Annotated in this window: 47 protein-coding genes and 1 pseudogene (2 of these 48 running past the window's edge); 25 read left to right on the forward strand and 23 right to left on the reverse strand. The window is 73.5% G+C overall.

The window, feature by feature from the left end:
* From ACIGO8_RS21405 to ACIGO8_RS21425, 5 genes are all read right to left on the reverse strand, one after another.
* Positions 1–507: the 5' end (the start) of a branched-chain amino acid ABC transporter substrate-binding protein gene (locus ACIGO8_RS21405; RefSeq protein WP_399732798.1), read on the reverse strand. Its footprint begins 732 nt before the window's first position; only the first 507 of its 1,239 coding nucleotides appear in the window; it begins with the start codon at positions 505–507; its stop codon lies beyond the left edge, outside the window.
* A 451-nt stretch (positions 508–958) separates the two neighbouring features.
* The gene (locus ACIGO8_RS21410; RefSeq protein ID WP_399732801.1) at positions 959–1,426 is read right to left on the reverse strand and encodes a hypothetical protein; all 468 of its coding nucleotides are present in this window, start codon (positions 1,424–1,426) and stop codon (positions 959–961) included.
* Between the two features lie 237 nt (positions 1,427–1,663).
* On the reverse strand, positions 1,664–2,173 hold the full coding sequence (locus tag ACIGO8_RS21415; protein WP_399732804.1) for a PaaI family thioesterase: 510 nt from the start codon (positions 2,171–2,173) through the stop codon (positions 1,664–1,666).
* Positions 2,174–2,279: 106 nt separating this feature from the next.
* Positions 2,280–3,512, reverse strand: a complete 1,233-nt coding sequence (locus tag ACIGO8_RS21420) for a hypothetical protein (protein ID WP_399732808.1) — start codon at positions 3,510–3,512, stop codon at positions 2,280–2,282.
* A gap of 127 nt (positions 3,513–3,639) precedes the next feature.
* Positions 3,640–5,928 (reverse strand): FdhF/YdeP family oxidoreductase, encoded by a 2,289-nt coding sequence (locus tag ACIGO8_RS21425; RefSeq protein WP_399732811.1) that lies wholly within the window; start codon positions 5,926–5,928, stop codon positions 3,640–3,642.
* A gap of 133 nt (positions 5,929–6,061) precedes the next feature.
* Here ACIGO8_RS21425 and polA point away from each other — a divergent pair, with 133 nt between their 5' ends.
* Positions 6,062–8,782, forward strand: a complete 2,721-nt coding sequence (gene polA, locus ACIGO8_RS21430; RefSeq protein ID WP_399732813.1) for a DNA polymerase I — start codon at positions 6,062–6,064, stop codon at positions 8,780–8,782.
* Positions 8,783–8,810: 28 nt separating this feature from the next.
* Here polA and ACIGO8_RS21435 read toward each other — a convergent pair whose 3' ends face one another.
* Positions 8,811–9,692, reverse strand: coding sequence for a DUF4184 family protein (locus tag ACIGO8_RS21435; RefSeq protein WP_399732816.1), 882 nt, complete (start codon positions 9,690–9,692; stop codon positions 8,811–8,813).
* Between the two features lie 213 nt (positions 9,693–9,905).
* Between ACIGO8_RS21435 and ACIGO8_RS21440 the strand changes: the two genes are divergently transcribed.
* The 3 genes from ACIGO8_RS21440 to ACIGO8_RS21450 all read left to right on the forward strand — a co-directional run bounded on the left by ACIGO8_RS21440 (position 9,906) and on the right by ACIGO8_RS21450 (position 12,978).
* Positions 9,906–11,645 carry a lytic transglycosylase domain-containing protein gene (locus tag ACIGO8_RS21440; RefSeq protein ID WP_399732818.1) on the forward strand — a complete coding sequence of 580 codons (1,740 nt, stop codon included), beginning with the start codon at positions 9,906–9,908 and terminating at the stop codon, positions 11,643–11,645.
* A gap of 185 nt (positions 11,646–11,830) precedes the next feature.
* Complete coding sequence (locus tag ACIGO8_RS21445; protein ID WP_399732820.1) at positions 11,831–11,971, forward strand: SPW_0924 family protein; 141 nt, start codon at positions 11,831–11,833, stop codon at positions 11,969–11,971.
* Positions 11,972–11,982: 11 nt separating this feature from the next.
* Complete coding sequence (locus ACIGO8_RS21450; RefSeq protein WP_399732823.1) at positions 11,983–12,978, forward strand: DUF3068 domain-containing protein; 996 nt, start codon at positions 11,983–11,985, stop codon at positions 12,976–12,978.
* Here ACIGO8_RS21450 and ACIGO8_RS21455 read toward each other — a convergent pair.
* Both ACIGO8_RS21455 and ACIGO8_RS21460 read right to left on the reverse strand, forming a co-directional pair.
* Positions 12,962–15,664: an ATP-dependent RNA helicase gene (locus ACIGO8_RS21455; protein ID WP_399732826.1), complete on the reverse strand. Its 2,703-nt coding sequence runs from the start codon at positions 15,662–15,664 to the stop codon at positions 12,962–12,964. The two genes, ACIGO8_RS21450 and ACIGO8_RS21455, sit on opposite strands and share 17 nt — an antisense overlap.
* 129 nt (positions 15,665–15,793) lie before the next feature.
* The gene (locus ACIGO8_RS21460; RefSeq protein WP_399732829.1) at positions 15,794–16,636 is read right to left on the reverse strand and encodes a class I SAM-dependent methyltransferase; all 843 of its coding nucleotides are present in this window, start codon (positions 16,634–16,636) and stop codon (positions 15,794–15,796) included.
* Between the two features lie 361 nt (positions 16,637–16,997).
* Between ACIGO8_RS21460 and rpsA the strand changes: the two genes are divergently transcribed.
* The 4 genes from rpsA (at position 16,998) to ACIGO8_RS21480 (ending at position 20,707) form a co-directional block, all read left to right on the forward strand.
* A complete protein-coding gene (rpsA, locus tag ACIGO8_RS21465) occupies positions 16,998–18,500 on the forward strand; it encodes a 30S ribosomal protein S1 (protein WP_345489430.1) in 1,503 nt (500 codons plus the stop codon).
* 151 nt (positions 18,501–18,651) lie between these two features.
* Positions 18,652–19,590, forward strand: coding sequence for a PAC2 family protein (locus ACIGO8_RS21470; RefSeq protein ID WP_399732832.1), 939 nt, complete (start codon positions 18,652–18,654; stop codon positions 19,588–19,590).
* Between the two features lie 31 nt (positions 19,591–19,621).
* Positions 19,622–20,227 carry a dephospho-CoA kinase gene (gene coaE, locus ACIGO8_RS21475; RefSeq protein WP_399732835.1) on the forward strand — a complete coding sequence of 202 codons (606 nt, stop codon included), beginning with the start codon at positions 19,622–19,624 and terminating at the stop codon, positions 20,225–20,227.
* A 111-nt stretch (positions 20,228–20,338) separates the two neighbouring features.
* Positions 20,339–20,707: a tetratricopeptide repeat protein gene (locus ACIGO8_RS21480; RefSeq protein WP_399732838.1), complete on the forward strand. Its 369-nt coding sequence runs from the start codon at positions 20,339–20,341 to the stop codon at positions 20,705–20,707.
* A gap of 82 nt (positions 20,708–20,789) precedes the next feature.
* Here ACIGO8_RS21480 and ACIGO8_RS21485 read toward each other — a convergent pair whose 3' ends face one another.
* On the reverse strand, positions 20,790–21,116 hold the full coding sequence (locus tag ACIGO8_RS21485) for a DUF6343 family protein (protein WP_399732840.1): 327 nt from the start codon (positions 21,114–21,116) through the stop codon (positions 20,790–20,792).
* 108 nt (positions 21,117–21,224) lie between these two features.
* On the opposite strand from ACIGO8_RS21485, the gene ACIGO8_RS21490 reads away from it, so the two are divergent.
* Positions 21,225–21,956, forward strand: a complete 732-nt coding sequence (locus tag ACIGO8_RS21490; protein ID WP_399732844.1) for a class I SAM-dependent methyltransferase — start codon at positions 21,225–21,227, stop codon at positions 21,954–21,956.
* On the opposite strand, the gene ACIGO8_RS21495 is transcribed toward ACIGO8_RS21490, so the two are convergent.
* Positions 21,946–22,281 (reverse strand): hypothetical protein, encoded by a 336-nt coding sequence (locus tag ACIGO8_RS21495; RefSeq protein WP_399732847.1) that lies wholly within the window; start codon positions 22,279–22,281, stop codon positions 21,946–21,948. The two genes, ACIGO8_RS21490 and ACIGO8_RS21495, sit on opposite strands and share 11 nt — an antisense overlap.
* Positions 22,282–22,497: 216 nt before the next feature.
* On the opposite strand from ACIGO8_RS21495, the gene ACIGO8_RS21500 reads away from it, so the two are divergent.
* From ACIGO8_RS21500 to ACIGO8_RS21510, 3 genes are all read left to right on the forward strand, one after another.
* Positions 22,498–25,389 carry a DEAD/DEAH box helicase gene (locus ACIGO8_RS21500; protein WP_399732849.1) on the forward strand — a complete coding sequence of 964 codons (2,892 nt, stop codon included), beginning with the start codon at positions 22,498–22,500 and terminating at the stop codon, positions 25,387–25,389.
* Complete coding sequence (locus ACIGO8_RS21505; RefSeq protein WP_399732852.1) at positions 25,386–26,717, forward strand: SWIM zinc finger family protein; 1,332 nt, start codon at positions 25,386–25,388, stop codon at positions 26,715–26,717. Before ACIGO8_RS21500 ends, ACIGO8_RS21505 begins: the two co-directional genes overlap by 4 nt.
* 351 nt (positions 26,718–27,068) lie before the next feature.
* Complete coding sequence (locus ACIGO8_RS21510; protein WP_399732855.1) at positions 27,069–27,893, forward strand: chaplin; 825 nt, start codon at positions 27,069–27,071, stop codon at positions 27,891–27,893.
* Positions 27,894–27,899: 6 nt separating this feature from the next.
* Here ACIGO8_RS21510 and ACIGO8_RS21515 read toward each other — a convergent pair whose 3' ends face one another.
* Complete coding sequence (locus ACIGO8_RS21515) at positions 27,900–28,559, reverse strand: DUF2293 domain-containing protein (protein ID WP_399732858.1); 660 nt, start codon at positions 28,557–28,559, stop codon at positions 27,900–27,902.
* 155 nt (positions 28,560–28,714) lie between these two features.
* Here ACIGO8_RS21515 and ACIGO8_RS21520 point away from each other — a divergent pair, with 155 nt between their 5' ends.
* A complete protein-coding gene (locus ACIGO8_RS21520; protein WP_399732860.1) occupies positions 28,715–29,449 on the forward strand; it encodes a hypothetical protein in 735 nt (244 codons plus the stop codon).
* Between the two features lie 386 nt (positions 29,450–29,835).
* Here ACIGO8_RS21520 and ACIGO8_RS21525 read toward each other — a convergent pair whose 3' ends face one another.
* Positions 29,836–31,047 carry a pyridoxal phosphate-dependent aminotransferase gene (locus ACIGO8_RS21525; RefSeq protein WP_399732863.1) on the reverse strand — a complete coding sequence of 404 codons (1,212 nt, stop codon included), beginning with the start codon at positions 31,045–31,047 and terminating at the stop codon, positions 29,836–29,838.
* A gap of 84 nt (positions 31,048–31,131) precedes the next feature.
* Here ACIGO8_RS21525 and ACIGO8_RS21530 point away from each other — a divergent pair, with 84 nt between their 5' ends.
* A complete protein-coding gene (locus ACIGO8_RS21530; RefSeq protein ID WP_399732866.1) occupies positions 31,132–31,764 on the forward strand; it encodes a winged helix-turn-helix transcriptional regulator in 633 nt (210 codons plus the stop codon).
* 301 nt (positions 31,765–32,065) lie between these two features.
* Here the strand turns inward: ACIGO8_RS21530 and ACIGO8_RS21535 are convergent.
* Together ACIGO8_RS21535 and ACIGO8_RS21540 are read right to left on the reverse strand one after the other, a co-directional pair.
* Positions 32,066–32,425 (reverse strand): annotated as a pseudogene (locus ACIGO8_RS21535) (MerR family transcriptional regulator); the annotation flags it as partial.
* A 26-nt stretch (positions 32,426–32,451) separates the two neighbouring features.
* Positions 32,452–33,279 carry an SDR family NAD(P)-dependent oxidoreductase gene (locus ACIGO8_RS21540; protein ID WP_399732868.1) on the reverse strand — a complete coding sequence of 276 codons (828 nt, stop codon included), beginning with the start codon at positions 33,277–33,279 and terminating at the stop codon, positions 32,452–32,454.
* A gap of 74 nt (positions 33,280–33,353) precedes the next feature.
* On the opposite strand from ACIGO8_RS21540, the gene ACIGO8_RS21545 reads away from it, so the two are divergent.
* A complete protein-coding gene (locus ACIGO8_RS21545; protein ID WP_399732871.1) occupies positions 33,354–33,989 on the forward strand; it encodes a uridine kinase in 636 nt (211 codons plus the stop codon).
* Between the two features lie 75 nt (positions 33,990–34,064).
* On the opposite strand, the gene ACIGO8_RS21550 is transcribed toward ACIGO8_RS21545, so the two are convergent.
* From ACIGO8_RS21550 to ACIGO8_RS21565, 4 genes are read right to left on the reverse strand one after another with little or no spacing between them, the layout of a single operon-like run.
* The gene (locus tag ACIGO8_RS21550; RefSeq protein WP_399732874.1) at positions 34,065–34,979 is read right to left on the reverse strand and encodes a carbohydrate kinase family protein; all 915 of its coding nucleotides are present in this window, start codon (positions 34,977–34,979) and stop codon (positions 34,065–34,067) included.
* On the reverse strand, positions 34,976–35,887 hold the full coding sequence (locus tag ACIGO8_RS21555) for a pseudouridine-5'-phosphate glycosidase (protein ID WP_399732876.1): 912 nt from the start codon (positions 35,885–35,887) through the stop codon (positions 34,976–34,978). The genes ACIGO8_RS21550 and ACIGO8_RS21555 overlap by 4 nt, the downstream gene beginning before the upstream one ends.
* A gap of 49 nt (positions 35,888–35,936) precedes the next feature.
* Positions 35,937–37,145 (reverse strand): hypothetical protein, encoded by a 1,209-nt coding sequence (locus ACIGO8_RS21560; protein WP_399732878.1) that lies wholly within the window; start codon positions 37,143–37,145, stop codon positions 35,937–35,939.
* The gene (locus ACIGO8_RS21565) at positions 37,129–38,064 is read right to left on the reverse strand and encodes a hypothetical protein (RefSeq protein ID WP_399732880.1); all 936 of its coding nucleotides are present in this window, start codon (positions 38,062–38,064) and stop codon (positions 37,129–37,131) included. Before ACIGO8_RS21565 ends, ACIGO8_RS21560 begins: the two co-directional genes overlap by 17 nt.
* A 384-nt stretch (positions 38,065–38,448) precedes the next feature.
* On the opposite strand from ACIGO8_RS21565, the gene ACIGO8_RS21570 reads away from it, so the two are divergent.
* From ACIGO8_RS21570 to ACIGO8_RS21585, 4 genes are all read left to right on the forward strand, one after another.
* Positions 38,449–38,805 (forward strand): cupin domain-containing protein, encoded by a 357-nt coding sequence (locus tag ACIGO8_RS21570; protein WP_399732883.1) that lies wholly within the window; start codon positions 38,449–38,451, stop codon positions 38,803–38,805.
* Positions 38,806–39,113: 308 nt separating this feature from the next.
* Positions 39,114–40,478 (forward strand): discoidin domain-containing protein, encoded by a 1,365-nt coding sequence (locus ACIGO8_RS21575; protein ID WP_399732885.1) that lies wholly within the window; start codon positions 39,114–39,116, stop codon positions 40,476–40,478.
* Positions 40,478–41,743 (forward strand): MFS transporter, encoded by a 1,266-nt coding sequence (locus tag ACIGO8_RS21580; RefSeq protein ID WP_399732887.1) that lies wholly within the window; start codon positions 40,478–40,480, stop codon positions 41,741–41,743. The genes ACIGO8_RS21575 and ACIGO8_RS21580 overlap by 1 nt, the downstream gene beginning before the upstream one ends.
* Entirely contained in the window at positions 41,740–42,738 is a 999-nt protein-coding gene (locus ACIGO8_RS21585; protein WP_399732890.1) for a hypothetical protein, read from the forward strand. Before ACIGO8_RS21580 ends, ACIGO8_RS21585 begins: the two co-directional genes overlap by 4 nt.
* Positions 42,739–42,748: 10 nt before the next feature.
* On the opposite strand, the gene ACIGO8_RS21590 is transcribed toward ACIGO8_RS21585, so the two are convergent.
* Positions 42,749–44,056, reverse strand: a complete 1,308-nt coding sequence (locus ACIGO8_RS21590) for an MFS transporter (RefSeq protein WP_399732893.1) — start codon at positions 44,054–44,056, stop codon at positions 42,749–42,751.
* Between the two features lie 134 nt (positions 44,057–44,190).
* Positions 44,191–44,754, reverse strand: a complete 564-nt coding sequence (locus tag ACIGO8_RS21595) for a methylated-DNA--[protein]-cysteine S-methyltransferase (protein ID WP_399732896.1) — start codon at positions 44,752–44,754, stop codon at positions 44,191–44,193.
* A gap of 159 nt (positions 44,755–44,913) precedes the next feature.
* Between ACIGO8_RS21595 and ACIGO8_RS21600 the strand changes: the two genes are divergently transcribed.
* From ACIGO8_RS21600 to ACIGO8_RS21620, 5 genes are all read left to right on the forward strand, one after another.
* Positions 44,914–45,822 carry an MHYT domain-containing protein gene (locus ACIGO8_RS21600; protein ID WP_399732898.1) on the forward strand — a complete coding sequence of 303 codons (909 nt, stop codon included), beginning with the start codon at positions 44,914–44,916 and terminating at the stop codon, positions 45,820–45,822.
* Positions 45,823–45,966: 144 nt separating this feature from the next.
* Complete coding sequence (gene uvrB / locus ACIGO8_RS21605; protein WP_399732901.1) at positions 45,967–48,099, forward strand: excinuclease ABC subunit UvrB; 2,133 nt, start codon at positions 45,967–45,969, stop codon at positions 48,097–48,099.
* A gap of 119 nt (positions 48,100–48,218) precedes the next feature.
* Positions 48,219–48,797 (forward strand): TerD family protein, encoded by a 579-nt coding sequence (locus tag ACIGO8_RS21610; protein ID WP_399732904.1) that lies wholly within the window; start codon positions 48,219–48,221, stop codon positions 48,795–48,797.
* Between the two features lie 35 nt (positions 48,798–48,832).
* Positions 48,833–50,761 carry a TerD family protein gene (locus tag ACIGO8_RS21615; protein ID WP_399732907.1) on the forward strand — a complete coding sequence of 643 codons (1,929 nt, stop codon included), beginning with the start codon at positions 48,833–48,835 and terminating at the stop codon, positions 50,759–50,761.
* 222 nt (positions 50,762–50,983) lie between these two features.
* Complete coding sequence (locus ACIGO8_RS21620; protein WP_399732910.1) at positions 50,984–52,006, forward strand: TerC/Alx family metal homeostasis membrane protein; 1,023 nt, start codon at positions 50,984–50,986, stop codon at positions 52,004–52,006.
* Positions 52,007–52,111: 105 nt separating this feature from the next.
* On the opposite strand, the gene ACIGO8_RS21625 is transcribed toward ACIGO8_RS21620, so the two are convergent.
* The 3 genes from ACIGO8_RS21625 to ACIGO8_RS21635 form a co-directional block, all read right to left on the reverse strand.
* The gene (locus ACIGO8_RS21625; protein ID WP_399733366.1) at positions 52,112–53,410 is read right to left on the reverse strand and encodes an MFS transporter; all 1,299 of its coding nucleotides are present in this window, start codon (positions 53,408–53,410) and stop codon (positions 52,112–52,114) included.
* 128 nt (positions 53,411–53,538) lie between these two features.
* Positions 53,539–54,195: an MBL fold metallo-hydrolase gene (locus ACIGO8_RS21630; RefSeq protein ID WP_399732913.1), complete on the reverse strand. Its 657-nt coding sequence runs from the start codon at positions 54,193–54,195 to the stop codon at positions 53,539–53,541.
* A 47-nt stretch (positions 54,196–54,242) separates the two neighbouring features.
* Positions 54,243–54,926, reverse strand: coding sequence for a maleylpyruvate isomerase family mycothiol-dependent enzyme (locus tag ACIGO8_RS21635; RefSeq protein WP_399732915.1), 684 nt, complete (start codon positions 54,924–54,926; stop codon positions 54,243–54,245).
* 213 nt (positions 54,927–55,139) lie between these two features.
* Here ACIGO8_RS21635 and uvrA point away from each other — a divergent pair, with 213 nt between their 5' ends.
* On the forward strand, positions 55,140–57,506 hold the 5' portion of the coding sequence (uvrA, locus tag ACIGO8_RS21640; RefSeq protein WP_399732918.1) for an excinuclease ABC subunit UvrA. It continues 660 nt past the right edge of the window; only the first 2,367 of its 3,027 coding nucleotides appear in the window; it begins with the start codon at positions 55,140–55,142; its stop codon lies beyond the right edge, outside the window.

A 57,506-nucleotide genomic window follows, 5' to 3' on the forward strand; every position in this document is an offset into this window, starting at 1 on the left:
GGCGGTGCGGAAGTAGGTCTTGAAGGGGCGCTTCTTGTCGCCCTTGCCCCAGTTGTCGCCCTGGGAGAGCGACGGGTTGGTGTTGGCCGGGGAGACCTGCGCCAGGTTGGCGGCGGCGAAGACGCCCTGCATCTGCTGGGAGACGCCGGAGTTCAGCGGGCCGACGACGCCGACGACGTCCTTGTTGCCGACCAGCTTGGTGGCGTTGGCCTGGCCGGAGGCCGGGACGGCCTGGTCGTCGAGGGCCTCGATCTTGAAGGTGACGCCGGGGACTTCCTTGGTCTTGTTGGCGGTCTGGACCGCCAGGTCCACGGAGTTCTTGATGCCCTGGCCCAGGGCGGAGAGCGAGCCGGTGAGCGGGGCGTCCACACCGATGACGACGGTCGTGGTGCCGCCGGCGTTGTCGCCGCCGCCGCCCTTGCCCTCGTCGCGCGAACCGCAGGCGGTGAGAGTGAGCGCTCCCGTGGTGAGCACGCTGGTCAGGATGAGCAAAGAACGGTGTCGCACGAAAAATCCTTTCCCTGGCGCGGCCCCCTCGAGCTGAGGCGGTGCCGTGAAGCTGTGAAGCTGAGAGGTGCCGTTTTCGATGCCGGGCCGTACGGGGTGATGCGGGCCGTGCTGGAGGGGGCGCCCGGCGGCGCGGTGACTGGCCGTGACTCTAAGCGCAGCCGGACAGGGTCCGGGAGCGCCGAGGTAAGGATGTGACTGTCTTGTTATGCCGACGGGGGGAACCGGTGAGCGTGCCGGGGGCAAACCGGGGCACTTCGGTCCGTAGTGCGGTGTTCACATACTGAGAACGCGCAGTTCCGCTAAGGGGCTTGAGCGGATCTTGCTCCTGACGGCGGCCTCGCGGGCCTCTCCGGATATCGGACACGCCCCTCGGTGCCAGCGGACGGAGGAGTCGGCCCGCGCACCCGGCCCCGGAGGTGGTCCCACATCGTGCGAAGGTCACGGAGAGTCACGACGGGGATGGCCGGGAACGGTCGGTGGGACCGGGTGTCGCGGCCGGTGCGGGCCGCCCGCTCGGGACCTTCTGCTCGGCCGGCGGACGCCAGTTCTCCGAGCTGCCGGTCGCGCCCTTCGCCACCTCGCAGCGCCGCCGCGTCTCCCGGTCGGTCAGTGCGAACGCCGCCTCGCGGCCGGCCCGACGCTCCTCGGTCCGCGCCGCCGTCAGGACCTCGTCGTGGATCGCGTACTGCTCGTTGGACATGCCCTTCTGCTCCCAGTCGAGCCCCGCCCACTTGCTGCCCTTCAGGGCCTCTTTCACCCAGTAGGACACGAGACTTGTGCACACGTCCGCCGGAGAACTCGCACGGGGCGCGGGCTCCTTCGGTGCCTCGTCGCACCCGGCCGACAGGGCGAGGACGCAGCCGGTCACGGCCGCGACGAGCGCGGACCGGTAGCGGTCAACCGGCGGGCGGGCCAAGGGAGTTCCCCTCGATGGACGGCTGGGCGGCCTGGACCGACAGTGAAGCCGCTGCCGTACGCGGAAAGCAAGGGGCCGCGCGGAAAAGGGAGTTCGCGGATGGCGCGAACGCGACGGCCCCGGGACGGAGAGTCTCCGTCCCGGGGCCGTCAGGTCGTCGCCGGGTCGTCGCCGGGCCGTGGTGAAGCCGTCGTCAGGCGCGGCCGGGCGCCGTGCGCGGGCGCCGCTCGCCGGGGCTCAGGCGCCGGAGCCGTCGACGCGGCCGGCGTCGGGCAGGTTGCCCGCGTCCTTCGCGCCGACCTCCCTGAGCATGCAGGTCAGCCGCGCCGAGCAGACCCGCTTGTCCTGCTCGTCCGTGATGACGATCTCGTACGTGGCGGTCGACCGCCCTCGGTGCACGGGCGTCGCCACGCCGGTCACCAGGCCGCTGCGCACGCCGCGGTGGTGGGTGCAGTTCAGGTCCACGCCCACCGCGATGCGGGAGACCCCGCCGTGCAGCATCGAGCCGATCGAACCCAGCGTCTCGGCGAGCACCGCGGAGGCGCCGCCGTGCAGCAGGCCGTACGGCTGGGTGTTGCCCTCCACCGGCATGGTGCCGACCACCCGCTCCGCCGAGGCCTCCAGGATCTGCACGCCCATCCGGTTCCCGAGGTGTCCGGCCGAGAAGAGCGCCGGCAGGTCCACACCGAGCGAGGCGTACTCGTCGATGACCTCCTGCGGGAACTTCACGTGCTGCTGCTCACCCATGGCCCGGCTCCGTTCGTCTTCGTACGGCTGAACTTCGGTCTTCGCCGCTCCTGAGCAAACGCTTAGGAGCAGCGTGATTGTTCCAGACGAAGGCGGCAGCGGCGGGTCAGGGGGTGCGTCCGAGGAAGACGCGGCACAGGCGGTCGGCGGCGTAGCGCGGTTCGTGGCAGGGCGTGAGCTGAATCGGCTGAGGGCGCACCAGGAAGTACTGGTCGGGCGCGACCGGCTCGGCCTCCGCCCGGAACGGCCGGGCGCCGTCGCGGATCACCAGCTCGCCGCGGGTGCCGGCCGAGTCCCGGTAGGCGGCCGCGATCTCCCAGTCGCAGCTCTTCTCACCGACGGTGGCCGCCACCCGCAGCCCGCCGGGCGTGCTGCCGCCGCCGAGGTCGATCCTGTGCCGGTCGAAGTAGTGCTGCCCCTGCTCGGCGCCCTCGTCGGTGATGACCGGGGTCGGGCCCGGGCGGCGCAGGTCGAGGAAGACGCCCGGATAGGGCGCGGCGCCCTGGGCGGGGTGGCGCAGCACGAAGCGGGCGGTCGAGGGCGCGCAGCGGACGTTGACCGCGCGCATGTCGGTGATCGAGAGCTGGGAGGTGCGGTCGCTGAAGAGGTTCAGCTTGAACGCGGTCGTCGGGCCGGCCGGGGGACCGCCGCCCGACATGCCCGGGGTCGTGCCGATCACCCGCGCCCCGAGCGGGCCCAGGATCCGCCAGACGTCCCGCCCGTAGTCGGTGGGCCCGATCGGCACGGCCTCCAGGGAACGCTGCTCGGCCGGCGTGAGCGGGCGGTCGAGGACGATGGTCCAGTCGTCGCGGTCCAGGGTGGACAGGTCCGGGTCCGCCGACGCGGTGAAGGGGGTCTCCTCCTGGTCCAGTTCCTTCTGGGCGTCGTCGTCGGCCCGTGCCCGGGAGCTCGCGGACAGCGTGTCGTAGACATAGGTGACGGCCTGCCCGAGGACGGCGGTGGCGAGCAGCCCGGCGGCGATCACCAGGAGTCCCCGCACCAGGACCCGGCCGCGACGGGCCGGCGGCACCCGCGCGCCGGGCGCGACGCGCTCGAGCGCGAAGTCCCAGAAGGAGGGGTCGTGCTGCTCGGGATCGGGCGCGGCGGGAGCGGGGCGCGGTCCTTCGACGGGAGCGGAGGGCGGCGGGGGAGTGGAGGCCGGCGGTGGCGTGGTCGGAGGCGGCGGGGCCTGCGGTGGTGGTGCCTGCGACGGCGACGGGTCCGAGGACGGGTTCCGGTCCGGCGGTGATCCGTCGGCGGGTGGCGTGGACAACGGATCCCCCGTGGCGTCCTCGGCCGCCGGCCGGCTGCCGCGGCGCGGGATGGGGAGGATACCCACGTCACGGCGCACCGCGGCAGTGCGGAACCGGCCACGGTGCGCACTGCCGCGCGCCACCGGAGCGCACCACCGGAGGCCGGAGTGCCGCCTCGCGCCGGCTCAGGCGCCCGGCCCCGCTCCGGCCGGCTCAGGCGCCCGCCGCGGCCCCCGGCTCGAGCCGTACGACCACGGACTTGCTGGCGGGCGTGTTGCTGATGTCGGCCGTCGACTCCAGCGGCACCAGCACGTTCGTCTCCGGGTAGTACGCCGCCGCGCAGCCGCGCGCCGTCGGGTAGTGCACCACGCGGAAGCCGGGCGCCCGCCGTTCGACGCCGTCGCTCCACTCGCTCACCAGATCCGCGTACGCGCCGTCGGCGAAGCCCAGCGCCGCCGCGTCCTCGGGGTGCACCAGGACCACCCGGCGGCCGCCGGTGATGCCGCGGTAGCGGTCGTCCAGGCCGTAGATCGTGGTGTTGTACTGGTCGTGCGAGCGCAGCGTCTGCAGCAGCAGGCGGCCCGCCGGCACCGTCGGGAACTCGACCGGCGCCGCCGTGAAGTTCGCCTTGCCGGTGGCCGTCGGGAAGCGCCGCTCGTCGCGCGGCGCGTGCGGCAGCGCGAAACCGCCCGGGTTCGCGGCGAGGCGCGCGTTGAAGTCCTCGAAGCCGGGGATCACGCGTGCGATGCGGTCGCGGATCGTCGCGTAGTCCGCCTCGAAGTCCTCCCACGGCGTCGCCGAGCCCGCGCCGAGCACCGCCCGCGCCATCCGCGCCACGATCGCCGGCTCGGACAGCAGGTGCGGGCTCGCCGGCGGCAGGTTGCCGCGCGAGGCGTGCACGAGGCCCATCGAGTCCTCGACGGTGACGAACTGCCTGCCGCCGCGCTGCACGTCCTTGTCCGTGCGGCCGAGCGTCGGCAGGATCAGCGCACGCGTGCCGGTGACCGCGTGCGAGCGGTTCAGCTTCGTCGACACGTGCACCGTCAGGCGCGCCTTGCGCATCGCGGCCTCGGTGACCTCCGTGTCCGGGGTCGCGCCGACGAAGTTGCCGCCCATCGCGAAGAACACCTTCGCCTCGCCGTCGCGCAGCGCCTGGATCGAGCGGACCACGTCGAAGCCGTGGTGGCGCGGCGAGACGATCCCGAACTCCTTGTCCAGGGCGTCCAGGAACGCCGCCGCGGGCCGCTCGAAGATCCCCATCGTGCGGTCGCCCTGCACGTTGGAGTGCCCGCGCACCGGGCACACGCCGGCGCCCGGCCGGCCGATCGCGCCGCGCAGCAGCAGCAGGTTGACCACCTCGCGGATGGTCGGCACCGCGTGCTTGTGCTGGGTGAGCCCCATCGCCCAGCAGACGATGGTCCGCTCCGAGGCGAGGACCATCTCCAGGGCCCGCTCGATCTCCGCCCGGGACAGCCCGGTCGCGGCCAGCGTCTCGTCCCAGTCGGCCTTCCGCGCGGCCGCCGCGAACTCCTCGTAGCCGTGGGTGTGGGCGGCGACGAACTCCTCGTCCACGGCGCCCGGCGACTCGAGGACCAGCTTGTTCAGCAGCCGGAACAGCGCCTGGTCGCCGCCGATGCGGATCTGCAGGAAGAGGTCGGTGAGCGCGGCGCCCTTGAGCATGCCCCGCGCCGTCTGCGGGTTCTTGAAGCGCTCCAGGCCCGCCTCCGGCAGCGGGTTCACCGAGATGATCTTCGCTCCGGCGGCCTTGGCCTTCTCCAGGGCCGACAGCATCCGCGGATGGTTGGTGCCCGGGTTCTGTCCGGCGACCACGATCAGGTCCGCCTGGTGCAGGTCCTCCAGCGAGACGCTGCCCTTGCCGACGCCGAGGGTCTCGTTGAGGGCCGAGCCCGAGGACTCGTGGCACATGTTGGAGCAGTCCGGCAGGTTGTTGGTGCCGAACTCGCGGGCGAACAGCTGGAGCAGGAACGCCGCCTCGTTGCTCGTGCGGCCCGAGGTGTAGAACAGCGCCTCGTCCGGCGAGGACAGCGCCTTCAGCTCCTCCGCGATGATCGCGAACGCCCGCTCCCAGCTCACCGGCTCGTACGACGTGGCGCCCGGCGGCAGATACATCGGCTGCGTGATCCGGCCCTGCTGGCCCAGCCAGTACCCGCTGCGCGTGGCCAGGTCCGCCACCGGGTGGGCGGCGAAGAAGTCCGGTGTCACCCGGCGCAGCGTCGCCTCCTCGGCGACCGCCTTCGCGCCGTTCTCGCAGAACTCCGCGACGTGCCGCTTGTCGCCCTCCGGCCAGGCGCAGCCCGGACAGTCGAAGCCGTCCTTCTGATTGACCTTGAGCAGGGTCCGCGCGGTGCGCCGCACGCCCATCTGCGCCTGGGCGATCCGCAGCGTGTGCCCGATCGCGGGCAGCCCGGCCGCCGCGTGCTGCGGCGCCGTGACCTGCGGCGCGTCCTGGACCGGGTCGCCGGCCGGCGGCTTGCTGACCATCGCGCTCTCCCTTGAGCGGTAACGGACGTCGTACGTCTCCGATCCTGTCACGCCGCACCGACAGCGGACCACGCACGGGCCGGCCACCCCGGCCGTGGACGGGAATGTCGGTGGCGCGTGGCAGGATCGTCCCGTGGCCGAGACAGCAGCGAAGAAGACCGATATGACCGAAGAGAACCGCCCGCGCCTGCTCCTCATGGACGGGCACTCCCTGGCGTACCGGGCGTTCTTCGCACTGCCCGCGGAGAACTTCACGACCGCCACGGGGCAGCCGACGAACGCGATCTACGGATTCGCCTCGATGCTGGCGAACACGCTGCGCGACGAGGCGCCCACGCACTTCGCGGTCGCGTTCGACGTGTCCCGCAAGACCTGGCGCTCCGAGGAGTTCCCGGAGTACAAGGCGACCCGTTCGAAGACGCCGGACGAGTTCAAGGGCCAGGTCGAGCTGATCGGCGAGCTGCTCGACGCCATGCACGCGCCGCGCTTCGCCGTCGACGGCTTCGAGGCGGACGACGTCATCGCGACCCTCGCCACCCAGGCCGAGGCCGAGGGCTTCGAGGTCCTCATCGTCACCGGCGACCGGGACTCCTTCCAGCTGGTCAGCGAGCACACCACCGTGCTCTATCCCACCAAGGGCGTCTCCGAGCTGACCCGCTTCACGCCGGAGAAGGTCCAGGAGAAGTACGGGCTCACGCCCTCGCAGTACCCGGACTTCGCCGCCCTGCGCGGCGACCCGTCGGACAACCTGCCCGGCATCCCCGGCGTCGGCGAGAAGACCGCCGCGAAGTGGATCAATCAGTTCGGCTCCTTCGCCGGCCTGGTGGAGCGCGTCGAGGAGGTCAAGGGCAAGGCGGGCCAGAACCTCCGTGACCACCTGGAGTCGGTGAAGCTCAACCGCCGCCTGACCGAGATGGTCCGCGACGTCGAGCTGCCCAGGGCCGTCGCGGACCTGGCCCGCGTCGCGTACGACCGCAAGGCCGTCACGCTCTTCCTCGACACCCTGGAGATCCGCAACCCCTCGCTGCGCGAGCGGCTCCTCGCCGTCGACCCCGGCGCCGCCGAGGAGGCCGCCCCGGCCCCGGCGCCCGGCGTCGCCCTCGACTTCACGCTCCTCGGCTCCGGCGAGCTCGCCGGCTGGCTCGCCGAGCACGGCGGGCAGCCGCTCGGCGTCGCCACCGTCGACAGCTGGGCGCTCGGCACCGGGAACGTGGCCGAGGTCGCCCTCGCCGCGGCCGACGGCGCCGCCGCCTGGTTCGACCCGAGCGAGCTCGACGAGGCCGACGAGCGGGCCTGGGCCGCGTGGATCGCCGACCCGGAGCAGCCCAAGGTCCTGCACAACGCCAAGGGCGCCATGCGGGTCTTCCCCGAGCACGGCTGGAGCGTCGCCGGCGTCACCATGGACACCGCGCTCGCCGCGTATCTGGTCAAGCCCGGCCGCCGCTCCTTCGCGCTCGACGCGCTCTCGCTCGAGTACCTGGGCCGTGAGCTCGCGCCCGCCGCGGCCGCCGACGGCCAGCTCGCCTTCGGCGCCGAGGACACCGCCGAGGCCGAGGCCCTGGCGACCCAGGCCCGGGCCGTCCTCGACCTCGGCGCCGCCTTCGAGGAGAAGCTCGCCGAGGTCGGCGCGAAGGAGCTGCTGCACGACGTCGAGCTGCCCACCTCCGCGCTCCTGGCCCGCCTGGAGCGGCACGGCATCGCCGCCGACCGGGACCACCTGGAGGCCCTGGAGCAGCAGTTCGCGGGCGCCGTGCAGCAGGCCGTGAAGGAGGCCCACGCCTCCGTCGGCCACGAGTTCAACCTCGGCTCGCCCAAGCAGCTCCAGGAGGTCTTCTTCGGCGAGCTCAACCTGCCCAAGACGAAGAAGACCAAGACCGGGTACACGACGGACGCCGACGCCCTGGCGTGGCTGGCCGCCCAGACCGAGCACGAGCTCCCGGTGATCATGCTCCGGCACCGTGAGCAGGCCCGGCTGCGCTCCACCGTCGAGGGCCTGATCAAGACCGTCGCCGCCGACGGCCGCATCCACACCACCTTCAGCCAGACGGTCGCCGCGACCGGCCGGCTCTCCTCCACCGATCCCAACCTGCAGAACGTGCCGGTGCGGACGGACGAGGGCCGCGCCATCCGGCACGGCTTCGTCGTCGGCGAGGGCTTCGAGGCCCTCATGACCGCCGACTACAGCCAGATCGAGCTGCGCGTCATGGCACACCTGTCCGAGGACGAGGGCCTGATCGAGGCCTTCACCTCCGGCGAGGACCTGCACACCACGGTCGCCTCGCAGGTCTTCGGCGTCGAGCGGTCCGCCGTCGACGCCGAGATGCGCCGCAAGATCAAGGCCATGTCGTACGGCCTGGCGTACGGTCTGTCCGCGTTCGGTCTCTCGCAGCAGCTGGGCATCGACCCCGCCGAGGCGCGCGGTCTGATGGACACCTACTTCGAGCGGTTCGGCGGCGTGCGCGACTATCTGCGCCGGGTCGTCGACGAGGCCCGCGCCACCGGCTACACCGAGACCATGCTCGGCCGCCGCCGCTATCTCCCGGACCTCAACAGCGACAACCGCCAGCGCCGCGAGGCAGCCGAGCGGATGGCGCTCAACGCCCCGATCCAGGGCACCGCCGCCGACATCGTCAAGGTCGCCATGCTGAACGTCGACCGTGCCCTGACGGAGGCCGGACTCACCTCCCGGATGCTGCTCCAGGTCCACGACGAAATCGTCCTGGAGCTCGCCCCGGGCGAGCGCGAGCGGGTCGAGACGCTGGTCCGTGAGCAGATGGCCCACGCGGTCGAGCTGCGCGCCCCGCTGGACGTCTCGGTGGGCGTCGGCCCCGACTGGGACTCGGCGGCCCACTGATCCGGCGGCGAAGGCCCCGGCGGCGCGGTCACACCCGCGGGTCCGCCGGGGCCTTCGCCTTCGCCGCGCGCGTGGGGGACGGGACGGTGTCCTGGCGGGCGTCGCCTCGGCCGCGGGCGCCGGCCCGCACCACGAGGGCGTAGAGCACCACTCCCGCGAACAGCCCCGCGCCCGCCCCGAAGCAGAGCGTGGGCACGATGTCCAGCGGCGTGCCGACCCGGTAGCCGTAGGCGTGGAAGCGCAGCACGCGGTGCACCGCGCCGGCCACCGCGCATCCCCCGATCACCGCCGTCGCGAGCAGCAGCCCGCGCCGGTCCGGGACCGGGACGTGCGCGGGCAGCGGCGTGCCGGCGGGCACCGCGCGCAGGGCCCGTACGGTGAACCGGCCGAGCAGGACCATGGCGAGCGCCGAACCGCCGTACTGCGCGTACAGATAGACGGGGAATCCGCCCACCACCTCGCCCAGGACCGGGATGACGCGCGTGCCCCAGCGGTCGAGATGGGTGAACGCGTCCCACACCACGTGCGTCGTCGCCCCGATGACCGCGGACACCGCGAACCAGGCGGCGAGCGCCGCCGGCCGGCGCTCCCGCCACGGCCGCCCGGCCACGAACCCGTACACGCGTCCGCGCACGCGGCGCGGCAGCAGCGCCACCAGCGGCTCACGCACCGTCAGCCAGAGCGCCACCAGGACCGCCGTGACGAGCACGTCGACGGTGACGACTCCGGCGAAGGAGTGGGTCACGTTCCCGAAGAGCATCGCCTCGGGCACGGCGCTGGCCGCGAAGTAGGTCATGTCGGGCGAGAAGGATCCGGCGACCAGCGCGGACGCGACCAGCGGGCCCCGCGCGGTCCCGTTCCGGCGGATGCCGGGCAGCACGGCGGCGGCATGACTGAGCGTGAACGGCACGGATGGTCCCCCTTGGACGACGCGTCTCCGCTGACCGGGACGCCCTTCGCAGTATTCAGGACGCTCCCGTCGCGAACGCTCCGGCGGCCAAGTGGTGACGAAACCGTGAAACTCGGTCAGGGCGCGGTGTTGACGCGACCGGAGGTGGCATAGGGTCTGCTGGTCGGACCCGCGCGGGGAGCGCGGACGCGGACTCGGGGAGGGACCACACGTATGGCAGCGCACTTGGGCCGCCGGCTGCGCAGGGGAGCCACCAGCGGTGCGGTGGTGGCCGCGGCCGTCGCGGCGCTCGCCGCCTCGCAGGCGCCGGGCACGACCCCGCCGCCGACCGACAGCGCGAGCGGCGACCTGCCGATCGGCGCGGGTGACGCGAGCACGCCTCCGGGCGGCTCGGCCTCCGGCGACTCGCCGTACTACACCGAGCTGCCCACGCTGAACACTCCTAACAAGCCGGGCGCTCCGGGCAATTCGCCCATCATCACCGGCCCTGCCGAGGCCGGCATACCCGCGACCGTCCTCGCCGCCTACAAGCGCGCCGAGCAGTCGATACGCTCCACCGACCCCGGCTGCAACCTCCCCTGGCAGCTGCTCGCCGGTATCGGCAAGGTCGAGTCCGGTCAGGCGAACGGCGGCGCGGTCGACGCCAACGGCACCACCACGACGGCCATCCTCGGCCCGGTGCTCAACGGCCGCGGCTTCGCGAACATCTCGGACACCGACCAGGGCGCCTACGACGGCGACAGGGTGCACGACCGCGCGATAGGCCCGATGCAGTTCATCCCGTCCACCTGGGCCACCTGGGGCCAGGACGCCAACGGCGACGGGAAGAAGGACCCGAGCAACATCTACGACGCGGCCCAGGCCGCCGGCCTCTACCTCTGCGCCAACGACCGCAACCTCGCCGTCAAGGCCGACCTCGACCGGGCGATCCTCAGCTACAACCGCTCGACGGAGTACCTGAACACGGTCCTGTCCTGGTTCGAGTACTACAAGCGCGGCAGCCACCAGGTGCCCGACGGCACCGGAGTCCTGCCCGGCAACCGCAGCGACGACCGCGTCACCACGCCCGGCGGCGGCACGCCCTCCCCGACGGCCCCGGTCCGGCCGACGCCGACCACGCCGGCCAAGCCGAAGCCCACCACTCCGGCCAAGCCGACGCCCAAGCCCACCCCGACGCCGACCACCCCGCCCACCACCGACCCGGTGGCCCGGGTGGCGCGGATCAAGGACGCGTCCTCCGGGTCCCTCACCGCGACCACCGGCAACGGCTTCGCCGCCCGCCCGGCGGTCCAGGCGCTCGACGCGGCCGGCCGGCCGGTCGCCGGCGTCCAGGTGCGCTTCCGGATCGTCGGCGACACCGACGCCCGCTTCGCCGTCGGCGCGCGGGAGGTCACCACCGTGACCGCCTCCGACGGCAAGGCCGTCGCCCCGGCCCTCAAGGCCGGCGAGCGGACCGGCGACTTCACCGTGAGCGCCACCGTGGTGGGCCGGAGCCTGAACACCGTCTCGCTCGGCGCGACCGTCACCGACCGCACCGCCGACACGCTCACCCGCCTCGACGCCAAGGAACTCGCGGCCACCACCGGCGGCGAGTTCGCCGACCCGGTGAAGGCCAAGGCCACCGAGGACGGGGCCGTCGCCGCCGGTGTCGGCGTCACCGCCACCTTCGTCACCTCGGCGACGGACCCGACGCCGCTCACCGACGGCCCGTTCTTCAAGGCCGCCGACGGCACCGCGGTGCGCACCCTCACGGTCAGGACGGACGCCGACGGTCTGCTCACGCTGCCGAAGATCTACGCGGGCGACAAGGCCGGCACGTTCGTGCTGCGCCTGACCGCGCCCGGCGGCGGCACGCTGACCGTCGAGCTCACGGTGAACGCTCCGGCGCCCGACCCGGCGCCGACCCAGACGCCGACTCCCGCCCCGACGTCCTCGCCGTCGCCGACGAGCTGACGGACACCGCCGGACGCCGCCGGACGCCGTTGGACGTCCGCGCCGCTCCCGCCCGCCGCCCCCGAGTCCGCTCCGGACCCGGGGGCGGCGCGCGTTCTGAGGGAAACGTGTTCTCATCTCACGGCCGCGTTGCTACGGTGCCCCCGCCCTGACGCCGTATCAGATCGAGCACCGGGAGGCCGACCTTGCGCGCCCTTGCCGCCGCCGCCATCGGACTCGTTCCCGTCCTCCTGTTCATCCTGCTCGTCTCCCTCGTCGATCTGCCGCCCGACGGGCCCACCTCGCCCAAGCCCCTGCTCACCGCCGATCCCGGCCCCAAGAAGTAAGGGGCCGACCCATGCGCCGCCGCGCCAGCCTCGTCCTGCTCGCCCTCTGCGTCTTCCTCGCCGCCATGGCGCCCACCCTCCGCTGGTACGCCTTTCCCCGCCTCGCCAAGATCCCGCCGAACCAGTACCAGGAGACCGTCCTGGAGGCGAAGCCCGCCGTCCTGCTCAACTACTCCACCCTCAAGTCCGAGAAGGTCGACAAGATCACCATCGTGCAGACCCTCAAGGGCAATGTGGAGGAATCGAAGAGGATCGAGCGCGACGCCGGCCGGGACGTCGTCGTCTGGGACTCCCTCTCCTACGTCATGGGCCCCGACGGCAAGATGGTCTCCAAGATCCCCGAGCGCTACGTCTTCGACGCCCACACCCAGGACCCGGTCCACGCCACCGGCGAATCGGTCGACGGCGACCCGGTCCGGCGCGAGGGCATCGAGTTCAAGTGGCCCTTCCTCACCGAGAAGCGCGACTACCAGTACTTCGACGCCCAGACCCGCACCTCCGCGCCCATCCACTACCAGGGCACCCGCACCTTCCGCGGCCTCGAGGTCTACTACTTCGAGCAGACCGTCCCCTGGACCCGGGTCCCCATGCCCAAGACCATGCCCGTCCAGGGCATCACTCCCGACGTCCTCGCCAAGACCGGCCTCACCCGCTGGTACACCACCAAGCGCATGTTCTGGGTCGATCCCGTCACCGGCGCACCCGTCAACGGCGAGGAGATCCACAAGGAGGAGCTCCGCAACGCCCGCGCCCTCATGGGCCAGGACACCCTCACCGTCTTCGAGGGCCATGTGAAGATGCGCGAGGACTACGTCACCAGCGTCGTCGAACTGGTCAGGTCCAACCGGCTCATGGTCCTGCTGCTCGTCTCCTATCTCCCGTGGGGCTTCACCGCCCTCGCCCTCCTGCTGCTCGCCCTCTCCCTCTGGCTCGAGGCCCGCTCCCGCCGGCCCGGGCCCGACACCGGCGCCGGTGCCGAACCGGCACCCGTCACCGCTCCCGTCTGAGCCGGGCACTGGTGTGCCGGGTGGGCTCCGCCGTCGACGGATCCTCCGGCCACGGGTGCTTCGGATAGCGGCCCCGCAGCTCCGCCCGCACCGCGCGGTAGCCGTCCCGCCAGAAGGACGCCAGGTCGGACGTCACCGCCGCCGGCCGCCCGGCGGGCGAGAGCAGATGCACCAGGACCGGCACTCCCGCCACCCGGGGCGTCTCGGCGAGCCCGAACATCTCCTGGAGCTTCACCGCGAGCACCGGCCGCTCCCCGCCGTACTCCACCCGTATCCGCGAACCGCTCGGCACCTCGATCCGCTCCGGCGCCAGCTCGTCCAGCCGACCCGCCTCGCCCGTCGCCCACGGCAGCAGCCGCCGCAGCCCCTCACCGGCGTCGATCCGGCCCAGATCCGCCCGCCGCCGCGCCCGCGACAGCTCCGGCTCCAGCCACTCGCCGGCCCGGGCGAGCAGCGCCTCCTCCGCCACGTCCGGCCACGGCTCGCCCACCTCACGGTGCACGAACGCCAGCCGGCTCCGCAGCTCCACCGCGTCCCTGCCCCACCGCAACAGCGCCGTGCCCTCCCGTCGCAAGCCCTCGAGCAGCGCCTCCCGCACCAGCGAGGGATCGGCGTCGTCGCGCAGCGGGCGGACCGTCAGCTCCACCGCCCCGAGCCGCTCCACCGACCGGGCCACCACGTCCCCGTCCTCCCAGTGGACCTCCTCGCCCGCGGCGAGCAGATGCGCCGCCGCCCGCCGCGCGATCCGCTCGTCCACCACCGCCGCGAGCCTCACCCGGGCCGTCGCGCTCTGCGCCGTCCGGTCCGCCACCGCGACGGCCAGCCATCCGCCGGCCCCGAGCCGTGACCCCTCCGCCAGCCGGGCGCCCGTGCCCGACACCATCAGATAGCCGCCCTGCTCCCGGCGCCGCGCCACCCGCTCCGGAAACGCCAGCGCCGTCACCAGCCCGGCGACCACGTCCTCGCCCTCGCCCGCCGGACCACCCGGTCCGCCCGCCGGGCCGCCGCCCCCGAAGCCCGCCGCGCCGCCCGCCCCAGCAGCCGGTCCGGCCGCCGGGCCGCCGTCGCCGAAGCCCGCCGCGCCGCCCGCCCCAGCAGCCGGCCGGGGCGCCTCGCCGCCGGGCCCGGCGGTCCGGGCTCCCGCGGCGCCGCGGGTCTCTCCGGCCACCGCCCGCTCCAGGCGCCGTACCTCCGCCTTCCAGCGCGCCGCGTATCCGTCGCCGCCCCGGCGGGCCTCGCGCCAGGCCGCCGCCAGGTCGTCCCCGTACTCCCGCGGCGGCTCCTCGCTCAGCAGCGCCACCACCTCCGCCGCCCGCCGGACGCCCACCTCGGCCGCGCCGTCCAGGAGCGCCCGGGCGAGCCGCGGATGCAGGCCCAGCCGGGCCATCCGGGCGCCCCGGTCCGTCGGCCGGCCCTCCGCGTCCACGGCGCCGACCGCCGTGAGCACGGCGCGGGCCGCCGCCATCGCCCCGGCCGGCGGCGCGTCCAGGAGCGCCAGGCCTGCCGCCGTCGGATCGCCCCAGCACGCCGCCCGCAGCGCGAAGTCCGCGAGGTCCGCGATCCTGATCTCGGGGGAGGGGAAGCGGGCCCGGTTGCCGTCCTCCGCCTCCGCCCAGCAGCGGTAGACGATGCCGAAGGCCTCACGGCCCGAGCGGCCGGCCCGCTGGGTCGCCGCCGCCAGGGACACCGGGACCGTCGCGAGCGAGCCGAGGCCCCGCGCGTGGTCCGTGCGCGGCTCGCGCGCGAGCCCCGAGTCCACCACGATGCGCACGCCCGGGACCGTCAGGCTGGACTCCGCCACCGAGGTCGACAGGATCACCCGGCGCCGCCCGCCGGGCTCCGTGCCGCGCAGCACCGCGTCCTGCACCGCCGCCGGAGCCCGCCCGTGCAGCTGCAGCACCTCGGCGTCCAGGTCCGCGAGCAGACCGGCCGTGCGCGCGATCTCGCCCGTGCCCGGCAGGAAGCACAGCACGTCGCCCTCGTCCAGCTCCGTCGCGCGCCGGACCGTCGCCGCCACATGGCGCAGCATCGCCGGATCCACCCAGGTGCCGTGCGCCGGGCGGATCCCGGCCGGAGGAGCGGCGAAGCGCACCACGTAACCGTGGCCCTCGCCCTTCGCCCACACGATCGGCGCCGGCCCGCTTCCGTCCAGGACGGTCAGCAGCTGCGACCACGCCTCCGCGTCGCTCGTCGCCGAGGCGGCGACCAGCTTCAGCTCCGGCCGCAGCGTGGCCCGCACGTCCACCAGGAACGCCATCGCCGTGTCCGCGTCCAGGTGCCGCTCGTGACACTCGTCGAGCAGCACCGCGTCCACGCCCGCGAGCTCCGGATCGCGCTGGAGCCGCTGGAGCAGGATGCCCGTGGTCACCACCTCGACCCGGGTCGCCGGCCCGGTGCGCCGCTCCCCGCGCACGGAGAAGCCGACGGAGCCGCCGACCTCCTCGCCGAGCAGCCACGCCATCCGCCGGGCCGCCGCCCGCACCGCCATCCGGCGCGGCTCGGCCACCAGCACCCGCCGCTTCGGCCCGTCCCCCGTCAGGCCCGCGAGGGCCAGCGGGACCAGCGTGGTCTTGCCGGTCCCGGGCGGGGCGTGCAGCACGGCGGTGCCGCGCTCCTCGAGCGCGGTCAGCAGCTCGGGGACGGCATGGCGGACGGGAAGTCGGTCGAGTGCGTCGTTTCGGATCACACGGCAAGTCTCGTACGCCGGACCGACCCGCCGCGCCCGGCTGTCCACAGCCCCACCGATTCATATGATCAATCGGCTCATCCGAAAACTCATCCGAAGATGAGCGAGGGTGGTGCCGGTTCCGGGCGGCTAGTCGTCCGTCCGCTCGCAGACGAAGATCGCCGTGCCCGGGATCAGATGGCCCCGCAGCGGCGACCAGCCGCCCCACTCCTGGCTGTTCCAGGCCGGCCACTCCGGCTCCACCAGGTCGAGCAGCCGGAAGCCGCCGGCGACCACGTCCCGCACGCGGTCACCGATCGTGCGGTGGTGCTCGACGTAGACCGCGCGGCCCTGCTCGTCCTGCTCCACGTACGGCGTCCGGTCGAAATAGGAGGCCGCGACCGAGAGCCCCTCGGGCCCCGGCTCGTCCGGGAACGCCCAGCGGATCGGATGCGTCACCGAGAACACCCACCGGCCGCCCGGCCGCAGCACCCGGCGCACCTCGCGGAAGACCCGCACCGGATCGGCGACGAACGGCACCGCGCCGTACGCCGAGCACGCCAGGTCGAAGGCGCCGTCGCGGAACGGCAGCGCTCCCGCGTCCGCCTCCACCAGCGGCACCCCGCCGCCGATCCGCAGCGCGTGCTGGAGCTGCCGGTGCGAGAGGTCGAGGGCGACCGGCCGGGCGCCCTGGGCGGCCAGCCAGCGCGAGCACTGCGCCGCGCCCGCCCCGATCTCCAGCACGTCGAGTCCCTTCAGCGAACCCGCCGGCCCGAGCAGTCCCGCCTCCGCCTCGTCGAGCCCCTCGGGACCCCAGACGAAGCGGTCGTCGCCCAGGAAGGCCCCGTGCTCGCTCTGGTACTCGTCGGCGTTGCGGTCCCACCAGCCCCGGCTCGCCCGGCTGCTCTCCGCGTCCCCGGCGTCACGCCGGGTCGCCTCCGCCTCGTCCTCGAAGCCTTCGGGCCCGTCTTCCTGTCCGTACTCTTGGTTCATCTCGCCCGTCGATGTAGTTTGCGCTCAGAGCCGCGCGCGGGGTCGCGACACGGCTTCCCGTGGCCAGGACGGCCTGGGCTGACATGAGTTGTGCCGGGTATGCGGCGATCCGCCCCGGGTGTGCGCTTCGCGCATTGACCCTGTCCGGCCGCCCCCGTATGCTAAAGGTTGCGCTGCGGGCCTGCGCGCCTCAGACGGAGCAGGCCGCGCTCGCATCTGTTGTATGTCCCCTCGGTTTTCGAGGCGCCACCCGTTCACGGGGAGGGTGCCTCCTTGGCTGTCCGGCTTCTTCAGCTGCGATACGGGCTCTCGGCGTAGCAGTACCTACGACTTCAATGTCCGTACCGGAGCCCTTTCCCACATGACGAGCAGCACCGAGACCACCGCCACCACCCCGCAGGTTGCGGTCAACGACATCGGTAACGAGGAAGCCTTCCTCGCCGCGATCGACGAGACGATCAAGTACTTCAACGACGGCGACATCGTCGACGGCGTCATCGTGAAGGTCGACCGGGACGAGGTCCTGCTCGACATCGGTTACAAGACCGAAGGTGTCATCCCGAGCCGCGAGCTCTCGATCAAGCACGACGTCGACCCGAACGAGGTCGTCAAGGTCGGCGACGAGATCGAGGCCCTGGTTCTCCAGAAGGAGGACAAGGAAGGCCGCCTGATCCTCTCGAAGAAGCGCGCCCAGTACGAGCGTGCCTGGGGCACCATCGAGAAGATCAAGGAAGAGGACGGCATCGTCACCGGTACCGTCATCGAGGTCGTCAAGGGTGGTCTCATCCTCGACATCGGCCTCCGCGGCTTCCTCCCGGCCTCCCTGGTCGAGATGCGTCGCGTCCGCGACCTCCAGCCCTACGTGGGCAAGGAGCTCGAGGCGAAGATCATCGAGCTGGACAAGAACCGCAACAACGTGGTCCTGTCCCGCCGCGCCTGGCTGGAGCAGACCCAGTCCGAGGTTCGCCAGACCTTCCTCACGACCCTCCAGAAGGGTCAGGTCCGCTCCGGCGTCGTGTCCTCGATCGTCAACTTCGGTGCCTTCGTGGACCTGGGTGGCGTCGACGGTCTCGTGCACGTCTCCGAGCTGTCCTGGAAGCACATCGACCACCCGTCCGAGGTTGTCGAGGTCGGCCAGGAGGTCACCGTCGAGGTTCTCGACGTGGACATGGACCGCGAGCGTGTCTCCCTGTCGCTGAAGGCGACCCAGGAGGACCCGTGGCAGCAGTTCGCCCGTACCCACCAGATCGGCCAGGTCGTTCCGGGTAAGGTCACCAAGCTGGTTCCGTTCGGTGCGTTCGTCCGCGTGGACGAGGGCATCGAGGGTCTGGTCCACATCTCCGAGCTGGCCGAGCGCCACGTGGAGATCCCGGAGCAGGTCGTCCAGGTCAACGACGAGATCTTCGTCAAGGTCATCGACATCGACCTCGAGCGTCGTCGCATCAGCCTCTCGCTGAAGCAGGCCAACGAGTCCTTCGGTGCCGACCCGGCCTCGGTCGAGTTCGACCCGACCCTGTACGGCATGGCCGCGTCCTACGACGACCAGGGCAACTACATCTACCCCGAGGGCTTCGACCCCGAGACCAACGACTGGCTGCCGGGCTACGAGGCCCAGCGCGAGGCGTGGGAGACCCAGTACGCCGAGGCGCAGCAGCGCTTCGAGCAGCACCAGGCTCAGGTCATCAAGTCCCGCGAGGCCGACGAGGCCGCCGCTGCCGAGGGTGGCGCCGCCGCTCCGGCCGGTGCCCCGGCGGGTGTCTCCGGCGGTTCCTACTCCTCGGAGTCGGACGACAACTCCGGCGCCCTGGCGTCGGACGAGGCGCTCGCCGCCCTGCGCGAGAAGCTGGCCGGCGGCCAGAGCTGAACAGGCTCACCGCTGAGCTCCAGTAGCTAGCGTCGAGGCCCGCCTCCCTTCGGGGAGGCGGGCCTCGGTCTTTTCCCCGAATTCCAGGGCAGGGGAATGGCACCGCACCAAGCGGCGTTGTCCAGGGAGAACGCGAGGAGGAGCGGAAATCGTGCTTGATCCCCAGGATTTGTACGAATGGGACCAGAAGGGCCTGGCCGTGGTCGACATGGCCCTGGCACAGGAGTCGGCCGGACTGGTCATGCTCTATCACTTCGACGGCTACATCGACGCGGGCGAGACCGGCGAGCAGATCGTCGACCGGCTGCTCGACACGCTGCCCCACCAGGTGGTGGCCCGCTTCGACCACGACCGGCTCGTGGACTACCGCGCCCGCCGCCCGCTGCTCACCTTCCGCCGCGACCGCTGGACCTCCTACGAGACCCCGTCGATCGAGGTGCACCTCGTCCAGGACGCCACCGGCGCGCCCTTCCTGCTGCTCGCCGGCCCCGAGCCGGACGTCGAGTGGGAGCGCTTCGCGCTCGCCGTGCGTCAGATCGTCGAGCGCCTCGGCGTCCGCCTCGCGGTCAACTTCCACGGCATCCCCATGGGCGTGCCGCACACCCGGCCCGTCGGCCTCACCCCGCACGGCAGCCGCGTCGACCTCATCCCCGGCCATCGCAGCCCCTTCGACGAGGCCCAGGTGCCCGGCAGCGCCGAGTCCCTCATCGAGTTCCGCCTCACCGAGGCCGGATACGACACGCTCGGCGTCGCGGCCCACGTCCCGCACTACGTCTCCCGCTCCCCGTACCCGGACGCGGCCCTCACCGCCCTGGAGGCCATCACGGCCGCCACCGGCCTCGTCCTGCCCGGCGTCGCGCACTCCCTGCGCACCGAGGCGCGCCGCACCCAGACCGAGATCGAGCGGCAGATCGGCGAGGGCGACGACGAGCTGACCGCCCTCGTCCAGGGCCTTGAGCACCAGTACGACGCCATGGCCGGCGCCGAGACCCGCGGCAGCCTCGTCGCCGAGCCCGTCGACCTGCCCTCCGCCGACGAACTCGGCCGCGAGTTCGAGCGCTTCCTGGCCGAACGGGAGGGCGACGCATAACCGCCGGGCCGCGGGATCTAAGCTGCCGCTCATGCTGAAGGTGGGCCTGACCGGCGGAATCGGCGCCGGCAAGAGCGAAGTGTCCCGGCTCCTCGTCTCGTACGGAGCCGTGCTGATCGACGCGGACCGCATCGCCCGCGAGGTGGTGGAGCCCGGCACGCCCGGGCTCGCCGCCGTCGTCGCGGAGTTCGGCCCGGAGATCCTCACTCCCGAGGGCACGCTCGACCGGCCGAAGCTCGGCTCCGTCGTGTTCGCCGATCCCGACCGCCTCGCCGCGCTCAACGCGATCGTCCACCCGCTCGTCGGCGCCCGCTCCGCCGAGCTCGAGGCCCTCGCCGGTCCCGACGACGTCGTCGTCCACGACGTGCCGCTGCTCACCGAGAACGGCCTCGCGCCCCTCTACGACCTGGTCGTCGTCGTGGACGCCGCTCCGGAGACCCAGCTCGACCGGCTGGTGCGGCTGCGCGGCATGACCGAGCCCGAGGCCCGCGCCCGTATGGCGGCGCAGGCCACCCGAGCCCAGCGGCGCGCCGTCGCCGACCTGCTCGTCGACAACGACGGACCGCTGGAGGCGCTCGAGTCGCAGGTCCGCAAGGTCTGGGAGGAGCTGCGGCAGCGGGCCGCCGCCCATCCGTAAGCCGGCCGTGAACGGGGTAGGGAAACCTTCGGGAGGCCCCGCCCGGGCGCCTCCCGGAACACGGCCACGTGCCCGCTGTTGAAACACCGGAGCGAGGGGAAGGAAACCACTGTGGCCGAGGAGACTCCGGAAACCCACGTCATCGACTTCCGCGCCGCCGAGCACCTGCTCGCCGCCAGGGATCCGCGCGGTGCGATCAAGCTGCTCGACTCGGTCATCGCCGCCCATCCGGAGAGCCGCGCGGCCCGCCTGCTGAGGGCCCGCGCCTACTTCGCCGCCGCGCAACTGGGCGCCGCGGAGCGCGAGTTCCAGCACATCGTGGACCACGAGCCGGACAACGCCTTCGCGCACTTCGCGCTCGCCCGCACCTTCGAGCGCTCCGGCCGCCCCGACCAGGCCACCCGCCACTTCCGCCTCGCCGCCGCCCTCGACCCGAAGCCGGAGTACGTGGAGGCGGCCAGATTCGAGGCGGCGGACTAGCCCCGCCGCCCACGGCCTGTTCGGCCCCCACGGCCTGATCGGCTCCCACGGCCTCCGTGGCGCCCAGAGGCCCGTCCGGCTCCTACGGCCTGTTCGGCGGATCACGGTCGGGCAGCCCAGAGGGCCTGCCCACCGGTCCCCGCCGGCGCCGGTTGCCGTGATCCGGCTCGTACGGAGGGATGTCCCGGCCCGGCTGCCAGTGCGGGCCCTGCCTGATGTGGTGCGAGACCATGATCAGGTCGACGGCCGCCACCACGAACAGCACTCCGCACGCCGCCGCCCAGCCCGGCCGCCCGACCAGCGAGAACACCGTCGTCCCGAAGGCGGCCCACGCCGTTCCCCACAGGCTCAGCCAGAACCGCAGCCGCAGCGCGCTGCGCGCGGTCGCCGGTTCACTCCCCGTACGCATGACGCAGCATCTCCCGGGTGAGAGGACCCCCACGGGCACTTCCAGCATCCACCCACCGCGCACGATCCGGAAGTTCTGCCGCAGGCCGACGAGAGGACGCGAGAGGGCATGAGCGAGGCGAAGGGCGGCGCGGGCCGCTCACGACCCGGACACCAGGGCACCGGTCCCGGACCCGTCACCCCGGACGGCTGCGCCGTCGAGCTCTACCGGCGCCTGGCCGTCGGCAGCGAGCCCGAGGTGATCGCCGCCGCGGTGCCGGCCGGGGCGGCCCTCCTCGAGCTGGGCAGCGGCGCGGGCCGGGTCACCGGCCCGCTGGCCGACCGCGGCTTCGTCGTGACGGCGGTGGACGAGTCGGCGGAGATGCTGGCCGCCCTCGCCGAGCGGGTGCCGGGCGTCGAGACCGTGCACAGCCCCATCGAGACCCTGCGGCTGCCGCGCCGCTTCGACGCGGTGGTCCTCGGCTCCTTCCTGGTGCACACCGCCGACCACCGCACCCGGCAGGCGCTCCTGGAGACCTGCCGGCACCACGTCCGCGACGACGGCCGCGTCCTCGTCCAGCGCGAGGGAGCCGACTACCACGACGACCTGCCGCGCGAACGGCACGACCCGGCCGGCTACACGGTACGGATCGTGTCGGCGGAGCCGGCCGGCGACGGCGTGGACCGGGTCTTCGCCGAATACCTCTTCCCGGACGCGCGCTGGACCCAGACGTTCCTGTCCCGAAGGCTCGGCCCCGAGGTGTTCGAAGCCCACCTCGCCGAGGCCGGACTCGCCGTCGAACGCTGTCTGACCGACGACGGGACCTGGGTGCTCGCCCGGCCCGTCGCGGTCAGTGGATGACGTTGTAGCTGCGCCAGGGCAGCGTGCCCGGCACGATCTCGTTGCCCGTCTTGCTGGGCAGGTAGATGTGCTGCTTGCCGCCGCAGTTCGGCGTCCGGTACAGCCGGATGTCCACCAGCGTGTTGTTCTCGACCCTCGTCGCGCCCGACGGCGCCAGCCGGTGGCAGCCCTTCACCGAAGGGCTCGTCACCGTCACCACCAGCTCGCGCCCGGTCTCGTACGAGAGCGTGCCCACCGCGCTGCGGCCGAGGCCCGAGCAGCCCGCGACGGCGAAGGCGAGCAGGGCGGCCCCGGTGGCGGTGGCGAGACGCCGGTGAAGGGACATGGGCGAGATCCTCGTCTGTCGGGCGTGGGGCCGCGGCCGGTGCGCTGCCGGGCCTGTCTGCCCGCCACCCTGCCGTCTTCGCGGCCGGGTGTCATGTTCTGTTGGGCCGCCCGGGGGACAGGCGGCCGAGGACGCGCCGCGGGCCGTTGTCAGACCCCACCCGTATGGTCGGAAGTCCAGCAGGAATCCGTCGCGGACCGGGAGGTGAGCAGCGCCGTGACCCCACGTCTCTGGACCGGCGGTGCCGCCGTGTTCCTGCCCGCCGCCCTGCCCCGCGAGGGCCGGGTCGCCTTCTGGGCCCCCGACGGCGGGCCGCTGCCCGGCGACCGCCCGGCCGAGGACGGCGGGACGGACCTGCCCCGCTCCGCCGAGCGGGGCGAGCTGACCGTGGTGCGGCGGCACGGCGCCGGCGCGCGCACGAGGACCGTGCCCGCCGTCTTCCTGCCCGTCACCGAGGCCCTGCCCCCTCTGGTCGCCGCCCGCCACCACCCGGCTGCCCACCCCGCCACCGCCTGCTGGGGCGCCGCCGCCCTGCACGCGCTGCACCTGGTCGCCCGCGGACGGCTGCTGCCCGGCCTGACCGCCGACGACCACGACGCCTGGCGGGCCGGACCGCTCGACGCCGACGACATCGCCTACCTGCGGGCGATCGCCGCCGCCATGCCGTACGAGGCCCACGCCACACCCGTGCCGGGCCACGGACCGCTGATGCTGCCCGAGCCGGAGGCGCTGGTGCGAGCCTTCCTCGACGCCGTCGCCGACACCCTGCCCCGCACACCCGCCGCGCCGCACGCGGTCGGCGCGCCGTTCGCCGCCCGTGAGCCGCGGCACCTGCCCCGCGCGCGTGCCTGGGCCGCCGAGGCCGCCGCCGGCATGGACGCCGGCGTCCGCGTCTCGCTCCGCCTCGACCTGTCGGGATACGAGCTGTTCGACGTCTCGGGCGACGCGGACGCCGTCAGCGGCGAGGAGCGGCAGGCCGCCGCCGCGCTCCTCCAGGTCCACAGCCTCGCCGACCCCACCCTCGTCATCGACGCCGCCGCCCTGTGGGCCGGCGACGGCGACGAGCACTTCGGGCCCCGCGCCCGGATCGACGCCGTCCTCGCGCTGCGCCGCGCCGCCCGCGTCTGGCCGCCCCTCGGCCGCCTCCTCGAGCGCGACGTGCCCGACGTGCTGTCGGTGTCCGAGGACGAGCTGTACGAGCTGCTCGGCCCCGCCGCCGCCCGGCTCGCCGACGCCGGGGTGGCCGTCCACTGGCCGCGGGACCTCGCCCGGTCCCTCAGCGCCTCCGCCGTCGTCCGGCCCGTCCGTTCCGCGCCCGGCTCCGCCACCGACGGCACCTCCTTCTTCGACAGCGAGGAGCTGCTCCGCTTCAACTGGCAGCTCGCGCTCGACGGCGACCCGCTCACCGAACGGGAGATGGACGCCCTCGCCGAGGCCCACCGCCCCGTCGTCCGCCTGCGCGACCAGTGGGTGGTCGTCGACCCCGACCTCGTCCGCAAGGCCCGCAAGCGCGAACTCGGCCTGCTGGAGCCGGTCGACGCCCTCGCCGTGGCGCTGACCGGCACCGCCGACGTCGACGGCGAGACCGTGCCCGCCGTGCCCGTCGGCGCCCTCGCCGCCCTGCGCGACCGGCTCCTCGCCGGCCCCGAGGACATCGACCCGCCGCCCGGCCTGAACGCCACCCTGCGCGACTACCAACTGCGCGGCCTGGCCTGGCTCGACCTCATGACCTCCCTCGGACTCGGCGGCTGCCTCGCCGACGACATGGGCCTCGGCAAGACCGTCACCCTCATCGCCCTCCACCTGCGCCGCGCCCGCCGCGCCCCGACCCTCGTGGTCTGCCCGGCCTCCCTCCTCGGCAACTGGCAGCGGGAGATCCGCCGTTTCGCGCCCGACGTGCCCGTCCGCCGCTTCCACGGCACCGGCCGCACCCTCGAAGGACTCGACGGCGGATTCGTCCTCACCACCTACGGCACCCTGCGCACCAGCGCGCCCCGACTCGCCGAGCAGCAGTGGGGCATGGTCGTCGCCGACGAGGCCCAGCACGTCAAGAACCCCTTCTCGGCGACCGCCAAGGCGCTGCGCACCCTCCCGGCGCCCGCCCGGGTCGCCCTCACCGGCACGCCCGTGGAGAACAACCTCTCCGAGCTGTGGGCGCTGCTCGACTGGACCACACCCGGCCTCCTCGGCCCGCTCAAGGCCTTCCGCTCCCGGCACGCCCGCGCCGTGGAGAACAGCGAGGAGATCGAGAACGAGGAGGCGGTCGAGCGCCTGGCCCGCCTCGTCCGGCCGTTCCTGCTGCGCCGCCGCAAGTCCGACCCCGGCATCGTGCCCGAGCTGCCGCCCAAGACCGAGTCCGACCACCCCGTCTCCCTCACCCGCGAACAGGCCTCGCTCTACGAGGCGGTGGTGCGCGAGACCATGGCCCAGATCGAGGAAGCCCAGGGCATGGCCCGGCGCGGCCTGATCATGAAGCTGCTGACCTCGCTCAAGCAGATCTGCAACCACCCCGCCCAGTACCTCAAGGAGCAGCCGCCGCCCGGCGCCCGCGCCACGTCCGCCGGTACGCGGCTCGCGGGCCGCTCCGGGAAGCTCGCCCTCCTCGACGAACTCCTCGACACGATCCTCGCCGAGGACGGCTCCGTCCTCGTCTTCACCCAATACGTGTCCATGGCCCGGCTCCTCGCCGACCATCTGGCCGGCCGCGGCATCCCGGCCCAGCTGCTGCACGGCGGCACGCCCGTCGCCGAACGCGAGCGCATGGTCGACCGCTTCCAGGCCGGTGAGGTCCCCGTCTTCCTGCTCTCCCTCAAGGCGGCGGGCACCGGACTCAACCTGACCCGGGCCGGCCACGTCATCCACTACGACCGCTGGTGGAACCCGGCCGTGGAGGAGCAGGCCACCGACCGCGCCTACCGCATCGGACAGACCCAGCCCGTGCAGGTCCACCGGCTCATCGCCGAGGGAACCGTCGAGGACAGCATCGCCGAGATGCTGCGCGCCAAGCGGGCCCTCGCCGACGCCGTCCTCGGCTCCGGCGAGGCCGCCCTCACCGAACTCACCGACCGCGAACTGGCCGACCTGGTGTCCCTGAGGAGGCCCGCATGAGCTCCGAAGGCCCCCGCACGCCAGGCACCCCCGGCCGCCGTCGGCCCGCCCGCCCCGGCCTGCGCGCGGGCGCGGCCCGCGCCGCCCTGCCCCGCCACGACGACCGGCGCCGGACCTTTCCCGCACTCGCCCCGCACACCGCGCCCGACGGCCGGTTCGCCGCCACCTGGTGGGGCAACGCCTGGGTGGACGCCCTGGAGGACACCGCCCTCGACGCCGCCCGGCTCGCCCGCGGCAAGGCGTACGCCCAGCGCGGTCACGTCGACGCGATCACCGTCACGCCCGGCCGGGTCGTCGCCTACGTCCACGGCAGCCGGCCCCGCCCGTACCGCACCGAGATCCGGCTGCGGACCCTCGGCGACGACGACTGGGAGCGGTTCCTCGACGAGGCCGCCGCCCGGCCCGACCACATCGCCGCCCTCCTCGACAAGGACGTCCCGCACGCCCTGGAGGCCGTCACCGGACTCCTGCCCGCTCCCGGCGACCTCGTCCCCGACTGCTCCTGCCCCGACGACGGCTATCCGTGCAAGCACGCCGCCGCCCTCTGCTACCAGTCCGCCCGCCTCCTCGACGAGGACCCCTTCGTCCTCTTCCTGATGCGCGGCCGCGGCGAGCAGGAACTCCTCGCCGACCTCACCCGGCGCAACGCCGCCCGCTCCGCCGCGGAGAGCGCCACCGCCGCGCCCGCCATGCCCACCGTCCCGGCCCGCACCGTGCTCGCCCCGCTCACCGGGCACACCCTCCCGCCCCTGCCGCCGCCGCTGCCGGCACCCGCGCATCCCGGCCGCCCCGCCGTCTTCCCGGCCGACCCCGAGGCGCCCGACCCGCTGGCCCTCGACCTCCTCGCCACCGAGGCCGCCGCCCGCGCCCACACCTTCCTCACCACCGGTGACGATCCCGTCGCCGCCCTCACGCCCTGGCAGGACGCGGTGCGCCTGGCCGCCGCGCACCCCGGCTCCGGCCTTACCGCCTCCAGCCGCGCCCTCTACCGGGACCTCGCCTACGCCCTGGACCGCACGCCCACCGACCTCGCCCGCGCCGTCGCCGCCTGGCGCCAGGGCGGCCCTGCCGGACTGGCCGTCCTGGAAGAGCCCTGGGATCCGCCCGCCGGCCCCTTCGACCGGGCCAGACCCGCCCTGCTCGCCGCCGACCTGCCCGCCTTCCGGCCCTGGCGCAACCGGCTCTCCACCCGCTCCCTCCAGCTCCGCTTCGGCCGGGACGGGCTCTGGTACGGGTACGAGTCGGACACCGACCGCGAGGACTGGTGGCCGCGCGGCACCCCGGACGCCGACCCGGTCGGCGTCATCACGGATCTGCTGGGAGCGTGACCGCGGGGCCGCACTCGCATGCGCCGCGGCGGCCGGGCGCCCGGGTGTTCGACGACGTCGGCCCCTTGGCTCCCGCACCGCGTGAGAAGATGGTCAACTTCCCTTGGAGCGGCCGCAGTTCACGACCGTCGCACCTGGTGATCGCGGGACCGGCGCGCCCGCACGCCGCCGGTGCCGTCACCCGCCCGCACCGTCACCCTCCGCGTACGGCCGACGTCGGGACATGATCCGACCGGCTCACACTCCCTCGTTGGAGTGAAACACGCCGAGGGTCGGATCCGGCCACCTCACGAACGGCGTTGTTTCGGGTACGGGCGAGTGCCCGTGATGACATCCGGAAGGCAGGAAGCCATGAGGCAGATTCGCCGAAGTGGTCTGGCCACACTGTTGGCCACCGGTGGCGCGCTGGCGCTCTCGGCGGGCGCCGCCCACGCCGACTCCGCGGCCCAGGGAGCCGCCGTCGGTTCGCCGGGGGTCGGCTCCGGCAACACGGTTCAGCTGCCGGTGCACGTTCCCGTGAACGCCTGTGGCAACACCGTCAGCGTCGTCGGACTGCTCAATCCCGCGTACGGCAACAGCTGCGTCAACCGCTCCGGCGGCGGGGGTTACGGCTCCGAGGTCCGCGGCGGCCCGACCCACAAGGACCTGCCGGGAACCCCGCGCGCCGGCTCCTCCGACAGCGGCAACAGGGTCGGCGGCGGTCAGAGCGGCCACCCGGGCGGGCCCTACGGCGGACCTCACGGCGGGTCGTCGAACGGCGGCGGCGCGACCGCCGAGGGCCACACCGCCGGCTCGCCCGGCGTGCTCTCCGGCAACGGCCTGCAGCTGCCGGTCGACCTCCCGGTCAACGTCAGCGGCAACTCGGTGAACGTCGTCGGCATCGGCAACCCGGCCTTCGGCAACACCTCGGTCAACGAGTCCCGGCCCGAGGAGGAGTGCGAGCACCCGGAGACCCCGACTCCGCGCCCGCACACCCCGAACCCGCACACCCCGGTCCGCAACCTGCCGCCGGCCCCGAGCCACCAGCAGGCCGGGCCCACCCCGCAGTCCAGCTCGGTGCAGCTCGCCAGCACCGGCTCCGGCACCGTCGGTTACGTCGCCCCGATGAGCGCCGCGCTCCTCCTCGGCGGCGCGATCATGTACCGCCGGGCCCGCCGCGCGGGCGGCCAGGCCTGACGTTCCTCACTCGGTACGCCAGGCCCGGAGCACCGCCTCGACGGCGGGCGCGATCGTCGTCCGGGCCTGGTGGCGGGGCACCCCTGCCATGAGCAACGCGTCGTAATCGGTATCCACATGGCGTACGGCGGCCCGGACCGCCGCGGTGACCGCGCCCCGGTCCAGGGCCCGGCCGGCGGCCGTGCGCCCCACCCGGCCGCTGCCCTTCGTGGCGGCGTGCGCGGCGATCTCCGCCGCCCGCTCGCCCGGGCAGCCCGGAAAGAGCCGCAGGATCTCCCGCTCCAGGGTCGCCGTGATCTCGGCGTCCCGCCGGGCCCGGCGGGACGCGTCCCGGGCCCGGCGCCGCGCCCGCGCCTCGGCGTCCGCGAGGCAGGCCGCCTCCGCCGCGGCCAGCGCCTCCTCCTCGACGAGCAGGCCCTGGCGCTCGTACCGCGTACGGCGCCGGTTGTGCCGTACGACCACCGCCCACAGCGAACTGCCCTCACGCGCACGGCGAGTGAGGGCGGTGTGGCCGCGGCGCAGGAAGACGAGGTGGCCGAGATCGGCGCAGTCCAGGCAGACCGTCGCGTTGAACTCGACGATCATCCGCTCCAGTGGCCCCTGGTGGCACTCCGAGCAGCGCCGCCGCCTGAGCGGCTCCACCACGACCGGGGCGACGAGATCCACGGTCCGGTTCTACCCGTGCGCGCCGCGGCGCACGCCCGGCGCGGGCGGCCTCGGCGAGCCGACGCGTGTGTGTGAAGGACCGTCGGCCGGCGGCGCGGTCAACCGGCAGAAAAAACAGTTCGATTCGCGGGACGCCGGCCCCTAGGGTCGAGCGCGTGGCAACGAAACTCAATCAGATCATCGCAGTAGAGAAAGGCGTCAAGTCCCGGGCGCATCAGGACCTGACCACCGCCCATCACGGGCTGCAGAAGCCCGCCCTGCTGGCCGGCATCTCCCGTACGTACCAGCCGAAGGACGAGGAGGGCGAGCAGCTGCCGCCCGAGTCCACGCTGGTGCAGGTCAAGGCCGAGGACGTGCTGCGCGACACCGCGCGGACGCTGACCCGCCTCTTCGACGTCACCGCCACCAAGGACTGGGCGAACTGCGAGGCCCGCGCCGACGTCACCGTCGACGGACGGGTCCTGGTGAGCGACGTGCCGGTCGCCTATCTGCTGTTCCTGGAGAAGCAGCTGACGGACATCCTCACCTTCGTCCGCAAGCTGCCGGTGCTCGACGCCGCCGAGTCGTGGTCGCAGGACCCGTCCACGGACGCCTGGAAGACCGAGCCCGTCCGTACGGTCCGCACGAAGAAGGTGCCGCGCAACCACGTCAAGGCGGAGGCGACCGACAAGCACCCGGCCCAGGTCGAGGTGTACTACGAGGACGTTCCGGTCGGGTACTGGACCACCGTGAAGTTCTCCGGCGCGCTGCCCGCCCGGCGGGTGAACGAGCTGGTCGAGCGGGTCGAGAAGCTCCAGCAGTCGGTGAAGTTCGCCCGCGAGGAGGCGAACGGCACCGAGGTCACCGACCGCCGCGTCGCCGACGCCGTCTTCGGCTACCTCTTCGGGTAGTCCGGAACACCATGAACTCCCCGGCCGCGAGCGCGGCCGGGGTGCGCGAGGAGCGCAAAGCTGAAGCTGAGCCTTGTCGTCACGACGTGGTCCGGTCACCACGGCACTTCTGACCCGGATCGCGTTCAAACTCAGACTATTGCTCCAGATTCAGCATGCGCCGCTCATCGCCGGATCGACCGGGCCCGGGCCCTGTGCGTCGAAATGCCAGTTCGAATCTGGTCCGCCGAGCTCTCGATCGGCGGTGGTCCAACGGCAGGACGCGACGCAATGACGACTGACCCGGGTCCTCAAGCGCGCCGGCGTGTGAAGAGGAGCGGCATCGAATGGGTCCGGGGGCAGGCTACGCCCTCGGACCCGCTGCCGTTCACTGCCGTTCACGCCGTTCACTGCCGGTAGCCGCCGAGGAAGCGGCCGATGCGGCTGATCGCGGCGTCCAGGTCGTCCGCGTACGGCAGGGTCAGGATGCGGAAGTGGTCCGGCCGCGGCCAGTTGAAGCCGGTGCCCTGCACCACCTGGATCTTCTCCCGTAGCAGCAGGTCGAGCACGAACTTCTCGTCGTCGTGGATCTTGTGCACGGCCGGGTCGAGGCGCGGGAAGGCGTAGAGCGCGCCCTTCGGTTTGACGCAGGAGACGCCCGGGATCTCGTTGAGCTTCTCCCAGGCGCGGTCGCGCTGCTCGCGCAGCCGGCCGCCGGGCGCGGTGAGTTCGTGGATCGACTGCCGGCCGCCGAGCGCGGCCTGGATGGCGTACTGCGCGGGCGCGTTCGGGCACAGCCGCATGGAGGCCAGCATGCCCAGGCCCTCCAGATAGCTCTTGGCGTGCTCACGCGGTCCGGTGACGACCAGCCAGCCGGAGCGGAAACCGGCCACGCGGTAGGTCTTGGACAGCCCGCCGAAGGTGAGGACGACCAGGTCGGGGGCCAGGGAGGCGGTCGGGTGGTGGACGGCCTCGTCGTAGACGATCTGGTCGTAGATCTCGTCGGAGAGGACCATCAGCTGGTGGCGGCGGGCGAGGTCGAGGATGCCCTCGACGATCTCCTTCGGATACACCGCGCCCGTCGGGTTGTTGGGGTTGATGATCACGACGGCCCGGGTCCGGTCGGTGATCTTCGACGCCATGTCGTCGAGGTCGGGATACCAGTCGGCGGACTCGTCGCAGAGGTAGTGCACGGGCTTGCCGCCGGCGAGCGTGGTGACGGCCGTCCACAGCGGGTAGTCGGGCGCCGGGATCAGGACCTCGTCGCCGTCCTCCAGGAGGGCCTGGGTGGCCATCGCGATGAGTTCGGAGACGCCGTTGCCGAGGTAGATGTCGTCGACGTCCACGTCCGGCAGGCCCATCGACTGGTAGCGCTGGGCGACGGCGCGGCGGGCGGACAGGATGCCGCGGGAGTCGGTGTAGCCGTGCGCCTTGGGGAGCATCCGGATCATGTCCTGGACGATCTCCTCGGGCGCCTCGAAGCCGAAGAGCGCGGGATTGCCGGTGTTGAGGCGCAGCACGCTGTGGCCCGCCTCCTCCAGGGCGTTGGCGTGCTCGATGACCGGGCCGCGGATCTCGTAGCAGACCTCGCTCAGCTTGCTCGACTGCCGGAACTCCATGCGCCGACCTCCCCAGAAGTGGTGTTGCTTGGTTTTACCAAGTTCGAGCTTGGAAAGTCCAACAACATGTCTAGACTGCGTCGCATGCCACCACGTCAGTCGCGTCAGGCACGCCGCCGAAGCTATGACCAGTACTGCGCCACCGCCCGCGCCCTCGACGACGTCGGCGACCGCTGGACGCTGCTGATCGTCCGTGAACTCCTGGCCGGCCCGCGGCGCTACACCGATCTGCACGCCGATCTGCCCGGCGTCAGCACCGACATGCTCGCCGGCCGGCTCAAGGACATGGAGAGCAGCGCACTTGTGACCCGGCGCCGGCTGCCGCCGCCCGTGTCCGCGTCCGTGTACGAGCTCACCGACCGCGGCCGCGCGCTGCTGCCCGTCCTGCGCGCCCTCGCGGCGTGGGGCGCGCCCGCCCTCGAAGAGCCCCGGCCCACCGACGCGGTGCGCGCGCACTGGTTCGCCGTCCCGCTCCTGACCGCCCTGGAGGGGCTCGGCGCGAAGGTGGTCCAGGTGAGCCTGGACGAGGGCGAGTTCCACGTACGGACCGGGGCCGACGGACAGCCGGAGTACGGGGACGGGCCGGCGCCCGACGCCGACGTACGGCTGCGCACCGACGCGGCCACCTGCCGGGCCCTGGCCGCCGGCGAACTGACCCTCGCCGAGGCGGTCGAGGCCGGCCGTGCGGCCCTGGAGGAGACGGCCCGGCCGCTCTGAGGAGACCCCGCCCGGCGCGCACCGCGAGCAGCAGAGCGTGGCGGACGGCGGCGACGCGCGCGGCGGACGGCCTCGACGCGCGCGGCGGGTGGCCTCGACGCGCGCGTCGCTCCTAGGCGAGCCGGCCGGCGCCCGAGGACGCGCCGCCGCCCGTCCGCGGATCGGCCCCGTCCGTCCGTCGACCGGCCTCGTCCGGCCGCGGATCGGCCCCCTCCGCCCGCCGACCGGCCCCGTCCGCCCGTCGACCGGCCTCGTCCGGCCGTCGACCGGCCCCGCCCGCCCCTCGACCGGACTCGTCAGGCCGCTGGCCGGACTTGTCGAAGGAGGCCAGAGCGGCGGCAAGCCGGTCCCTGGCCTCCGTCTGGGCGGCGATCCTCGCCTCGAGCACCGCGAGCCGCTCCCGGGCGATCGCGAGCCCGCCCGGGGACGGCGCGGTCGCCGGCACGTCCCCGTCCAGGCAGGCCGCGAACGCGCCGACGTCGTCGAGGGTCAGGCCCGCGCCCAGCAGATGCCGGATGTTGGACACCCGCACCACGGCCCGCTCGTCGTACACCCGGTAGCCGTTGTCCGCGCGTACCGAGGAGATCAGACCCGCCGCCTCGTAGTGACGCAACGCGCGTGCCGTCGTCCCCGTCCTCCGGGCCAGTTCACCGATGCGCAAGCACCCCACCTCCGCGCGCAGTCGTATCACGACACCAGCGCGCCTCCGTCGACGGGCAGCACGGTGCCCGTCAGATACCCGGCCTCCGGCGCGGCCAGCGCCGCGATCGCCCAGGCGACCTCCTCCGGGCGGCCGATCCGGCCCAGCGGGATGTGCGCGAGCTGCCACTCCCGCAAGGAGGCGCGCTGTTCCGCGGTCAGCCCCATGTGGTCGGCGATCGGCGTCTCGATCGCACCCGGCGCGACCGCCACCACCCGGATCCCGCGCGGAGCGAGCTCCACGGCCCAGCAGCGGGTCAGCGTCTCCAGGGCGCTCTTCGTCGCCGGATAGAAGGAGTTGCCGGGCCAGCCGCGCTGTCCGACCGTCGTCGTGACGTTGACGACGACACCGCGGGACGCCTGGAGCGCGGGCACGGCCGCCTGCGTGAGCAGGACCGGAGCGACGAGATTGGTCTCCAGGAGCGGGCCGATGACCTCGCGGCCGAGCGAGCCGAGCCGTCCGCCGCCGGCGATTCCGGCGTTGTTGACGAGGACGTCGAGCCGGCCGTGCCCCTCGGTGGCCGCGCGCACGATCTCCTCCGGCGCGCCCGGCACCGTGATGTCCGCGACCAGGGGCCGGATGCCCGGGAAGCCCTCCGCCGTCCCGGCGAGCGGCTGCGGCCTGCGGCCCACGGCGAGGACCGTCGCGCGCTGGCGTGCGAAGGCGCGGGCCGTCGCCCGGCCGATCCCGGTCCCGGCCCCGGTGACCACGACGACCCTGCCGCTGCCGTCGGCGTGCCCGGTGTCGCCGGTGTCGCCGGTGTTCCCGCTGTGCTGTCCTGCCTCGTCGGTACGCTGCCGCGTGCTGTCGCTCATGCGCTGATCCTCGAACCCTGCCGCCAGTGGCAAGGTCAAGTCCTCGCGCCAGACCCGTGCGGCAGGATGGACGGATGCGATTCGAAGCGATCAGCTGGGAGCGGCTGGCCGACGCCGTCGCCGACCGTGTCGACGCGACCGGGCCCGGCGACGGCAGCGCCTGGCTCAAGGTCGGCGTCGACGGCGCTCCCGCCGCGCCGGGCGGGGAGTTCGCCGAGCGGATCGCCGACGCGCTGCGGCTGCGCGGCCGCTCCGTGCTCGCCGTCGCGACCGGCGGCTTCCTGCGGCCGGCCTCGCTGCGCTTCGAGCACGGCAAGCAGGACCCCGACGCGTACTACAGCGGCTGGTACGACACCGGCGCGCTATGGCGGGAGGTGTTCGGGCCGCTGGAGCCCGGCGGGAGCGGCCGGGTGCTGCCCGACCTGTGGGACCCGGCCACCGACCGGGCCACCCGCAGCCCCGCCGTACCGCTGCCGCTCGGCGGAGTCCTGGTCGTCCACGGGCCGTTCCTGCTCGGCCACTGGTTCCCGTTCGACCTGAAGGTCCATCTCCGCCTGTCGCCCGGCGCCCTCGCCCGCCGCACCGACCAGCCCTGGACCCTGCCCGCCTTCGCCCGTTACGAGAACGAGGTCGGCCCCGCGGACACCGCCGACGTCGTCGTCCGCGTCGACGATCCGCGCCGCCCGGCCTGGACGGGCTTCCGCGACTAGGACCCGCCCGGACCGCGCCCGGGACCCTGCCCGGGGGCCCGTCCGGTGGACGCTCCGTGGACTCACGGACACTTCCTAGACGGCCTCGGACGGAGGGCCCTGCGGCCGGCCGCCCACCGTCGTCACCGCCCGCGCGCCCGCGGCGCAGCCCGACGCGGCCGCGCGGGCCGGGTCCGAGCCGGTCAGCAGGCCGGCCAGGAAGGCGCCGGTGAAGGCGTCGCCGGCGCCGGTGGAGTCGACCGGTGCGGCCGCGGGCGCCGCCACGCGGGCGGACACGCGTCCGCCGGCCGCGAGGACGGCGCCCTGGCCGCCCAGGGTGACCGCGACCAGCGGGAAGCGGCGGCTGAGGGCCGCCGCGGCCTCGCACGCGTCGTCGTGCCCGGTGAGGAGGCGGGCCTCGTCCGCGTTCGGCAGCAGGCACTGCGCGCCGTCGACGGCGGCGAGGAAACGCTCGGCGCCCAGCTCCGCGAGGAAGCCCGCCGAGGCCGGGTCCACGCTCACCGGCACGCCCGCCGCGCGGGCGTCACGCAGCACCCGCCCGGCCGTCTCGCGGCTCGGCGCGGCGAAGAACAGATAGCCCGACAGGTGCACCCGGGCGACCCCGTCGAGCAGTCCCGGCGCCCAGTCGTCCGGCGAGAGCCGCAGCGCCGCCCCGCTGTCCGTCAGGAACGTGCGCTCCGCGTCCGCGCCGACCAGTGCGATCACCGTCGCCGTCGGCGCGTCCGGATCCGGGACGAGCAGCGGCCGTACGCCGGCCCGGCGCAGCGCGAGGTCGTGCCAGGAGGCGGAGTCGGTGCCGACCCGGGCCAGGAGCCGTACCTCCGGGCAGCCCGAACGCGCCGCCCAGCAGGCCACGTTGGCACCCGCGCCGCCGGGCAGGGTGCGGATCTCCGCCGCCGTGTCGGTGGCCGGCGCGAGCGGCGTACGGTGCCGGGCGACGACGTCCGTGACGACGTCGCCGACGACGAGGAGCGCGCCGGGTCCGGTCACGGCCGGTCGCGGTCCGCCGCCGCGACCCGTGCCGCGAGCCGTACGTTGCCCCGCACCGCGGCCAGATTCGCCTCCAGGGACGCGCCGTCCGTGTGCACCATCAGATACTCCAGCAGGAACGGCGTCACGGCCTGCCCGGTGACGCTCTTGTCCCGCGCCGCCGCGAGGCCCCGCGCGAGCACCCGGTCGTGCAGCGCGGGATCGAGCTGCTCCTCACGGGGCACCGGATTTCCGACGATCAGCGCCGAGCGCGGCCCGCCGAGCTCGTCCCGGGCGCGCATCACCCGCGCCACCTCCTCGGGCGTCCGTACGGTCCAGTCGACGCGCTCGCCGGAGGAGGACAGGTAGAAGCCGGGGAACCGGTCCGTGCCGTAGCCGACGACGGTCACGCCCAGCGTCTCCAGACGCTGGAGGGTGGCCGGGACGTCGAGGATCGACTTGACGCCCGCGCACACCACCGTGACGCCGACCCGGGCGAGCAGCCGCAGGTCCGCGGACTCGTCCTGGGTCTCGGCCCACTCCCGGTGGACGCCGCCGAGGCCGCCCGTCGCGAACACCCGTATGCCCGCGGAGTCGGCGAGCCAGGCGGTCGCCGACACCGTCGTCGCCCCGGTCGCCCCGGCCGCGAGCGCCGGCGCGAGATCGCGGTGGCCGAGCTTGCGCACCGCCGGGTCCTCCGCGATGCGGACGAGACCGGCCTCGTCCAGACCGATCCGTGCCGTGCCGTCGACCACCGCGACGGTGGCCGGCACGGCGCCGCCGTCCCGCACCAGGGCCTCCAGCTCCCGGGCCACCGCCAGATTGCGCGGGCGCGGCAGACCGTGGGAGATGATCGTCGACTCGAGCGCGACGACGGGGCGCCCCTCGTGGAGCGCCTCCCGTACCTCTTCGGACACCTGTGTGGACATGGTGGATCTCTCGGCCGCCCACGGGCCCCGCAAACCTCGGTGGCGCACATCAGCCACAGCCCGGCAGCCCGGGCAGCCGCGCCGCGTCCACCACCTGGATCACGGAGCGCGCGCCGGCGGCCTTGGCGTTCCCGAGGCTGTACGCGACGGCCAGCGCGTTCCCGGAGGCGACGGCGTACCCGTACGGCGGCGTGATCCTCGTGTACGTGCCCGAGGTGTGCGTCTCCGGGCCGTGCGTGCCCGAGGCGGACGAGGCGGTGTCGCCGAGGTCCAGCGCGTAGGAGGTCTCCGGCGTGCGCCAGGTGACGAGCCGTCCCGCGACCCGCAGTTGGTCCATGCCGTCGACGGCCGGAGAGGTGGTCACCGCGGCCGAGGGCTCGGCGTCGCCGGTGCGCCAGACCATCAGCCGGGGCGTCGCCTCGCCCGCCACCCACGCCCATGTGGTGCCGTCGGAGGCGAGGGAGCGGAAGTCGCGCAGCGCGGCGATCCTCGGCGGCAGCGTGGCCGGACGCCCGTCGCGCAGGGAGACCGCCGCGGGCCGGGTCCGGTCGCCCGCGGCCTCGCGCCACACCAGCAGACCGCCCGCCGCGAACGGCGTGTCGAGGACGCCCGTGTGCCACGCGCGCGGGGGCCCGCCGGTGGCCGGGGCGGCGAAGACGGTGGCCTTGCCTGCGCCCGTGCCCTGTGCCCAGACCACCGTGCCGTCGTGGACGACCGGGCGGGGAAGCGGGCCGGGCCGGTCGGCGCGGGCGAGGCGGCGGGCCCGGCCGTTCGCCGCGTCCCACACGTACAGGCTCCACGGGCTGTCGAGGGTCCGGCCCTCCAGGACGGCGAACGCGGCCCACCGGCGGCCGTCGAAGTCGGCGGCGAGCAGCTGGTGTTCGACCGGGTCCGCGAACCGCAGCAGGGTGCGCGGCGCGGTCCCGCCGGGCCGGACGAGCACGGCCCCGCGCCCGTCCGTGCCGGTGAGCTGGAGCGCGGTCCAGCCCGGGCCCGCGTCGGTGAGGACGGCACGCCGGCCGTCCGGCGGCCGGTACTCGCCCGCGGTGAACGCGGCGCGCCAGGCCGCCGGCAGCGCCACCTCGCAGGCCGCGGCCCGTACGGCCGGCCGCGTGGCGGCACCCGCGGCCGTCGAGGCCGTCGCCGCCGTCGGACCCGTGGGTCCCGTCGGCGCGGGCCCGCCGCCTCCCGGCGAGCACCCCATGAGGAGGGCGCCCGCCAGGAGAAGGGACCGGACGTGCCTACCAGACGTAGCCACGGCCGCCCATGATGGTGGTGAGGGTGTCGGAGGAGATGTGCGCGGACTTCGGCACCGAGCCCGCCCAGGAGATGACGCTCGTGCTCACCCCGCCCACCGGGTCGAGGTAGTTGACCTGCGCGGCGGCGGTGTCGGTGTTGTAGCCGTCGATGGCGACCCAGTGGAAGATCTCGATGTTGGGGTGACCCACGAGGTGCGGGCCGCCCGGCACCTCCCACGCGTTGCCCGCGATGGCGTAGTCGTAGTCCGTGTTGTGGGTGATGTGCTGCCTGAAGGCGGTCTTGTCGCTGGCGGTCGGGGTGTAGGGCAGCGCGTTGGGCACGTACCCGGCGCCCGGGAGGCGGTAGTTGAGCGCGTCCGCCATCGGGTATCCGGTGGGGTTCGGCACGTTGATGTCGATGCCGTACCAGGCGGTGCCGCTGGTGGTCGTCCGCAGCAGGTTCGCCGCCTCCTGCTGGGACCGGCCGCCGACCTCGTCGTGGGCGGACTGGGTGATCACCAGGGAGGCGGGGCCGCACCAGTAGGAGGTCTGCTGCGACTGGTGGAGGGCGCCGGAGAGCTTGTAGCCGGCGAGGACGCCCGGGGAGCCGAGGACGCCCGGGGAGCCGAGGGCGCCCGAGGTGCCGAGGAGGCCCGGGCTGCCGAGGGCGCCCGAGGCGCCGAGGGCGCGCACGCCCTCGTACGCTCTGGCGGCCTCGGCGTGCTTCGCGGCGGCCAGCGCGCGCTGGGCGGGCGTCAGCCGCTGGGCTCCGAGGGTGTCGTGGGCCGCCTTGTAGGCGGCGCCGGGGGCGGGTTCGGCCGTCGCGCCGGCCGCCGTCCCGGTCGCGGAGGCGACCGGCGCGGTGGTGGCGGCGGTCAGCAGGGCCGCGGCGCCGACGACGGCGGTGCGGAGGGCGGTGCGGAGGAAGGTGGGGGTCATCGCACTCTCCTGTCCAGGGTGGGGGAGGAGTTCGGGGGGAGTGTGACGCCTCGCGCGCCGCCTGTCAGCGGACATGCCGGGATCCTCCGTACCAACATTGGGCCCACCAAAGGCGCCGCCTCCCACCAGCGCGGACGGCCCTCTCCGGCGCCGGCGTCCGAAGCGGTTTTCACCCGTCCGCCGCCTACGGATCCGGTGTTCCGCAGGCTCCTCCCGCCCGCTTCGGCGGCCTCTTTCGCCACGCCTTCGCCGTAAACCACCGCTGCGGATTCCGTTGCCCGCGAGCGCCGTCGAACTCCCTGGTGGGAGCGGGAAACGGAGCCGATCGTTCCATCGGATCCCGGTCCTGTGCGGAGCTGCGGGACCCGGCTACAGTCACCGCCCATGACCACTCACGCGCAGCCCTCGTTCGCCGTCCACATCCCCGACGCCGACCTCGAACCCGAGCCGCTCGACCCCGGCCAGATCGTCTCCGGCACGCCCGAGGTGACCGGCAAGGTCCTGTGGGAGTCCGCCGACGGCAAGCAGCTCCGGGGCATCTGGCAGATCACTCCCGGCGTGGTCACCGACACCGAGGCGAACGAGCTCTTCGTCGTCGTCAGCGGCCGGGCCACGGTCGAGGTCGAGGGCGGCGAGACCCTGGAGATCGGCCCGGGCGACGCCTGCGTGCTGCGCGAGGGTGACCGCACCACCTGGACCGTCCACGAGACCCTGCGCAAGGCGTACCACATCAGCCTCTGAGCCGGCGCCGCCGGAAACCCTGAGCCGGTGCCTCGGCACCGCCTCCCGTAACTCCTGTCGCCGAGAAGCATGTTCAGGGTCTGGTAGGAAACTTTCCTGTCGGCTAGCATCCCGGCGGCGGCTTGGCGCGGCGCCCGACCCCGCGGTCCCCCCGGCGGGGCCGGGCGTGACGCGCTCAGCGAGAGCTCTGACCCGGCCGCCGTGCACCGCAGCACGCCCTGGTGGCGTCCGTCGCCACCCGGGCCGTGCCGCGGTCTCTCCGCACCGGAGTCCAGCTCTCGCCGTCCCCAGGCAAGGGAGTCCCAGGTATGCGCCTGTACGCCTCCGCCCCACCCCGCCACACCGCCCTGTCCGTCCTCCTCGCGGCCGTCCTGCTCCTCGCCGGCGGCCTGCTCCTCACCGGCACCGGCCGCGCCGACGCCGCCGATCCCCTCCTCTCCCGCGGCAAGCCCGCCACCTCGTCCTCGGTCGAGGACGACGGCCTCGGACCCGAGAACGCCTTCGACGGTGACCCGGCCACCCGCTGGGCCAGCGCCGAGGGCTCCGACCCGCAGTGGCTCCGGGTCGACCTCGGCGCCACCGCCTCCGTCTCCCGGGTCCGGCTCAGCTGGGAGGCCGCCTACGCCAAGGCGTACCGCGTCGAGATCTCCGCCGACGGCGCCACCTGGACCCGGCTCGCCACCGAGACGGCCGGCAACGGCGGCACCGACGACTGGACCGGACTCACCGGCAAGGGCCGCTACGTCCGCGTCTACGGCACCGCCCGCGGCACCTCGTACGGCTACTCGCTCTACGAGGCCGAGGTCTACGGCACGGCCGACGGCACCACTCCGCCCACGACCCCGCCGCCGACCACTCCACCGCCCACCACCGGCGCCTTCACCGTCGTCGCGGCCGGTGACATCGCGGCCCAGTGCACCGCCTCCAGCAGCTCCTGCGCCCACCCGAAGACCGCCGCCCAGGCCCAGCGGATCAACCCCACGTTCTATCTGACGATGGGTGACAACCAGTACGACGACGCCCGCCTGTCCGACTACCGGAACTACTACGACAAGACCTGGGGCGCCTTCAAGGCCAAGACCCGGCCCGTGCCCGGCAACCACGAGACCTACGACCCGGCAGGCGCGCTCGCCGGCTACAAGTCGTACTTCGGAGCCGTCGCCTATCCCCAGGGCAAGCCCTACTACAGCTACGACGAGGGCAACTGGCACTTCGTCGCCCTCGACTCCAACTCCTTCGACGACCCCGCCCAGATCCAGTGGCTCAAGGACGACCTGGCCCGCAACGCCAAGGGCTGCGTCGCCGCCTACTTCCACCACCCGCTGTACTCCTCCGGCGGCCACGGCAACGACCCCGTCTCCAAGCCCGTCTGGCAGATCCTCTACGCCGCCAAGGCCGACCTCGTCCTCAACGGACACGACCACCACTACGAGCGCTTCGCGCCCCAGGACCCGAACGGCAAGGCGACCGCCGACGGCATCGTCGAGATCGTCGGCGGCATGGGCGGCGCCGAGCCCTATCCCATCGAGACCGTCCAGCCCAACAGCCAGAAGCGGATCAGCGGCCCGTACGGCGTGCTGAAGCTGGACTTCACCGACACCACCTACAGCTGGCAGTACGTCGGCACCGACGGCCAGGTCAAGGACACCGGCCCGACCTACACCTGCCACTGATGTACCTCGCGACCACCGGTCGCCGGGACGCGCCGCCCGCCCCCTCCGGGGCGCGGCGGCGGGTCTCCGCCACCGTCCTCGCCCTCGGCACGGTCAGCCTCGTCACCGACGTCTCCTCCGAGATGGTCACCGCCGTCCTGCCGCTCTACCTCGTCCTCGGACTCGGCCTCAGCCCGCTCCAGTTCGGCTTCCTGGACGGACTCTTCACCGGCGCCACCGCACTCGTCCGGCTGCTCGGCGGGCACGCCGCCGACCGCGGCGGCCGGCACAAGGCCTTCGCCGGCCTCGGCTACGCCCTCTCCGCCTGCTCCCGGCTCGGGCTGCTGCTCGCGGGCGGCGCGACCGGCCTGATCGCCGGCGCGCTGGCCGTGGACCGGCTCGGCAAGGGCATCCGCACCGCCCCGCGCGACGCCCTGATCACCCTCGACAGCCCGCCCGACGGCCTCGGCCGCGCCTTCGGCGTGCACCGCGCCATGGACACCACCGGCGCCCTCCTCGGCCCGCTGGCCGCCTTCGCGCTGCTGTGGGCGACCGCCGACGCCTACGACGCCGTCTTCGTCGTCAGCTTCTGCGCCGGACTGCTCGGAGTGCTGCTCCTCGTGGTCCTCGTGCCCGGCGGACGGCGCGCGCCCGTCGGCGTCCCCCGCGGCTCGCGGGACCTGGCCGCGCCGCTCAAGGTGCCCGCCGTGCGGCGGGTCGCGCTGGGCGCGGCCGTCCTCGGCGCGGCCACCGTCGGCGACGCGTTCCTCTATCTGCTGCTCCAGCGGCGGACCGGGCTCGACGCCACCTGGTTCCCGTTCCTGCCGCTCGGCGCCGCGGCCGCCTATCTGCTGCTCGCCGTCCCGGCCGGCCGGCTCGCCGACCGCGTCGGGCGCCGGCGTCCCTTCCTGTACGGGCACGGGGCCCTCCTCGGCGCCCTCGGCCTGCTCCTGGCCCCGCTGCCGGGACCCGTCCTCCTGGTGGCCGTCCCGGCGCTCCTCGGGCTCTTCTACGCCACCACCGACGGCGTCCTGATGGCGCTGACCGGACCACTGCTCCCGGCCGCGCGGCGGGCGAGCGGTCTCGCGCTCGTCCAGACCGCGCAGGCCCTCGCCAAGGTGGCCGCCGCGGCCGGCTTCGGAGCCGCCTGGACCCTGTGGGGACCGCGGACCGCGCTCCTGCTCGCCCTCACCGGGCTCGCCGCGGCCCTGTGCTGCGCGGGCCGCCTGCTGCCCGCCGATCCCGCACCCGAGAAGGAGACCATGACCGCGAAGGAGACGTCATGACCGCCGCGCCCGCCGTGAACGTCCTGACCCGGCGTCGCCTGTGGGCGCTCGTCCTCGGCGTGCTGCTCCTCGCCGGCGGCGCCACCGCCTACACCCTGCGGGCCGCCGCCGGCCGCGGCGACACCGCCGCCACGGCCGCCGACGCCGGCTTCACGCTCGACGACGGTGCGCCGGGTGCGCTCTGGTTCCGCGACACCGCCACCGGGCGGGTCGCCCGGCAGGAGCCCGCCGCACCCGGCGGGCGGACGGCGCTCGGGCCGCGCTGCGACCGCTTCCACGCGGCCGGGCCCACCGCGCTCTGCCTCCAGCGGCGACCCGGGATGCCGGCCCGCTCCTCCGTCCTCGTCCTCGACCGCCGGCTGCGCGAACAGCGGCGGATGAGCCTGCCCGGCATCCCCAACCGCGCCCGGGTCTCCGCCTCGGGGCAGGTGCTCGCCTGGACCACGTTCGCGACCGGAGACTCCTACGCCACCTCGGCGTTCTCCACCCGGACCTCGATCCTCGACCTGCGCACCGGCTACCTGATCAAGAGCATCGAGCAGATCCCGCTCACCCTGAACGGGCGCCGCCACCACGCGCCGGACGTCAACTTCTGGGGCGTCAGCTTCGCGGCCGACGACAACCGCTTCTACGCCACCGTCGCCACCCAGGGCCGCACCTACCTGGTCGAGGGCGACCTGCGGAACTGGTCGGCGCGGGCCCTCAAGGAGAACGTGGAATGCCCCTCGCTCTCCCCGGACGGCACCCGCCTCGCCTACAAGAAGAAGGTCTCCGCCGATCCGCGCGCCCCGTGGCGGCTGTACGTCCTCGACCTCGCCACCCTGCGCGAGCACCCGACGGCCGAGACCCGCTCCGTCGACGACCAGGCGGCCTGGACCGGACCCGGCACGCTCGCCTACGGCTACGACGGAGCCGTCTGGAGCGTCCCGGCCGACGGCACGGGCGCACCGCGCCGGGTGGTGGCGCGGGCGTCCTCGCCGGTGGTGCCCCGCTGACGGGCCGGCCTCAGACCGCGTCCGTCACGTCCCGCCGCAGCGCGCCCCGGACCGCAAGCAGCGTCATCGGCAGCAGCAGACAGGCCCCGACCACGTTCAGCCAGCCGTAGCCGGCCTGGGAGACGATCAGGCCGGCGGCGAGACCGCCCAGGCCGGCCGAGGTGTTCATGATGAAGTCCGACAGGCCCTGGACGGCCGCCCGGGCCGCCTGCGGCACGGAGTCGGTCAGCAGCGCCGAGCCCGACACGAGGCCGGCCGACCAGCCGAGGCCCAGGACGAAGAGGCCGAGCGCGGTCTGCCCGTGACTGGCGCCCGCGGTGCCGGCGAGCAGCGCCGCCACCGCGATCAGCGCGACGGCGAGGCCGATCACCGTCAGCCGTCCGAGCCGGTCCGACAGCCAGCCCATCGCCGGCGAGAACGCGTACATGCCGGCGATGTGGCCGCTGATGACCAGGCCGATCAGCCGGATGTCCGCGCCGTGGTGGCCGAGCGCGACCGGTGTCATCGACATGATCGACACCATCGCGGTGTGCGAGCCGGCCACCGTCACCAGGGCGAGCCGGGCCCGGGAGGACTCCCGCACCGCCCGCATCCCGGCCTTCAGGGAGCGGCCGTCGGCCGCCGCGGCCTCCTCCGGGCCGGCGAGGGCGCGGGCGGTCAGCAGCGGGTCGGGCCGCAGCAGCAGCGCCACCATGACGGCGGAGACCAGGAACACGCCGGACGCCCAGACGAAGGGGCCGGCCGCCGCCGGGACGCCGAGCCCGGAGACGCTCTCGCCCGCGGGCGCGGCGACGTTGGGGCCGAGGACGGCGCCGATGGTGGTGGCCCACACCACGGTGGAGATGGACCGGGCCCGCCGGTCGGGCTCGGCGAGGTCGGCGGCGGCGAACCGGGCGGCGAGGTTGGCCGAGGAACCGGCGCCGAAGCAGACCAGACCGGCCAGGAGCAGCGGGAAGCTGCCGACGACCGCGCCGAACACCACGATCCCGGCGCCGAGCGCGCCGACGAGATAGGCGAGGACCAGCCCGGAGCGCCGCCCGCGGCGGCCCATCAGCGAGGCGAGCGGCATCGCGAGCAGCGCGGGCCCGGCCACCGTGGCGGTCGACGCGAGCCCGGAGAGCGCCTCCGTGCCGCTGACGTCCTTGGCGAGGACCGCGGCGAGCGCGACCCCGATGGCGATGCCGAGGCCGCCGAGGATCTGGGTGGCGATCAGCACCGCCTGTATCCGGCGGCGCAGGGCGGGAAGCCCGGCGGGGGAGACGGGAACGGATATCGCGGTCGGCACGAGCGCGTCAGGGGCGCCGGGGCTAGTGGTCACTTACGCATAGTGCCAGCCTTCCCACACCGTGGGAACGTCCCTCGTCCACCGGCCGGCCGCCATGCCCCCGCGCCTGCTCGCCCGGCCGCTCCTCCGCCCGCTCGCCAGGCCGCCCGTTCGCCCGGCCGCCCGCCTCAGAACAGCGGCTCGGGCAGCACGCCCTCCAGCGCGAGCAGTCTCCGCTTCGTCTCCAGGTTGCCGCCGAAGCCGCCGATCCCGCCGTCGCTCTCGATGACCCGGTGGCACGGCACCACCACGGGCAGCGGATTGGCACCCATCGCCGAGCCCACCGCCTGCGCCGCCGTCGGCTGCCCGACCCGCCGGGCCAGCTCCCCGTACCCGACCACCGTCCCGTACGGGACGCCGTCGGCCAGCTCGCGCAGCACCTGGCGGTTGAATCCGGTCACCAGCGACCAGTCCAGCTTGACGTCGAAGCTCCGCAGGCTCTCGCCGAAATAGGCCCCGAGCTGCCGTATCGGCTCGGCCAGCCGGCCCGTCGCGCTCTCCACCAGCTCCGCGCCGAGCACCCCGGCCAGCCGCTCCAGGGCCCGCTCGCGCACCCGCCCGTCGGCGTGGAAGACCACGCTCACCAGACCCCGCTCCGTCGCGGCCAGCAGCAACGGACCGACGGGACTGGGCACCACGGCCCACTCCACGCGCACCGCCGTGCGCCCCGCCTCCGGCTTCTCGTGTCCCATGCCGATCACCGTACGCCCCGGCACCGACAACGCGGCGGCCCAATTCCCGGACCTCATGGCCCGAGGGCCCCGCCGGGCGCCATAATCCGGTAGCACTACTCAGCGGTACCGACTGTTTTCGGACGACGTTGCTGCACCAGGGGTGGAGGACAGACGCTCATGCAGGGCACGGTCGACGGATTCAGTTACGGCCTCGTCACGCCCGTGGCGGCCTTTCTCATGGCCTGCCTCGGCGGCGCGCTCGGGCTGCGCTGCACCACCAGATCCCTGCGCCACCGCGACAGCTTCAAGGCGGGCTGGCTCGCGCTCGGGGCCACCTCCATCGGCACCGGCATCTGGACCATGCACTTCATCGCCATGATGGGCTTCTCCGTCCGGCAGGCCCCGATCAGCTACGACCGCCCCATCACCTTCGCCAGCCTCGGCGTCGCCGTCGTGATGGTCGGCATCGGCATCTTCATCGTCGGTTACCGCGGCGCCACCGCGCTGACCCTGGTCACCGGCGGCACGATCACCGGACTCGGCGTCGCCACCATGCACTACCTGGGCATGGCCGGCATGCGGTTCCACGGCCGGATCGAGTACGACACCCTCACCGTCGCGCTCTCCGTCGTCATCGCCGTCGTGGCCGCCACCGCCGCCCTGTGGGCCGCCGTCTCCGTGCACGGCTTCCTGGCCAGCCTCGGCGCGAGCCTCGTCATGGGACTCGCCGTCAGCGGCATGCACTACACCGCCATGGCGGCCGTCGACGTCCGGCTGCACGGCACGCCCGCCCACGGCACCGGGGACAGCGCCACCTCGCTCCTGCTGCCCATGCTGGTCGGACCGGGCGTCTTCCTGCTGCTCGCCGCCGTCGTGGTCATGTTCGACCCGCTGCTCGTCATGGGCGAGCCCGACTGGCAGAAGCCCGACCTGCGCGGCGGCTACCGCCACGGCGCGCCCGGCGTGCCCGCGCCCCGCCGCGCCGCCGCCTACGGGGAGCCCGCGAACTGGTCCTCCGTCCGGCCCGCCGCCCGCTCCGGCCGCCGCGCCGCCCACCGCGAGGCGTACCGCTCCCAGGACTGGTGACGGCGGAGCCGTACGACCGGCTCACGCCCCCCCGCTCACCACCCCGCTCACGACCTGCTCGGCGGCGGGCCCGCGACCGGCCCCGGAGCCCGCCGCCGGACCGGTCCGCTCCCGACTGTCGGTGCCGGGTCGTACGGTGGATCCATGCGGCCCGTTTCCAAGATCGAACGTACGGTGGCGCCCTTCGAGGTCGTCAGCCCCTACCAGCCCAGCGGCGACCAGCCGGCGGCCATCGCCGACCTCGACCGGCGCATCCGCGCCGGCGAGAAGGACGTCGTGCTGCTCGGCGCCACCGGCACCGGCAAGTCGGCGACCACCGCCTGGATGATCGAGAAGCTCCAGCGGCCCACCCTGGTGATGGCGCCGAACAAGACCCTGGCCGCCCAGCTGGCGAACGAGTTCCGCGAGCTCCTGCCCAACAACGCGGTCGAGTACTTCGTCTCGTACTACGACTACTACCAGCCCGAGGCGTACGTCCCGCAGTCGGACACCTACATCGAGAAGGACTCCTCCATCAACGAGGAGGTCGAGCGGCTGCGCCACAGCGCCACCAACTCGCTGCTCACCCGCCGCGACGTCGTCGTGGTCGCCTCCGTCTCCTGCATCTACGGCCTCGGCACCCCGCAGGAGTACGTGGACCGGATGGTCTCCCTCCGGGTGGGCGACGAGATCGACCGCGACCAGCTGCTGCGCCGCTTCGTCGACATCCAGTACACGCGCAACGACCTGGCGTTCAGCCGCGGCACGTTCCGGGTCCGCGGCGACACGATCGAGATCTTCCCGGTCTACGAGGAGCTCGCCGTCCGCATCGAGATGTTCGGCGACGAGATCGAGGCGCTGTCCACGCTCCACCCGCTCACCGGCGAGGTCATCAGCGACGACCGGCAGCTGTACGTCTTCCCCGCCAGCCACTACGTCGCCGGCCCCGAGCGAATGGAGCGGGCCGTCAACGACATCGAGCGCGAGCTGGAGCAGCGCCTCGCCGAGCTGGAGAAGCAGGGCAAGCTCCTGGAGGCCCAGCGGCTGCGCATGCGCACCACCTACGACATCGAGATGATGCGCCAGATCGGCTCCTGCTCCGGCATCGAGAACTACTCGATGCACTTCGACGGCCGGCAGCCCGGCTCCCCGCCCAACACCCTCCTCGACTACTTCCCCGAGGACTTCCTACTCGTCATCGACGAGTCGCACGTCACCGTCCCGCAGATCGGCGCCATGTACGAGGGCGACGCCTCCCGCAAGCGGACCCTCGTCGACCACGGCTTCCGGCTGCCCTCGGCGCTCGACAACCGCCCGCTGAAGTGGGAGGAGTTCCAGGAGCGGATCGGCCAGACCGTCTACCTCTCCGCCACCCCCGGCACGTACGAGCTGTCCCGCTCGGACGGCTTCGTCGAGCAGATCATCCGTCCCACCGGCCTCGTCGACCCCGAGGTCGTCGTCAAGCCCACCGAGGGCCAGATCGACGACCTGGTGCACGAGATCCGGCTGCGCACCGAGCGCGACGAGCGGGTCCTCGTCACCACCCTCACCAAGAAGATGGCCGAGGACCTCACCGACTACTTCCTGGAACTCGGCATCCAGGTCCGCTATCTGCACAGCGACGTCGACACCCTGCGCCGGATCGAGCTGCTGCGCGAGCTGCGCTCCGGCGAGTACGACGTCCTGGTCGGCATCAACCTGCTCCGTGAGGGCCTCGACCTGCCCGAGGTGTCGCTCGTCGCCATCCTCGACGCCGACAAGCAGGGCTTCCTGCGCTCCGGCACCTCGCTCATCCAGACCATCGGCCGCGCCGCGCGCAACGTCTCCGGCCAGGTCCACATGTACGCCGACACGGTCACGCCCGCCATGGCGCAGGCCATCGACGAGACCAACCGGCGCCGCGAGAAGCAGGTCGCCTACAACAAGGCCCACGGCATCGACCCGCAGCCGCTGCGCAAGAAGATCAACGACATCGTCGCGACCATCGCGCGCGAGGAGATCGACACCGAGGAGCTGCTCGGCACCGGGTACCGCCAGGGCAAGGACGGCAAGGGCGCCAAGTCCCCGGTCCCCTCGCTGGCCGCCCACGCCCCGAAGGGCAAGGCCGCGAAGGCGGGCGCGACCCTCGAGCTCGGCGAGCGTCCGGCCACCGAACTGGCCGGTGTCATCGAGGAGATGACCGACCGCATGAAGGCCGCCGCCGCCGAGCTGCAGTTCGAGGTGGCCGCCCGGCTGCGCGACGAGGTGGCCGAACTGAAGAAGGAGCTCCGCCAGATGAAGGAGGCGGGCCTGGCCTGACGGCGGCCGCGCGGTGACGGCCCGGTGTGTTGCAAGACCGACACAAAACCGGGCCTCTCCGCGCCCGTTGTCGGTGCCCCTGCGTAGGGTGCTGCTCACACCGATGAGAGGGGCAGCGCGTGACGGTCAACATGACCAAGGGGCAGGCCATCAGCCTGGAGAAGAAGGACGGAGGCAGCCTCACCTCCGTGCGGATGGGTCTCGGCTGGCAGGCGGCGCCCCGCCGCGGCCTGTTCGGCTCGCGCACGCGTGAGATCGACCTGGACGCCTCCGCCGTCCTCTTCGCCGACAAGCAGCCGGTCGACGTGGTCTTCTTCCGTCACCTGGTCAGCGACGACGGCTCCGTCCGCCACACCGGTGACAACCTGGTCGGCGGCGTCGGCCAGGGCGGCGACGACGAGGCGATCCTGGTGGACCTCCAGCGGGTCCCGGTCCACATCGACCAGATCGTCTTCACCGTGAACTCCTTCACCGGCCAGACCTTCCAGGAGGTGCAGAACGCGTTCTGCCGCCTCGTGGACGAGACCAACGGCCAGGAGCTCGCCCGCTACACGCTCAACGGCGGCGGCGCGTACACCGCCCAGATCATGGCGAAGGTGCACCGGGCCGGCTCCGGCTGGCAGATGACGGCCCTGGGCAACCCGGCCGACGGCCGCACCTTCCAGGACCTGATGCCGTCCATCTTCCCGGTCCTTTAAGACACGACGTTCGCACGTACGGAGAGACGGAGCAGATGACCGCCGAGCTGGTCCGGGGGCAGAACCACCCCCTGCCCCACACCCGCCTGGAGATCCGGGTCTCGGCCGGTCATCCGGTCCTCGCCGCGGCCACCCTCGGTGACGCGGAGGGACGGATCGCGGGCGCCGAGGCCCTCGCCCACCCGGGCGCCGCCGCGCTGCCCGGTGTCGAGGTGCCCCGGCAGGCCGCCGCCCGGCACCGGCTCGCCGTCGACCTGGAGGCGGTGCGGGATTCCGTCCACCGCCTCTCCGTGCTGCTCGCCCTGCCCGTCGGCACGGACGGCCCCACCCGCTTCGGCGCCTCGGCCGCACCCGTCGTCACCGTCACCGCACCCGACGGCACCGCGGTCGCCGACTACACGATCACCGGCCTCGACCGCGAGTCGGCGCTCGTCGCCCTGGAGCTGTACCGCCGCCAGGGCACCTGGAAGGTCCGGGCCGTCGGCCAGGGATACGAGGGCGGGCTCGCCGCGCTCCTCGCCGACCAGGGCCTCGACGGTGCCGCCGAGCTCGCCGGCTCGGTCCTGGAAGCCGTCTCCCGCAGCCTGGCCCGCTCGGTCGCGGCCCCGCCGCCGCGCCTTCCCGAGACCGACCACGTCCGCCGGACGGCCCCGGCGCCCGCCCCGGCGCCCGCATCGCCTCCACCCGCGTCCGCGGCCCCGGCCGCCGCGGCCGGCGGTCCCATCGACTACACCCACCCGGGCCGGCGCCCGGCCTCCGCGGCCGCCCAGGACCCCGCGCCGGCCGCACCGCCCGCACCGCAGGACGCCGCCCCGGACGCGTACCCGACGCCCGTCGCCGGTGACGCCACCGGCTGGTCGATGGACGAGCGGCTCTACAACCAGGTGTGGGGCATGTTCGAGGACCTGGCCCGGACCGTCGCCGCCTACCGCAGCGCCTGCCAGTTCGCGGAGTCCCGGCTCGACCAGGAGATCGACCGGGCCCTGTCCGACCCGCGCACCCGGATCGGCGGCGCCGGCGACGCCGCCCGCGCCGCGGCCAAGGCCCGGCACGACGAGCTCACCGCCCGCGCCCAGGAGGCCCTGGACCGCGATCTCGCCCAGCTCACCGCCGAGGCCGAGGTGGTCGAGCCCGCGCTGCCGCCCGCCTACGCCCGCTGGGACAACCCCGTCTGGCACGCCCACCAGGTCCCCACCGAGGCACCGCCGGCCGTCCGCCTGGGCGACCTGCACCTGCCCGAGCGGACCGGGCTGCGCATCCCGTTCCTGGCCCACCTTCCGCTCAGCCGCGGCCTGTGGGTGGACAGCGGCCGCGGCCACTCGGAGGCGGCCGCCCTGCTCGACGAGGCCGAGCTGCGCCACCTCGCCCTGGACAGCGCCGTCGCGCACGCGGTGCGGCTGCTGGCCGTGCACCCGCCCCACACCTTCCGGGTGCGGGTGATCGACGCGGCGGGCGCCGGCGCGGGCGCCTTCGCCCCGCTCGTGGAGGCGGGCGTCCTCACCGGCCCGCCGGCCGCCGGAGCGGCCGGTGTCTCGGCCGTCCTGGCGCAGCTCACCGAGCGGGTCGACCTGCTCCAGATGGCCCAGCGGGCCGGGGCATCCGAGGACCTGCCGCCCGGCCTGGACACCGCCCAGGAACTCCTGATCGTGCACGACTTCCCGCACGGCTTCGACGACCGCGCCGTCAACCGGCTGCGCTACCTGGCCGACGAGGGACCGGCGGTCGGCACCCATCTCCTGATGGTCGCGGACCGGGCCGACGCGGCGGCGTACGGGCCGGTGCTCGACCCGCTGTGGCGCTCGCTCCTGCGTCTCACGCCGGTGCCCGACGACCACCTGGCGGACCCGTGGGTCGGCCACGCCTGGACGTACGAGCCGCCGGTCTTCCCGGCGGGCAGCGACGTCCTCCGGCAGGTGCTCGCCCGGATCGCAGAGGCGCGGAGGTCCTCACCCTCGCACCCTTGATGACCTGCGGTTTTGGAGTCGCTTTACCCTTCTCTTTACCTTTCCTTGGTTCTTCGGGTAATCTTCTTGGTGCGGAGGGGAGTACTCCCCATGGCGCGGCGTACCCGTCAATACGGACAGGTCGGACACCTGATCCCGGGGCGCCGGCCCGGACCATTCCCGGGTGGAAGAGACCTCCGGCAGCGACGACGCTGATGTGAGCCGTACGACGCCGGAGGCGCAATGGACGTTTCGACGACCTTGTGGGTGCTGACCGTTCTCGGTCTGGGCGCCCTGATCGCGATCGACTTCTTCATCGGGCGCAAGCCCCATGACGTGTCGGTCAAGGAAGCAGGCATCTGGACGGTCGTCTGGATCGTCCTCGCCGCTCTGTTCGGCCTCGGCCTGCTGTTCTTCGGCAACAGCCAGGCGTCCGGCGAGTTCTTCGCCGGCTTCATCACCGAGAAGTCGCTGAGCGTCGACAACCTCTTCGTCTTCGTCCTGATCATGGCGAAGTTCGCGGTGCCGTCCCAGCTCCAGCAGCGCGTGCTGCTCGTGGGCGTGCTGATCGCCCTGGTGCTCCGCGCGATCTTCATCGCCGCCGGAGCGGCGATCATCACCAGCTTCTCCTGGGTCTTCTACCTCTTCGGCGCCTTCCTGATCTACACCGCCTGGAAGCTCATCCAGGAGGCCCGCTCCGACGAGGAGGAGGAAGAGTTCGAGGAGAACCGTCTCCTCAAGTCGGTCGAGAGGAAGTTCGGCGTCGCCGACCGCTATCACGGCACCAAGCTCTTCATCCGCACCAACGGCAAGCGGGTGCTGACGCCGCTGATGGTCGTCATGCTCGCGATCGGCACCACCGACGTGCTGTTCGCCCTCGACTCCATCCCGGCGATCTTCGGCCTCACCCAGGACCCTTACATCGTCTTCACCGCCAACGCCTTCGCCCTGATGGGTCTGCGCCAGCTGTACTTCCTGATCGGCGGCCTGCTCAAGAAGCTGGTCCACCTCAGCTACGGCCTGTCGGTGATCCTCGGCTTCATCGGCGTGAAGCTGGTGCTGCACGCCCTGCACGAGTCCGGGGTGCACGTCCCGGAGATCTCCGTCCCGTTCTCGCTCTCCGTCATCTGCGGCGTCCTGGTCGTCACCACGATCACCAGCCTCGTCGCCTCCAGGAAGCAGGCGCAGCGCGAGGCCGCCGAGGCCGAAAAGGCCGCCCCGGCCGCCCAGAGCGGCGAACCGGAGAAGGACGCCGTCCAGGCCTGACGCCAGGCCCGCGGGGCCGCACGCGGAGCCATGGGGCCGGTGCGGGTGGCACAGCCGCCCGCACCGGCCCCTCGCGCGTCCCGAGCCCGTCCCGAGCCCGCCGCCCTACGCCGGTTCCGGGGCGGGCTCGGACTCCAAGGCCGGTGCCGCCGGGCGGCCCGGCAGGGTCTCCGGCAGGAGCGCGAAGCAGCCCAGACTCACCAGCGCCACCACCGTGAGATAGGCGGCCACGCCCCACGGCGGCCCCGAGCCGCCGTCCGAGACGGCCGTCGCCACCACGGGCGTCAGCGCCCCGCCGAGCACACCCGCCAGGTTGTAGCCGACGGCCGCGCCCGTGCAGCGCACCCGCGGCTCGTACAGCTCCGGCAGATACGCGGCCACCACCGCGAACATCGTGATGAACGCCAGCATCGAGCCGAGGAAACCCAGGAACATCAGCCACGGCCGCGCGGTGTGCAGCAGCGCCACCATCGGGAACATCCACAGGGCCGAGGCCGCGCAGCCCGCCAGGCACAGCGTCCGCCGCCCGTAGCGGTCGCCCAGCATCGCCACGAACGGCGTCACCGCTCCCTTGACCGCCACCGCCGCCATCACGCACGTCAGCATCACCGTGCTGGGCACGCGGAGCCGCTCGGTGCCGTAGGCCAGGGCCCAGGTGGAGACCGTGTAGAAGACGGCGTAGCCGACGGCCAGCGCGCCCGCCGTGAGCAGCACCAGCCGCCAGTGCTCGCGCGCCACCTCCGCCAGCGGCGCCCGGGCCCGCCGCCCCTCGGCGGCCAGCTCCTCGAAGCGCGGGCTCTCCGCCAGCGAGGAGCGCAGGCCGAGACCGGCGGCGGCCAGCAGCCCCGCCGCCCAGAACGGCACCCGCCAGCCCCAGGACCGGAACTCCGCGTCGCCGAGGCCGGCCGTCAGCGCCAGCATCACGCCGTTGGCCAGCAGGAAGCCGACCGCCGGGCCGATCTGCGGGAAACTCGCCCACAGCGCGCGCCGCCCCTCGGGCGCGTGCTCGGCGGTCAGCAGCACCGCGCCGCCCCACTCGCCGCCCAGGCCGAGGCCCTGCAGGAAGCGCAGCACGAGCAGCAGCACCGGCGCGGCGACGCCGAGCGTCTCGTACGTGGGCACGCAGCCCACCGCCACCGTGGCGCAGCCGGTCAGCAGCAGCGAGGCGAAGAGGACCGGCCGCCGCCCGTAGCGGTCGCCGACGTGGCCGAAGACGACCGAGCCGACCGGCCGGGACAGGAAGCCGACGGCGAAGGTGCCGAAGGCCGCCAGGGTCCCGGCGACGGGGGAGAAGGTCGGGAAGAAGAGCGGTCCGAGGACGAGCGCGGCCGCCGTCCCGTAGACGAAGAAGTCGAAGAACTCGATGGCCGTGCCGACGAGCGAGGCGGCGGCGAGCCGCCCCATCGACGGCGACGGAGAGTGACTGGAGTGCATGTCGCGCCAACTACCCGTCCGCCGTCCGGGTTACGGGGGCGTGCGGAGGCGCGGGGTCTCACCGGCGGCGCTCGCGGGTCACCTGCGGCCGCCGCAGGTCACCAGCCGCGCTCGCGCCACTCCGCGAGGTGCGGGCGCTCGTCACCGAGGGTGGTGTCCCGGCCGTGGCCCGGATAGATCCACGTCTCGTCCGGCAGCACGTCGAACAGCTTGGTCTCCACGTCGTGGAGCAGGCTCGCGAAGGCCTCCGGGTCCTTCCGCGTGTTGCCGACGCCGCCCGGGAAGAGGCAGTCGCCGGTGAAGACGTGCGGGTGGCCGTGCGGGTCGTCGTAGATCAGCGCGATCGAGCCGGGCGTGTGACCGACGAGCCGGCGGGCGGTGAGCGCGACCCGGCCCACGGTGATCGTGTCGCCGTCCTCCACCAGCTCGTCCGTGCCGACCGGAATGCCCTCGGCGTCGTACGCACCCGCGTAGGTGCGGGCGCCGGTGGCCGCGACCACCTCGGCCAGGGCCTGCCAGTGGTCGCCGTGCCGGTGGGTGGTGACGACGGACGCGATGCCGTCGTCACCGATCAGCGTGAGCAGGGTGCCGGCCTCGTCGGCCGCGTCGATCAGCAGCTGCTCGCCGGTCGCCCGGCAGCGCAGCAGATAGGCGTTGTTGTCCATCGGGCCGACCGCGACCTTCGAGATCATCAGCTCGCTCAGCTCGTGCACGTCCGCAGGTCCGCCGACCTTCACCGCTCCGCTGTACGTCATGGCCTCAGCCTAGCTCCGCCCACCGGCCACGGCGGCCGCAGCGACGGCTAGAGCGGGGGAAGTTGGGGCAGCGGGCCGCCCTCGGTGGACAGGCCCGCGCCGTCGCGGCGGCCGGCGAGCCAGCCCAGCAGCTCCGGGGCGGGGCCCGTGACGGTGACGCCGCCGGCGTCGCCGCCGGTGCGCCAGCTCCGGCCGTCGTCCGACCTCAGGACCGTCGCGGGTACGCTCTCCAGTCCGGACCAGCGGTCGGCGAGGAACACGATCTCCCGCTCGGTGAACTCGTCCGGGAGGTCCTCCAGCTCGTAGCCGACGCCGAGGTCGACGTGGTGCAGGGCCACCTCGACCCAGCGGCGGAAGGGCACCCGCGCGGCCCGGTCGGTGACGCCGTTGCGCAGCTCCACGGTGCGCTCCCAGTCGGCGGGCTCGCGGCACACCTCCTCGAAGCGGTCGGCGGTGGCGCGCAGGTCGGCGAGCTGGGCGTCGAGCGGGCGGCCGGCGCCGTGCTCGATGTCGGCGTCGCGGCTCTCGGCGTCCTTGTACATCGGCAGGCCCTGGAGAACGTTCACGAGGGCGTCGGCGTTACGGGAGAGGTGGGTCAGGACGTGGCCGCGGGTCCAGCCCGGAAGCCGTGACGGTCCGGTCACGGTGGCGTTGTCCCAGGAGGCGGCCGCGGTGAGCAGCCGGTCGGTCGCCTCGCGCACGGAGGCGATGTCACGCAGATGGTCGATCATGCCGCCGACCCTAGGGGGTGTCGGCCGCGTCGGGCCAGGCCTCCGGGGCTCCGACCTGGGCGGACGTCCCGGCGCCGCCACTCGTTCGGGTGAAGCGGGTGGCGAGAGTCCGGAAATCGAATGTGCGTGCTATAAGCTCGATGGAAGCATCCGGCATCCTTGGTTGTTGGGTGTTCAGGCACATCCGCTCTCTCAAGAAAGGTGCGGACCGGCGTGGCCGACCGTCTCATCGTCCGTGGCGCTCGCGAGCACAACCTCAAGAACGTCTCGCTCGACCTCCCGCGTGACTCCCTCATCGTCTTCACCGGGCTCTCCGGGTCGGGCAAGTCCTCCCTCGCGTTCGACACGATCTTCGCCGAGGGGCAGCGCCGGTACGTCGAGTCGCTCTCCTCCTACGCCCGTCAGTTCCTCGGCCAGATGGACAAGCCGGACGTCGACTTCATCGAAGGTCTGTCGCCCGCGGTCTCCATCGACCAGAAGTCGACCTCGCGCAACCCGCGCTCGACGGTCGGCACCATCACCGAGGTCTACGACTACCTCCGTCTGCTCTTCGCCCGCATCGGCAAGCCGCACTGTCCCGAGTGCCGCCGGCCGATCTCCCGCCAGTCGCCGCAGGCCATCGTCGACAAGGTCCTGGAGCTGCCCGAGGGCAGCCGCTTCCAGGTCCTGTCGCCGCTGGTGCGCGAGCGCAAGGGCGAGTTCGTCGACCTCTTCGCCGACCTCCAGACCAAGGGCTACAGCCGCGCCCGGGTCGACGGGAAGACGATCCAGCTCAGCGAGCCGCCGACCCTGAAGAAGCAGGAGAAGCACACCATCGAGGTGGTCGTCGACCGCCTCACCGTCAAGGACAGCGCCAAGCGCCGGCTCACCGACTCGGTGGAGACCGCGCTCGGCCTCTCCGGCGGCATGGTCGTGCTCGACTTCGTCGACCTGCCCGAGGACGACCCCGAGCGCGAGCGGATGTACTCGGAGCACCTCTACTGCCCGTACGACGACCTGTCCTTCGAGGAGCTGGAGCCGCGCTCCTTCTCCTTCAACTCGCCCTTCGGCGCCTGCCCGGACTGCACCGGCATCGGCACCCGCATGGAGGTCGACCCCGAGCTGGTCGTCCCCGACGAGGAGAAGTCCCTCGACGAGGGCGCCATCCACCCGTGGTCGCACGGCCACACCAGGGAGTACTTCGGCCGGCTCATCGGCGGCCTCTCCCAGGCCCTCGGCTTCCGCACCGACATCCCGTACGCCGGGCTGCCGCAGCGCGCCAAGAAGGCCCTGATGTACGGCCACAAGACCCAGGTCGAGGTCCGCTACCGCAACCGGTACGGGCGCGAGCGCGCCTACACCACGCCCGCCTTCGAGGGCGCCGTCTCCTTCGTCAAGCGGCGGCACAGCGAGGCCGAGAGCGACTCCAGCCGCGAGCGCTTCGAGGGCTACATGCGCGAGGTGCCCTGCCCGACCTGTGAGGGCACCCGCCTGAAGCCGATCGTGCTCGCGGTCACCGTGATGGACAAGTCCATCGCCGAGGTCTCCGCGATGTCGATCAGCGACTGCGCCGAGTTCCTCGGCCGGCTGACCCTGAGCGCCCGCGACAAGAAGATCGCCGAGCGGGTCCTCAAGGAGGTCAACGAGCGACTGCGCTTCCTGGTCGACGTCGGCCTGGACTACCTCTCGCTCAACCGGGCCGCCGGCACCCTCTCCGGCGGCGAGGCCCAGCGCATCCGGCTCGCCACCCAGATCGGCTCCGGCCTGGTCGGCGTGCTCTACGTCCTGGACGAGCCGTCCATCGGCCTGCACCAGCGCGACAACCACCGGCTCATCGAGACCCTGGTGCGACTGCGCGACATGGGCAACACGCTGATCGTGGTCGAGCACGACGAAGACACCATCAAGGTCGCCGACTGGGTCGTCGACATCGGCCCCGGCGCCGGCGAGCACGGCGGCAAGGTCGTCCACTCCGGGCCCTTGAAGGAGCTCCTCGCCAACAAGGAGTCGATGACCGGGCAGTACCTGTCCGGCCGCCGGGCCATCGAGACGCCGGACATTCGCCGCCCCGCGGATCCCGGCCGCCGCCTCACCGTGCACGGCGCCCGCGAGAACAACCTGCAGGACATCGACGTGTCCTTCCCGCTGGGCGTCCTCACCGCGGTCACCGGCGTCTCCGGCTCCGGCAAGTCGACCCTGGTCAACGACATCCTCTACACCCACCTCGCGCGCGAGCTGAACGGCGCCAGGTCGGTGCCCGGGCGGCACACGCGCGTGGACGGCGACGACCTCGTCGACAAGGTCGTGCACGTCGACCAGTCGCCCATCGGCCGCACCCCGCGGTCGAACCCGGCGACCTACACCGGCGTCTTCGACCACGTCCGCAAGCTCTTCGCGGAGACGATGGAGGCCAAGGTCCGCGGCTATCTGCCCGGCCGCTTCTCCTTCAACGTCAAGGGCGGCCGCTGCGAGAACTGCTCCGGCGACGGCACGATCAAGATCGAGATGAACTTCCTCCCGGACGTCTACGTCCCGTGCGAGGTCTGCCACGGCGCCCGGTACAACCGGGAGACCCTGGAGGTCCACTACAAGGGCAAGTCC

This window comes from Streptomyces sp. NPDC053493 (assembly GCF_044544825.1).
Taxonomy (GTDB): Bacteria; Actinomycetota; Actinomycetes; order Streptomycetales; family Streptomycetaceae; genus Streptomyces.

Coding starts and splice junctions, on each gene's coding strand:
- ACIGO8_RS21415 (WP_399732804.1), bottom strand. CDS start 2,173: ATGGGTGAGCAGCAGCACGTGAAGTTCCCGCAGGAGGTCATCGACGAG.
- ACIGO8_RS21425 (WP_399732811.1), bottom strand. CDS start 5,928: ATGGTCAGCAAGCCGCCGGCCGGCGACCCGGTCCAGGACGCGCCGCAG.
- ACIGO8_RS21440 (WP_399732818.1), top strand. CDS start 9,906: ATGGCAGCGCACTTGGGCCGCCGGCTGCGCAGGGGAGCCACCAGCGGT.
- ACIGO8_RS21450 (WP_399732823.1), top strand. CDS start 11,983: ATGCGCCGCCGCGCCAGCCTCGTCCTGCTCGCCCTCTGCGTCTTCCTC.
- ACIGO8_RS21460 (WP_399732829.1), bottom strand. CDS start 16,636: ATGAACCAAGAGTACGGACAGGAAGACGGGCCCGAAGGCTTCGAGGAC.
- rpsA (WP_345489430.1), top strand. CDS start 16,998: ATGACGAGCAGCACCGAGACCACCGCCACCACCCCGCAGGTTGCGGTC.
- coaE (WP_399732835.1), top strand. CDS start 19,622: ATGCTGAAGGTGGGCCTGACCGGCGGAATCGGCGCCGGCAAGAGCGAA.
- ACIGO8_RS21485 (WP_399732840.1), bottom strand. CDS start 21,116: ATGCGTACGGGGAGTGAACCGGCGACCGCGCGCAGCGCGCTGCGGCTG.
- ACIGO8_RS21490 (WP_399732844.1), top strand. CDS start 21,225: ATGAGCGAGGCGAAGGGCGGCGCGGGCCGCTCACGACCCGGACACCAG.
- ACIGO8_RS21495 (WP_399732847.1), bottom strand. CDS start 22,281: ATGTCCCTTCACCGGCGTCTCGCCACCGCCACCGGGGCCGCCCTGCTC.
- ACIGO8_RS21505 (WP_399732852.1), top strand. CDS start 25,386: ATGAGCTCCGAAGGCCCCCGCACGCCAGGCACCCCCGGCCGCCGTCGG.
- ACIGO8_RS21510 (WP_399732855.1), top strand. CDS start 27,069: ATGAGGCAGATTCGCCGAAGTGGTCTGGCCACACTGTTGGCCACCGGT.
- ACIGO8_RS21525 (WP_399732863.1), bottom strand. CDS start 31,047: ATGGAGTTCCGGCAGTCGAGCAAGCTGAGCGAGGTCTGCTACGAGATC.
- ACIGO8_RS21530 (WP_399732866.1), top strand. CDS start 31,132: ATGCCACCACGTCAGTCGCGTCAGGCACGCCGCCGAAGCTATGACCAG.
- ACIGO8_RS21540 (WP_399732868.1), bottom strand. CDS start 33,279: ATGAGCGACAGCACGCGGCAGCGTACCGACGAGGCAGGACAGCACAGC.
- ACIGO8_RS21545 (WP_399732871.1), top strand. CDS start 33,354: ATGCGATTCGAAGCGATCAGCTGGGAGCGGCTGGCCGACGCCGTCGCC.
- ACIGO8_RS21555 (WP_399732876.1), bottom strand. CDS start 35,887: ATGTCCACACAGGTGTCCGAAGAGGTACGGGAGGCGCTCCACGAGGGG.
- ACIGO8_RS21565 (WP_399732880.1), bottom strand. CDS start 38,064: ATGACCCCCACCTTCCTCCGCACCGCCCTCCGCACCGCCGTCGTCGGC.
- ACIGO8_RS21570 (WP_399732883.1), top strand. CDS start 38,449: ATGACCACTCACGCGCAGCCCTCGTTCGCCGTCCACATCCCCGACGCC.
- ACIGO8_RS21575 (WP_399732885.1), top strand. CDS start 39,114: ATGCGCCTGTACGCCTCCGCCCCACCCCGCCACACCGCCCTGTCCGTC.
- ACIGO8_RS21580 (WP_399732887.1), top strand. CDS start 40,478: ATGTACCTCGCGACCACCGGTCGCCGGGACGCGCCGCCCGCCCCCTCC.
- ACIGO8_RS21585 (WP_399732890.1), top strand. CDS start 41,740: ATGACCGCCGCGCCCGCCGTGAACGTCCTGACCCGGCGTCGCCTGTGG.
- ACIGO8_RS21595 (WP_399732896.1), bottom strand. CDS start 44,754: ATGGGACACGAGAAGCCGGAGGCGGGGCGCACGGCGGTGCGCGTGGAG.
- ACIGO8_RS21600 (WP_399732898.1), top strand. CDS start 44,914: ATGCAGGGCACGGTCGACGGATTCAGTTACGGCCTCGTCACGCCCGTG.
- uvrB (WP_399732901.1), top strand. CDS start 45,967: ATGCGGCCCGTTTCCAAGATCGAACGTACGGTGGCGCCCTTCGAGGTC.
- ACIGO8_RS21615 (WP_399732907.1), top strand. CDS start 48,833: ATGACCGCCGAGCTGGTCCGGGGGCAGAACCACCCCCTGCCCCACACC.
- ACIGO8_RS21620 (WP_399732910.1), top strand. CDS start 50,984: ATGGACGTTTCGACGACCTTGTGGGTGCTGACCGTTCTCGGTCTGGGC.
- ACIGO8_RS21625 (WP_399733366.1), bottom strand. CDS start 53,410: ATGGGGCGGCTCGCCGCCGCCTCGCTCGTCGGCACGGCCATCGAGTTC.
- ACIGO8_RS21630 (WP_399732913.1), bottom strand. CDS start 54,195: ATGACGTACAGCGGAGCGGTGAAGGTCGGCGGACCTGCGGACGTGCAC.
- ACIGO8_RS21635 (WP_399732915.1), bottom strand. CDS start 54,926: ATGATCGACCATCTGCGTGACATCGCCTCCGTGCGCGAGGCGACCGAC.